Source organism: Paenarthrobacter sp. Z7-10 (assembly GCF_026932795.1).
Classification (GTDB): Bacteria; Actinomycetota; Actinomycetes; order Actinomycetales; family Micrococcaceae; genus Arthrobacter_M.
Window position 1 is genome coordinate 1 of sequence record NZ_JADPVH010000029.1, and the last position, 50,328, is coordinate 50,328.

The 50,328-nt window shown below is 61.2% G+C and carries 44 protein-coding genes and 1 pseudogene; 24 read left to right on the forward strand and 21 right to left on the reverse strand.

Features of this window, described 5'->3' with window-relative positions:
- Positions 1-210 precede the first annotated feature (210 nt).
- From IV498_RS10235 to IV498_RS10250, 4 genes are all read right to left on the reverse strand, one after another.
- On the reverse strand, positions 211-777 hold the full coding sequence (locus tag IV498_RS10235; RefSeq protein WP_269046459.1) for a recombinase family protein: 567 nt from the start codon (positions 775-777) through the stop codon (positions 211-213).
- A gap of 179 nt (positions 778-956) precedes the next feature.
- Positions 957-1,493: a hypothetical protein gene (locus tag IV498_RS10240; RefSeq protein WP_269046460.1), complete on the reverse strand. Its 537-nt coding sequence runs from the start codon at positions 1,491-1,493 to the stop codon at positions 957-959.
- Between the two features lie 44 nt (positions 1,494-1,537).
- Complete coding sequence (locus IV498_RS10245; RefSeq protein WP_269046461.1) at positions 1,538-2,158, reverse strand: DNA-binding protein; 621 nt, start codon at positions 2,156-2,158, stop codon at positions 1,538-1,540.
- Positions 2,159-2,339: 181 nt separating this feature from the next.
- The gene (locus IV498_RS10250; protein ID WP_269046462.1) at positions 2,340-2,570 is read right to left on the reverse strand and encodes a helix-turn-helix domain-containing protein; all 231 of its coding nucleotides are present in this window, start codon (positions 2,568-2,570) and stop codon (positions 2,340-2,342) included.
- Positions 2,571-3,277: 707 nt separating this feature from the next.
- Between IV498_RS10250 and IV498_RS10255 the strand changes: the two genes are divergently transcribed.
- The 5 genes from IV498_RS10255 (at position 3,278) to IV498_RS10275 (ending at position 12,496) form a co-directional block, all read left to right on the forward strand.
- The gene (locus IV498_RS10255; RefSeq protein WP_269046463.1) at positions 3,278-6,790 is read left to right on the forward strand and encodes an SIR2 family protein; all 3,513 of its coding nucleotides are present in this window, start codon (positions 3,278-3,280) and stop codon (positions 6,788-6,790) included.
- Between the two features lie 329 nt (positions 6,791-7,119).
- Positions 7,120-7,662 carry a TetR family transcriptional regulator C-terminal domain-containing protein gene (locus IV498_RS10260; RefSeq protein ID WP_269046464.1) on the forward strand — a complete coding sequence of 181 codons (543 nt, stop codon included), beginning with the start codon at positions 7,120-7,122 and terminating at the stop codon, positions 7,660-7,662.
- Positions 7,659-8,237 (forward strand): dihydrofolate reductase family protein, encoded by a 579-nt coding sequence (locus IV498_RS10265; RefSeq protein WP_196398741.1) that lies wholly within the window; start codon positions 7,659-7,661, stop codon positions 8,235-8,237. The genes IV498_RS10260 and IV498_RS10265 overlap by 4 nt, the downstream gene beginning before the upstream one ends.
- A 220-nt stretch (positions 8,238-8,457) precedes the next feature.
- The gene (locus IV498_RS10270) at positions 8,458-9,021 is read left to right on the forward strand and encodes a recombinase family protein (protein ID WP_269046465.1); all 564 of its coding nucleotides are present in this window, start codon (positions 8,458-8,460) and stop codon (positions 9,019-9,021) included.
- 112 nt (positions 9,022-9,133) lie between these two features.
- Complete coding sequence (locus IV498_RS10275) at positions 9,134-12,496, forward strand: type ISP restriction/modification enzyme (RefSeq protein ID WP_269046466.1); 3,363 nt, start codon at positions 9,134-9,136, stop codon at positions 12,494-12,496.
- Between the two features lie 121 nt (positions 12,497-12,617).
- On the opposite strand, the gene IV498_RS10280 is transcribed toward IV498_RS10275, so the two are convergent.
- Together IV498_RS10280 and IV498_RS10285 are read right to left on the reverse strand one after the other, a co-directional pair.
- Entirely contained in the window at positions 12,618-13,706 is a 1,089-nt protein-coding gene (locus IV498_RS10280; RefSeq protein WP_330059432.1) for a DUF3644 domain-containing protein, read from the reverse strand.
- Positions 13,707-13,709: 3 nt separating this feature from the next.
- On the reverse strand, positions 13,710-14,690 hold the full coding sequence (locus tag IV498_RS10285) for a DUF6414 family protein (RefSeq protein ID WP_269046468.1): 981 nt from the start codon (positions 14,688-14,690) through the stop codon (positions 13,710-13,712).
- Positions 14,691-14,722: 32 nt separating this feature from the next.
- Here IV498_RS10285 and IV498_RS10290 point away from each other — a divergent pair, with 32 nt between their 5' ends.
- The gene (locus tag IV498_RS10290) at positions 14,723-15,340 is read left to right on the forward strand and encodes a recombinase family protein (protein WP_269046469.1); all 618 of its coding nucleotides are present in this window, start codon (positions 14,723-14,725) and stop codon (positions 15,338-15,340) included.
- Between the two features lie 203 nt (positions 15,341-15,543).
- Here the strand turns inward: IV498_RS10290 and IV498_RS10295 are convergent, their stop codons facing one another.
- Both IV498_RS10295 and IV498_RS10300 read right to left on the reverse strand, forming a co-directional pair.
- Positions 15,544-15,873: a hypothetical protein gene (locus IV498_RS10295; protein ID WP_269046470.1), complete on the reverse strand. Its 330-nt coding sequence runs from the start codon at positions 15,871-15,873 to the stop codon at positions 15,544-15,546.
- The gene (locus IV498_RS10300; RefSeq protein ID WP_269046471.1) at positions 15,870-16,649 is read right to left on the reverse strand and encodes a ParA family protein; all 780 of its coding nucleotides are present in this window, start codon (positions 16,647-16,649) and stop codon (positions 15,870-15,872) included. The genes IV498_RS10295 and IV498_RS10300 overlap by 4 nt, the downstream gene beginning before the upstream one ends.
- 1,560 nt (positions 16,650-18,209) lie before the next feature.
- Between IV498_RS10300 and IV498_RS10305 the strand changes: the two genes are divergently transcribed.
- A complete protein-coding gene (locus tag IV498_RS10305; protein WP_269046472.1) occupies positions 18,210-19,682 on the forward strand; it encodes a HEPN domain-containing protein in 1,473 nt (490 codons plus the stop codon).
- 241 nt (positions 19,683-19,923) lie between these two features.
- Complete coding sequence (locus IV498_RS10310; RefSeq protein WP_196398105.1) at positions 19,924-20,409, forward strand: DUF2975 domain-containing protein; 486 nt, start codon at positions 19,924-19,926, stop codon at positions 20,407-20,409.
- A 166-nt stretch (positions 20,410-20,575) separates the two neighbouring features.
- Here the strand turns inward: IV498_RS10310 and IV498_RS10315 are convergent, their stop codons facing one another.
- Positions 20,576-20,866 carry an AAA family ATPase gene (locus IV498_RS10315; RefSeq protein ID WP_269046473.1) on the reverse strand — a complete coding sequence of 97 codons (291 nt, stop codon included), beginning with the start codon at positions 20,864-20,866 and terminating at the stop codon, positions 20,576-20,578.
- A gap of 110 nt (positions 20,867-20,976) precedes the next feature.
- On the opposite strand from IV498_RS10315, the gene IV498_RS10320 reads away from it, so the two are divergent.
- On the forward strand, positions 20,977-21,525 hold the full coding sequence (locus tag IV498_RS10320) for a DUF3800 domain-containing protein (RefSeq protein WP_269046474.1): 549 nt from the start codon (positions 20,977-20,979) through the stop codon (positions 21,523-21,525).
- A 525-nt stretch (positions 21,526-22,050) separates the two neighbouring features.
- Here the strand turns inward: IV498_RS10320 and IV498_RS10325 are convergent.
- Both IV498_RS10325 and IV498_RS10330 read right to left on the reverse strand, forming a co-directional pair.
- Positions 22,051-23,220 (reverse strand): hypothetical protein, encoded by a 1,170-nt coding sequence (locus tag IV498_RS10325; RefSeq protein ID WP_269046475.1) that lies wholly within the window; start codon positions 23,218-23,220, stop codon positions 22,051-22,053.
- A 289-nt stretch (positions 23,221-23,509) separates the two neighbouring features.
- Positions 23,510-23,668 (reverse strand): hypothetical protein, encoded by a 159-nt coding sequence (locus IV498_RS10330; RefSeq protein ID WP_269046476.1) that lies wholly within the window; start codon positions 23,666-23,668, stop codon positions 23,510-23,512.
- A gap of 307 nt (positions 23,669-23,975) precedes the next feature.
- Here IV498_RS10330 and IV498_RS10335 point away from each other — a divergent pair, with 307 nt between their 5' ends.
- Genes IV498_RS10335 through IV498_RS10345 form a run of 3 tightly spaced genes read left to right on the forward strand, consistent with a single transcriptional unit; the run spans position 23,976 to position 25,799 of the window.
- Entirely contained in the window at positions 23,976-24,422 is a 447-nt protein-coding gene (locus IV498_RS10335; protein WP_269046477.1) for a hypothetical protein, read from the forward strand.
- 60 nt (positions 24,423-24,482) lie between these two features.
- A complete protein-coding gene (locus IV498_RS10340) occupies positions 24,483-24,866 on the forward strand; it encodes a hypothetical protein (protein WP_269046478.1) in 384 nt (127 codons plus the stop codon).
- A 3-nt stretch (positions 24,867-24,869) separates the two neighbouring features.
- A complete protein-coding gene (locus tag IV498_RS10345) occupies positions 24,870-25,799 on the forward strand; it encodes a hypothetical protein (RefSeq protein WP_269046479.1) in 930 nt (309 codons plus the stop codon).
- Here IV498_RS10345 and IV498_RS10350 read toward each other — a convergent pair.
- The gene (locus IV498_RS10350; RefSeq protein WP_269046480.1) at positions 25,783-26,934 is read right to left on the reverse strand and encodes an alpha/beta hydrolase family protein; all 1,152 of its coding nucleotides are present in this window, start codon (positions 26,932-26,934) and stop codon (positions 25,783-25,785) included. The genes IV498_RS10345 and IV498_RS10350 overlap by 17 nt on opposite strands.
- A gap of 186 nt (positions 26,935-27,120) precedes the next feature.
- Here IV498_RS10350 and IV498_RS10355 point away from each other — a divergent pair, with 186 nt between their 5' ends.
- The 11 genes from IV498_RS10355 (at position 27,121) to IV498_RS10405 (ending at position 38,918) form a co-directional block, all read left to right on the forward strand.
- Positions 27,121-28,359 carry a MinD/ParA family ATP-binding protein gene (locus IV498_RS10355; protein WP_269046481.1) on the forward strand — a complete coding sequence of 413 codons (1,239 nt, stop codon included), beginning with the start codon at positions 27,121-27,123 and terminating at the stop codon, positions 28,357-28,359.
- The gene (locus IV498_RS10360; RefSeq protein ID WP_269046482.1) at positions 28,356-28,715 is read left to right on the forward strand and encodes a hypothetical protein; all 360 of its coding nucleotides are present in this window, start codon (positions 28,356-28,358) and stop codon (positions 28,713-28,715) included. The genes IV498_RS10355 and IV498_RS10360 overlap by 4 nt, the downstream gene beginning before the upstream one ends.
- A gap of 56 nt (positions 28,716-28,771) precedes the next feature.
- Positions 28,772-29,401, forward strand: a complete 630-nt coding sequence (locus IV498_RS10365) for a hypothetical protein (protein WP_269046483.1) — start codon at positions 28,772-28,774, stop codon at positions 29,399-29,401.
- 263 nt (positions 29,402-29,664) lie between these two features.
- The gene (locus IV498_RS10370; RefSeq protein WP_269046484.1) at positions 29,665-31,005 is read left to right on the forward strand and encodes a hypothetical protein; all 1,341 of its coding nucleotides are present in this window, start codon (positions 29,665-29,667) and stop codon (positions 31,003-31,005) included.
- 3 nt (positions 31,006-31,008) lie between these two features.
- Positions 31,009-32,631, forward strand: a complete 1,623-nt coding sequence (locus IV498_RS10375; RefSeq protein ID WP_269046485.1) for a hypothetical protein — start codon at positions 31,009-31,011, stop codon at positions 32,629-32,631.
- A complete protein-coding gene (locus IV498_RS10380) occupies positions 32,628-34,253 on the forward strand; it encodes an ATP/GTP-binding protein (protein ID WP_269046486.1) in 1,626 nt (541 codons plus the stop codon). The genes IV498_RS10375 and IV498_RS10380 overlap by 4 nt, the downstream gene beginning before the upstream one ends.
- On the forward strand, positions 34,253-36,088 hold the full coding sequence (locus tag IV498_RS10385) for a type IV secretory system conjugative DNA transfer family protein (RefSeq protein ID WP_269046487.1): 1,836 nt from the start codon (positions 34,253-34,255) through the stop codon (positions 36,086-36,088). Before IV498_RS10380 ends, IV498_RS10385 begins: the two co-directional genes overlap by 1 nt.
- The gene (locus IV498_RS10390; protein ID WP_269046488.1) at positions 36,085-36,771 is read left to right on the forward strand and encodes a hypothetical protein; all 687 of its coding nucleotides are present in this window, start codon (positions 36,085-36,087) and stop codon (positions 36,769-36,771) included. Before IV498_RS10385 ends, IV498_RS10390 begins: the two co-directional genes overlap by 4 nt.
- Positions 36,764-37,867: a CHAP domain-containing protein gene (locus IV498_RS10395; protein ID WP_269046489.1), complete on the forward strand. Its 1,104-nt coding sequence runs from the start codon at positions 36,764-36,766 to the stop codon at positions 37,865-37,867. The genes IV498_RS10390 and IV498_RS10395 overlap by 8 nt, the downstream gene beginning before the upstream one ends.
- A gap of 15 nt (positions 37,868-37,882) precedes the next feature.
- Positions 37,883-38,509, forward strand: a complete 627-nt coding sequence (locus tag IV498_RS10400) for a hypothetical protein (protein ID WP_269046490.1) — start codon at positions 37,883-37,885, stop codon at positions 38,507-38,509.
- A gap of 10 nt (positions 38,510-38,519) precedes the next feature.
- Complete coding sequence (locus IV498_RS10405) at positions 38,520-38,918, forward strand: hypothetical protein (protein ID WP_269046491.1); 399 nt, start codon at positions 38,520-38,522, stop codon at positions 38,916-38,918.
- A gap of 185 nt (positions 38,919-39,103) precedes the next feature.
- Here the strand turns inward: IV498_RS10405 and IV498_RS10410 are convergent, their stop codons facing one another.
- The 3 genes and pseudogenes from IV498_RS10410 to mobF all read right to left on the reverse strand — a co-directional run.
- The gene (locus tag IV498_RS10410) at positions 39,104-40,261 is read right to left on the reverse strand and encodes a hypothetical protein (protein WP_269046492.1); all 1,158 of its coding nucleotides are present in this window, start codon (positions 40,259-40,261) and stop codon (positions 39,104-39,106) included.
- A gap of 50 nt (positions 40,262-40,311) precedes the next feature.
- Entirely contained in the window at positions 40,312-43,509 is a 3,198-nt protein-coding gene (locus IV498_RS10415; RefSeq protein ID WP_269046500.1) for an ATP-dependent DNA helicase, read from the reverse strand.
- Between the two features lie 120 nt (positions 43,510-43,629).
- Positions 43,630-44,808 (reverse strand): annotated as a pseudogene (mobF, locus tag IV498_RS10420) (MobF family relaxase); the annotation flags it as partial.
- A 416-nt stretch (positions 44,809-45,224) separates the two neighbouring features.
- On the opposite strand from mobF, the gene IV498_RS10425 reads away from it, so the two are divergent.
- Complete coding sequence (locus IV498_RS10425) at positions 45,225-45,623, forward strand: hypothetical protein (RefSeq protein ID WP_269046493.1); 399 nt, start codon at positions 45,225-45,227, stop codon at positions 45,621-45,623.
- On the opposite strand, the gene IV498_RS10430 is transcribed toward IV498_RS10425, so the two are convergent.
- The 6 genes from IV498_RS10430 to IV498_RS10455 form a co-directional block, all read right to left on the reverse strand.
- On the reverse strand, positions 45,620-46,096 hold the full coding sequence (locus tag IV498_RS10430) for a hypothetical protein (RefSeq protein ID WP_269046494.1): 477 nt from the start codon (positions 46,094-46,096) through the stop codon (positions 45,620-45,622). The two genes, IV498_RS10425 and IV498_RS10430, sit on opposite strands and share 4 nt — an antisense overlap.
- 2 nt (positions 46,097-46,098) lie before the next feature.
- A complete protein-coding gene (locus IV498_RS10435; protein WP_269046495.1) occupies positions 46,099-46,386 on the reverse strand; it encodes a hypothetical protein in 288 nt (95 codons plus the stop codon).
- The gene (locus tag IV498_RS10440) at positions 46,383-46,619 is read right to left on the reverse strand and encodes a hypothetical protein (protein WP_269046496.1); all 237 of its coding nucleotides are present in this window, start codon (positions 46,617-46,619) and stop codon (positions 46,383-46,385) included. Before IV498_RS10440 ends, IV498_RS10435 begins: the two co-directional genes overlap by 4 nt.
- Before the next feature lie 107 nt (positions 46,620-46,726).
- Positions 46,727-46,885: a hypothetical protein gene (locus tag IV498_RS10445; RefSeq protein WP_269046497.1), complete on the reverse strand. Its 159-nt coding sequence runs from the start codon at positions 46,883-46,885 to the stop codon at positions 46,727-46,729.
- Positions 46,886-47,056: 171 nt separating this feature from the next.
- Positions 47,057-48,082 carry a DUF4192 family protein gene (locus IV498_RS10450; RefSeq protein ID WP_269046498.1) on the reverse strand — a complete coding sequence of 342 codons (1,026 nt, stop codon included), beginning with the start codon at positions 48,080-48,082 and terminating at the stop codon, positions 47,057-47,059.
- A 778-nt stretch (positions 48,083-48,860) separates the two neighbouring features.
- Positions 48,861-50,186: a ParB/RepB/Spo0J family partition protein gene (locus IV498_RS10455; RefSeq protein ID WP_269046499.1), complete on the reverse strand. Its 1,326-nt coding sequence runs from the start codon at positions 50,184-50,186 to the stop codon at positions 48,861-48,863.
- Positions 50,187-50,328 lie beyond the last annotated feature (142 nt).

A 50,328-nucleotide genomic window follows, 5' to 3' on the forward strand; every position in this document is an offset into this window, starting at 1 on the left:
CGGACACGTAAAATCCGAAGGACAGCAACCAAAAAACGCGCAGCGGTTTTCAAAAGCAGGGGTGGGCACGGCGGAGCTTGCGGAGCCGGGACCACCCCCAACAGTCGGACGCGCAGCGGCCGCCCATTAGCCTGGTGCGAGCTCGCGAGTACAAGGCCTCATGCGAAGGTTCGAATCCCGCCCGACTACTTCGAGAGGGGTGAGTGCCTGCTATGCGACCGGTTCGTCTAGGTCCAGTGCAGCCAGGGCTCGCCGGACACTGGACTCTCCGACTCCCAAGACTCTGGCGATTTGCCGAAAGGACAACTCCTCAACCTCGCGCATGCAAAGCGCTTGGGCAGTCCGTTCGTCGGTCATAACTGAGGGTCGGCCGCCTATCCTGCCCTGCGACCGGGCATATGCGAGGCCGGCCATAGTGTTCTCGCGGATGCTGTCTACGCGCAGCTGCGCGAGGACGGCCGCGAATCCAAAGAAGGCGCGTCCCATGGCGCTGGTGGTGTCGATTTGCGGTTCCATCAGGGAGCGTAGGTCCACTCCCAGTTCTTCGAGCTGGCCGGCTATGCCAAGCATCATTGTCCCGGTGCCGGCTAGGCGGTCGAGCTTGCGAACTACCAGTACGTCGCCCGAGCGGGCGTACTCGAGGAGGGCGAGCCATTCGGGCCGGTCCCGGATGCGGCTGGAGACTCCGTGGTCAATGAAGATCTTCTCGCATCCAGCGGCTTCCAACTCAGCGCGTTGTGGATCTGACCGGCTGGTCTTTCGTGGAGACGCGTCCATAGCCGATCATTGCCATTGTCTTCCCGTCCCTGGTGAGCCTGTTGTGGTGTCGAGGCTAGCCGAGGTACGCCGGAATCGGTGGGACCTGGTTACGGCTCATGGGAAGTTTCGGCGCATAGTTTCGGTGCACACTCCCCCGGCGTGTCGAGGGCGGGTACCTAGTGCGTGAGAAACGACCGTTAACGGTCATCACGGCGAAGATCCCGAATCATTGCCCCGTCACTGCCGGGAACCAACGGGAAAAATCCCACAAGGGCGGAGAATATAACAACACTGCCGACGGCCAGCAAGAGAATGTTTCCACCGGCCACAGTGCCAATTAGAAGCAGGACGACTCCGTAGACGATGTGCACCGCAGGGCCGGCAACCAAACACTTGATCATCGTTGACCTCAACGACGGAGCAGTGCCCACGGTCCAGTTCCGTGCCCCCAAGTGGATCTCCTCCACCCTTTGGCCGTAAAACCTGAATGCCAGAGCATGACCGAATTCATGAATGAGCTGGCCTACCCAGGCGAGAGATCCAAATAAGGCCGAATAAAAGAAAACTGCTGCGGGAGACCCGCCGCCGCCGTCGCCGCGAACTGAGGAAAAACCAAAATCCACAGCAGCCCACCCAAGCGCGGGAAAAAACCAAAAGATAATGGTCCCCGCCGCCAGCGTCACCACAGCATTACCGAGGCCAAACGTAATAATCGGCTTGTCCAACCACTCCACAGCGCTCCCTTCCGGATGCATTCCGTCAGTTCCCCCGATTTCGCTCAACCCTTTTGCTTGCGGTTCATGTCCCGTAGTTCGTCGCGTTCGGCTAGGAGGCGGTCACGCTCGCCCGCTACGGCCTCGGCGCGGGCCTCTGCCTTGTCGGCGCGGGAGCGCTGCTCGGAGACCGCCTCCCCACTTCTGGCCTCAGCGACGGCAGCCTGTTCCCGTGCGGCGGCGGTCTCCGCCCGCGCCTCGTCGCGCGCGGTCGTCAGGGCCTCATACGCGTTTGCATGCATAAGTCTTGCGTCCTCTAACCGCTCGGCCAAGGCATCACGTTCACCCTCCGCCCTCTCCACATCCTCAGTGGCGGCGTCGCGCTCGGCGTGGGCCTGCTCCATCTTGGTTTGCCAGCCTGTCCGGGCCTCCACAAACTCACCTCGAGCGACGGCTACGGCCTCGCGCCACAGCGCAACGAACCGCGCCTCAACGGCGGCCGGCGGCTCGGGCACGGCCTCTGCCTGGGTTTCGCGCTCATTCCAAGAGCGCGCGGCCTCGGCCGCCACAATCATCCGCACTCCGGACCGCTGCCGCACCGCGCGGGCTGTGACGGCCGCGCCCCCTGCGGACAGCGCCTCGGCGGCCTCAGCGGCCCGCTCTTCTGGTGTCTGCTGCTCAGTCATGCCCTTCACCTTCTGCTAGTGACAATGGTAACGATGTTTCCTGTTTCCCATGTTACCACTATGGGGATGTGTCCACCGAGTCCGGGGTTCAGCGCGGCGGATTCCCAGGCAGCCTGGCCGGCGAGTCAGCAGCGTGAACCGGCTCGCGCAGCGGGATCGAGCGCATCCCGATCACCCTCGTTCATGAGCTGACCTCGGCGTACTTTCCGCTGCCGTTCAGGGCTGCGTATAGCGTCTGCCGCGAGACGCCAAGATCCCGGACCACCTTGGCTTTGGGCACGTCCTGGGCAATCCGCTCCCGGGCCAGCTGGATCTGTTCCGGTGAAAGCTTCGGGACCCGGTCGTAGACACCGTTCCTCTTGGCAATGGCAATGCCCTCGGCCTGTCGCTCACGGATGGTCTTGCGCTCCAACTGCGCGATGGCAGCGAGGACCGTGGGAGCATGAACTCCCCTTGCGGCGTATAAGTGTTCAGGGCCGGGTTATCGATGAACTCCAAGGCAGGGACCTCGATCTGTTCGCCCGGGTACACCCTTGGTGGACACATGGCAACGGGGCCTTGGTGCAATGAGTTTTCACTCGTCGCATCAGGGCCGTCGTGGTTCAGCTACTGCTCACATCGCTTGGGCAGCTGGCGGTACCGTCCAAGCCTGACGTAGGGGATCAGCTTCGTTATGGGATGCTCCAATATTTCTCGCAACTAACGATGGATACACCGATTCAGCCTGAAAGTTTCGAGACATAGTTATAAGAATCGCCGGCCGCGGACGAACTAAAATGACTCCGCGAAAATTGGGGCAATACTGCCGCAAAGGTCGCTCGGTCGGTGAGACGTCTCGTATCCCTAGGGTTGCAAGACTCGACGAACCCCTGCCGCAGCCCCTCTCTAAGCACCTGCTTGAGGCATGCTCGCCCGATAGCTTCCTCTTTCAGGCCGCCCCGAGTCGCATCAGGAGTGCTGCCGACAACGCGCATTGCCGACGGTCCTGCTCTGCGCCGGCGGATGTTCGGGGGCGTTAGAGTCCGGTGGCTAGGATTGAGCTCCGCGTGCAGCAGCGTCCGATGTGATGGATGCTTCGCGGTGAGTGATGAGCCGGCGAGCAGAATTAGGAGGCTTTGAGTGTGGATCACCGGGGACGTTGAGATCCCGCAGCCGGTTGTTGACGCGCACGCCGACGGCGACTTAGTCTTCTTCGTCGGAGCCGGAGCGTCCATGGGGCCACCATCGCATCAGCCCTCGTTCGAGGGCCTCGCCAAGGCCATGGCTGAGCAAGCGGGGGAACCATTCTCGGACAAGGGCGGCCTCGACTTCTTCCTCGGTTCGCTTCCCGATGGCTTCGATACCCGACGGCACGTGCGCGACAAGATTCTAAGCGGCCCGCCGAAGTTCAGTCCGACCCACACTGCCATCGCCCAGCTTGCGGCAACGAGTAGGAAGTTCCAGGTCGTCACCACCAACTTCGACCTGCATCTAGAGAATGCCGCCACAGCCGCTGGCGTCAGCCCAGCCGACGTCTGGCACAGCCCTGCACTGCCTATCGGCTCGGACTATGCCGGGCTCGTGTATTTGCATGGGTCCGTCCAACGCCCGCCCGAGGAGCTGATTGTCACAGATCGTGACTTCGGACGCGCCTACATCACCGAGGCGTGGGCCACGCGGTTCCTGTTGCCGATGTTCGACAAACGCACGGTGGTTTTCGTTGGGTACAGCCACGAGGACACCATCATGCGGTATCTCGCGCTCGGGCTTCCCTCCAACACCCGCCGATATGCCTTCACCAATGACGGGAACGATCCGAAGTGGGGACACCTTGAGATCACTGCCATCCCGTACACGCTCCGCGGAGAACTCGACCACGGCAATCTCGAAGACGCTCTAACCACATGGGCCAAACGCGCCAAGATGGGAGCGCTCGAGCACGATGCTCGGGTTCAGGAGATTATCGACGGCGAGTCCACTACCCTCCCTCTACCCGAGCGGGACTACCTCATCTCGCAGATCAAGACCGAGGAAGGGGCACGTCGCTTTGCCGCGAGTGCAACCGAGCATCGCTGGCTGCGTTGGCTCGAAGGCACGGACGTCTTTACGGCTCTCTTCCACGGTGGGCCGGCCTCGGCCCCGGGCAGCGTCCTCGCACAGTGGTACGCAACATTCATCGAGAATCCCAAGACGAGCGATCTCGCCCTCCACACGGTGCAGCGCCTCGGACGACGATTCTCCGACAATCTCCTCTTCTCCGTCGCGCGCGCGACCGAAGCGCTTTTCCGCATCGATCCCGACCGCGGCTCACGATGGCGCGTGCTCTTGATGACCTCCATCGAAGGACGCACCGCCCCCGGAGATCCGGATTCCGCGCTTCGCTTCGGGCACGGGGGAATGTCGAACACTCGTGCTGTCGTCCGGTCCGTGCTGCGCCCCTACCTTGCGCTGGAGCGGGGCTGGCTCCCGGATGACGACAGGAACTATCCGCCGAGCGCCGACCTCGAATGGACCGTTAGCCCGCGGGATCTGCACAAGATCGTGACCGAGCACGCGAAATCTGCGGCCACTGACGACCCTCGAACCCTCAGCTTCTTTGAAGAGGCGCTCCACAGCGCCTACGACCTCATCGCCGCATACAACGGAGCGACAGAACACGCCAGCTTCCGCTTCAGCAGAAGCCGGATCGAGGAACAGCCACGGCATCGGATCAATCACATCGACTCCATGATTGACGGGCTCCGCATCGTCGGCGAGCGTCTGATCCATGACGTGCCCGATCTGCCAGATCGATGGTGGTCGTTCGGGCGCGTCCTGTTCCGCAGACTGGCGCTTCATCTCATCGCAGAGGACACCAGCCGCTCCGCAGACGACAAGATCGCCTGGCTGACGGACCGACAGGCCATCTTCCTGAGCGGCGCAAAGCACGAGGTCTTCCGCGCCCTCGCCGACACCGTCGCTGCGGCAAGCGCCGCGCAACGGGTGGCAGTTCTCGAGGAAGTGCGTCGCGGACCGCAGTTCCCTGCGGGCGTCGAGGACGTGGAACGGCACATCGCTTACAGCAAGTTCAACGTCCTGGTCTGGCTCACTCGTGCGGCACCGGAATGGGCTGAAGCTGAAACCGAGCTCGCCGCGATCCGTGCCGAGTACTCCAATTTCGCGGAGCGGGACGCGCCTGACCAGGATTTCACGGTCAGCACCGGAACGTGGGGTGGGGTGCTTCCCATGGAACCCGACGATTTCATCGCGACGGTCGCTGCAGACGGGGCAGAAGTCGCTCTGAGCTCAGTGATGGCTCGCGACTACTCCGAGCGCAACTACAACGAGCCCACCTGGGACGACGCTCTCGATCTGTTCGGGCGCGTGGCCCGCGAAGACCCAGCATCCGGGCTCCAGGTTCTGGAAGCGCTGCACGCACTCGACGATGAGAAGCAAGGACAAATTCGGAACGCGATTATCTCCGGCTGGGCCGAGGCAGTCATGGACGAGGCGATGAGGGTGAGCATTATCGATGCTCTATCCCAAGACGTGGTACTCGCTGGCTCTCCGCGGCCGGTGGCGCAGTTCCTGCTCGGTCAGGTCCGCCAAATTGTTGACTCCGGCGCATCGGCGTCTGCCGACCGCCTGCGGAACCTTGCACGTGATCTGCTCGCGAGGAACCGAGACGACGAGGACGCGTTCCCCACCGGGTACGACGGGCCGATGCTCGCTTTGAACTCCTGGCCGGGCGAGCTCACGGCGTACTGGCTGACCGAGATCGACCGGCACTGGCGCAGCGACCGCGACGGTTGGGGCGGCCTGAACGACGACGAAGGCACCGCGCTCCATACATTGCTCACGCTCCCGAACCTGGTGGCAGCGACCGCTCCTGCAATCGCCAACCAACTCTTCTTCCTTTTCGCCGCCGATGAAGCATTCACCACAGACAACGTCATCCCGCTCTTCACCGACTCGACCGCGATGGTGGGAGTCTGGAAGGCATATCTCTACGGTGCTCGCATCAACGACCGGATGCTGAAGAACGGCATGTTCGCCGCGCTCTTAAGTATGTGGGATCGGCTGTCCGACCTCGACGACGAAGCGCTGGGTCGGCAATTTCTCTCGCTGGCGGCGTCCATCGCCGCGTACGCAGGAATCTCCACGGCTGAGCGCAGCCAGCTGTGTTTCAGGAGCGTCACCGCGGAGGGCGGCGCTCACGCGCCCCGCTTCGCCGAGGAGATCGGCCAAGATCTGACCTCGGGTTCCGAAGACGGAGAGACCGCCTGGGACACCTGGTTGCGAGATCATCTGGAAGATCGCCTGAACGGTGTGCCCCGAGAACCCGAGGCTACGGAACTGGCTGCGTGGGCTGATGTTGTCCCCCTGCTCGGAGCGCGCGTTCCAGATGGGATTACTACGTTCCACGGTCGCGCACCAGGGATGGACGCGGACAGCCCAAGTATCGACATTCCCCGCGAGGCGCTCGACGCTCACCGATCGACGCTTGTTGCGTTCTTGGCGGAGCGGGTGACGAATAGTGAACCGAACAACATGATGCTCGCCCACCAGGTTCACGACCTAGTAGATCGTCTGGCCGAAACACTCACTCGAGATGAGCTCGCGCCGCTCGTGACGGCAGCCCGCGCGAAGGGCTACCTGCGTTCCGAAGACTGAAGCTTCCCGATGTCATGCAGCACAAGTGGGGCGGTCTTGAATCAAGGACGATGTCGCAAGGACGGAGCCGCATCCATCTGAGGCGCTTGGCAGGCTCCTCCAGAGGAGTCGTGGCAACCGGCGTATTCGCATCTATCGAGAACATGCCAGCTTCGCGCTGGCATAAGTACCCCTATCGGTGCCTTCCGATTGATGATGACTGTCTCATAACCTAAGTGCCTCGTAACCCATGGGAAGCAACACACCCGCGCTGGGATGCCCGAGAGGGTGCTTGGTTTTCGGGTATTCCGCAATCGTGATTTACTAATTACATGGCGCGGCCCCTTACCTTGACCGATGAGCAAATTCTTGCCCTCGTTGGCGACTCGCTGGATCAGACAGGATCCTCATGGACACTGGCTAGGGCAGCCGACGCAGCAGGCCTACATCCGTCCACTCTGATCAAACGATTCGGCTCACGACACGGTCTACTGGTCGCTCTGAGCCGTCGCTGGATCGAGAGCATTCCCATTGGGGCGACCACCCCTCACGCCCATAGCGAGCTGTTGAACTGGGCCGCATCGCAAACTATCGACCAGGTCGGGACCGCGTTGATAATGGCCCGACTCGACATGCTTATCGAGGATTTCCACGACGATGAGCTGCGCGATCTGCTTCACAAAGGGTGGACGAAACACAGCGCCTACCTCAGTGATCTGGTGCAGCGTTGCCAAGACAGCGGCGAGATCGCCTCTCACCTACAGGCCGAAGCAATTGCTCTTTTTCTACTCGACAGCGCTCACGGGGCTCTGCTCCGGGCAGCGGTGCATCCCGTTCCCTCGGAAGTCGACCCAGGCCGCGCCCTCACCGTCATATTGGAGTACCTGAAATGAGCACCTCCCGAGAATGGTCCAGTCACGTCTTTATCGCAACGAGCGTTGATGGCTACATCGCCTTGCCCGATGGAGACCTGGGGTGGCTGACCGACCCACCACTCGGAACCAGACACGCACCCGCCTTCCGCCCCGACAACGCGCCAGCGGATTATGACGAGTTCACCGCTGACGTCACCCACCTCGTGATGGGACGAGGAACCTACGAAAAGGTCATCACGTTCGACTCGTGGCCGTACAGCAACTTTCACACCATCGTGATCAGCACCACTCTGGACGCCGACGCAGACGATCGGATCCGAGTCGTCACCACCCTCGAGCAAGTCGTCGCCGTGCTCGACGAGGAGAAGGCTGGCAAGGTTTATCTCGACGGTGGAAAAGTGATCACCGCGTTCTTGGCGGCCTCTCTGATCGACGAACTCACCATCAGTCGCGCTCCGATCATTCTCGGCGCCGGCCTACACCTCTTCCACGCTCTGCCCCACCCCATACGCCTAGTGCATCTGGGCACCTCCACGACCGACACCGGTATGACCAACACGCGCTATGGAGTCACCTCCGACAGCGCCAGCTAGGACGGCCTGCACTAACGGTGTGTCGCATAACCTCAGTGCCTCTTAACCCATGCGATCCAAGACTGGCCGGACTGTGACCGAGACACCAAGCGATCACAGACCCACGCCATTTATCGATCAACTCCACACACCTGTCAGAATGAAGTCGTTTTCAGATTTATTGACACTTACAGCCGAGGGTCTTAGATTTCATCCTGACAGTTTCAATCGTGGAGGTACTGTGAGTGGTCAACGTCTGGGATACATCCGGGTCAGCAGCCTGGACCAGAACACCCAACGGCAACTGGAGAACATCCAGCTAGCCAGGGTATTCACTGACAAGGCATCAGGCAAGGACACAAACCGGCCCCAGCTGGACGCTTTGCTGAGGTTTGCCCGCGACGGTGACACCGTTCTCGTGCACAGCATGGACCGCCTGGCCCGCAACCTCGACGACTTGCGCTCCGTCGTCCGGAAACTCACCGGCCGGGGCATCCGCGTCGAGTTTGTAAAGGAAAACCTTGTCTTCACCGGGGAGGACTCGCCGCTGGCCAACCTCATGCTGTCCGTCATGGGAGCGTTCGCGGAGTTCGAACGTTCCTTGATCGGGGAACGCCAGCGCGAAGGGATCTCCCTGGCTAAAAAGCGCGGCGTCTATCGTGGCCGCAAAAAAGCCCTGTCCGCCCAACAGGCGGCAGAGTTAGTCCGACGTGCCGCTGAGGGAGAACCGAAATCAGCACTCGCACGCCAATATGGCATCAGCCGCGAAACCGTGTACCAATACCTCCGCAATCCTGCAGAATAGGACGGAAACTTGGCGGCTCACGACACGTTCAGGAGTACCGGGCCTTCATACTGTGCTCAGGCTGGATACCCTGAATGAGGACGAAACCACATTGACTTAGGAGCAGTAACCCATGGGGGCAGCGGCAAATAGTTCTGAATTTTCTGAGCTGATCGAGGAGTTTGGGGTTCAGTGTAAAGCGAAATTGGCTGGCCCTGGCGAACGTGAGGCCCTCATCTCAGGTCCCGTCAGCAACTTGATTACGTCGATTGGCTCCGCCGCCGGACTGCCAGTAGTGACGCACGATGAGGTGCGGGAAATGGACGGCGCCCTGAGGGCGGACTTCGCTATCTCCGTCAAAGGTGCGCTCTCTGGCCACATCGAACTCAAAGCGCCCGGGGTTTCTCTCGACCCGGAGACATATGGAAAGACTACGCACAACTACTTGCAGTGGCAGCGGCTAAAGGAACTTCCCAACTTGCTTCACACCAACGGGCTGCAATGGCGCCTATGGCGCCGGGGGGAGCTGAAGCGTGACGTCTATCTCGGCGGTGCGTCCATCGTTACCGCGGGAAAGGGGTTGACGGCCGGTTCTTCCTTCGATGCCATGAGTCGGGACTTCCTTTCTTGGGAGCCTTCGCCGATCACTAGCGTAAAGAAGCTGGTCGATCAGGTGGCCCCACTTGCACGCGTCCTTAGGGAAGAGGTGCTGGAAGCGCTCCGGGCAGAGCGACGCGCGATCAAGGGAGGCGCCGACAAGAACTTGCAGCCCTTCCTGGGTGCTGCCCAGTCATGGCGTCGGCTCCTGATGCCGGCGGCAAAGGACGAAGAGTTCGCTGATGGCTACGCCCAGACCGTGACGTTCGCGCTCCTTCTCGCGCGGGCTGAGGGCCTGGATCTAAAGAATGCAAAACTGCATGACGTGAGCGAGCTCCTCGACTCAACACACTCCCTGATGGGTAAAGCTCTCGACATGCTGACGAAGTACTCGAAAGGCCCAGTCCACACAGCCGTTGAACTTTTGACGCGAGTCATCTCCGTGGTGGAGTGGGAACAACTCTCCAACGGCAGCAAGGATGTCTACCTTCATCTATATGAAGACTTCCTGGAGAATTATGATCCTGAACTTCGGGAAAAGACGGGAAGTTATTACACACCCCCCGAGGTCGTTGAACAGATGGTTCGCATTACGGAAGAGGCCCTGAAAAGCTTCTTCGTCAAACCCCGGGCCTTCCGCGACCCTTCGGTCGCCGTCGTAGATGGTTCAATGGGAACGGGGACCTACCCCTTGGAAATTCTCAACCGGGCAGCAGATCAAGCGGAAGCGGAATATGGCAAAGGCGCGATCCCAGAAGCGCTCACCTCGCTGGCGCCGCGACTCTTCGGTCTTGAGCTCCAATCCGGACCCTTCTCGGTCGCGGAGCTACGCATCACCGGCAGGCTTAAGAAGGCGAAGGCAGACCTGCCGCCTCAGGGACTGAACCTCTTCGTGGCTGACACCCTTGAGTCCCCTTACTCAGCATCCAGCGATCAGCTGTCCTACACCGAGCAGCTCATAGCAGCTCAACGTCAGCGTGCGAACGCCATGAAGCGTGAACGCAATGTCCAGGTCGTCATAAGCAACCCTCCCTATGAGGAACGTGCGGCCGGAATGGGCGGTTGGATTGAGAGCGGCGAGAACACTGGCAAGAGCGGCGATTATGTCCCCCTCGATGACTTCAAGTACCCAGGAAATGGGAAGCATGAAGGCATGGCTCTAAAGAACCTCTACATCTACTTTTGGCGATGGGCAATGTGGAAAGTGTTTGAGTCCACGCCCACAACAGCTGAAACACCAGATGGTGCCGACGGAATCGTCTGCTACATCTCAGCTAATGGCTATTTGACCGGACGCGGCTTCAAGGGCATGCGAAAGTACCTTCGGGAGACCTGCTCCCACGGATGGATTATTGACCTCACACCGGAGGGCAAGCGCCCACCCAAAGCGAACGCCATCTTCAACATCGAAACGCCCGTTGCTATTGCCATGTTTATCCGGACTAACGGTACCGAGAAAACAACGCCGGCAGTCATCAAACACGTCACCTTGACAGGTGACTATGCAGCGAAAATGGCCGCGTTGTCGTCGCTCACCTTGAACGACGGGCGGTGGCAACCCGTTCGCGGCGGTTGGACAGCGCCGTTCACTCCCGTATCCTCGGGCGGCTGGGACAGTTATCCCTCGATGGAGGACATCATGCCGTGGGGAAGCACTGGAGTCACTTCTAACCGTGGCTGGGTTTACTCGCCCTGCCAGGACACACTCGAATCCAGATTTCGGACGCTGGTGATGGAGCCTGACCGGAAGGTAAAGGCAGAGCTCCTAAAAACGACAAGGGACTCCACAATCGACAAGAAGAAGAAACCGTTACCGGCTGTTGTCATGGGGGAGAAAGGCGAACTGAAGGATACCGAGCAGGATACGCATATCCCTCTGGGTGAAGTCCAATTCGTGGACGAGGTTAAGACGGTTCCTGTGATGTACAGGTCATTCGATCGGCAATATGTCATCGCCGATTACCGCGTCCTCGACATGCCTCGGCCGCCTCTGTGGGCAGCACGCAAGGTGCCGGACCAGATGTTTGTCGTTGAGCAGCACAGCATCCATCCGCGGAAGGGGCCAGGATTGGTCTTCAGTGTGGATATGCCCGACCAGAATGCCTTCAACAACCGGGGAGGCCGAACCTCCCCGTTGTACCATCCCGATGGAAGCCCGAATCTGGCTCCCGGTTTGCTGACCGCGCTTTCAAAATATCTTGACCGGGAGGTTAGCCACTCAGACCTCCTTGCCTACGTGGCAGGAGTTACGGGGCACCCTGAATATGTGGAGCATTTCGACGATAATCTCTCCACTCCGGGTATCCGGGTACCGTTTACGGCGGATCCAAGCCTTTGGGATGATGCTGTTCGCCTCGGTAAAGAGGTTTTGTGGCTCGAGTCTTACGGCCGCGCCTATGTTGACGAGGAAGAGGGCCGTGGGCGAAATGTGAGGGAGAAGTCCGGATTCCAGCATGCGAGCTACCTCGAACCGGTGAAGGGCATTCCGGACAGGCTGGAATATGAGGAATTCACGGGGACACTGAAGGTCGGGCAAGGCCGTTTCGGTCCCGTCGCTCGGGAGGTGGTGGACTACGAGGTTGGAGGCGTGAACGTCCTCAAGCAGTGGTTCGGCTACCGCAAACAGAATCCGAACGGCAGAGTATCTTCGGAGTTGGACCGTATCAATCCGACGAAGTGGGTCCCTGAGTGGAGTACTCAACTACTGGAAGTTCTGAGTGTCCTGACGCAGCTCACTGCACTTCACAAGACGCAGGCAAAGCTTCTTGATCAGGTAGTCGCTGCCCAGACGGTTGGTATGGAAGAGCTCGAGACCGCCGGTGTGAAATGGCCCTCCGACACCGTAGGTAGCAAGGACCGGGCGGTCAAGGAGAGCGCGGTCGGAACCCTCTTCGAATAGTCCGAAGTCTATTCCAACCCAGGTAATGATGAGGGCGGGCCTCTAGGGTCCCGCCCTCATCACGCACACGGTGAGTCTTACATCCCATGCGTTTCGAGGCATTTCGGTTACGAGACAGTGCTCACGCCGATTTGGGCTGCTTGTTGCGCTGGGAATACGCACGTCTCACGGTGCCGAGATCGAAATCGGGATTTGCAATTTCTTTTTTCGCCAGCTCAAGTGCCCGAGCGCTGAGGCCTTGAAATTTGACTGACCCCTTGGATGTCCGCCGAATGAAGTAAGCGCGGTCATCACTCTTTAGGTTCAAATGGTGAATCAGCGCAAGGCCCTCAAACTGCGACAGCCCCAACTTGCCCCCGAAAGAATTCAGTGCGAGACCAAAATCGTCGAACGGGTTCGAATCGCGGTAGACGAGAGCGGATTCGCCTGGTGCGGCCCTTCGCACCGGGACACCGTCGGCCTCACGCGTTATTCGAAGCGCAAGCTCTTGCACGTTGGCGCCCGGTGCCACGGGTGCAATCCGGAGAGCAGCAAGTCCTGGAAGAACGGCTTCCCAAGCAGTCCCGGCTTTTAGGGCCTTCTCCGCGCGATTGACTTCAGCCTCCGTTGGTTGATCGAGCCGCCCGGTCGACGCGCCATCGAGGCTTAGTAGCGGGCGGAGACGCGCTCTGGCTTCTGCGGTTTTGCGCGTCTTCGGCGCCAACAGCATTAGCACCGCCTTGAGCTCGGACTCAACGAGAGCTCCAAGATCATCTGGCGGACTCACGCTCACTGGGATAACGCGATTTGGAAGGAGCTCTTCGAGAGACTGGCCGAATGCTTGCTCGAGCACCCGATCAAAGATCGTGATCCCGCCTCTCATATGCAGCCAGAGCATTTCTTCGCTCATGCTGATTGTGTCGTGCGTAGCGCAGTCACGGTCCTGCTTAATGGCTGCGAGGAGGGTTCGATCGTCTTCCGTGACGATTTTTAGATCATTCACGGCAATAGTCACACATCTCTTGAGGCTGTGCGAAAGTTCCTCCCCCGAGTCCCTTACCGTACCGCGCTGTTCGAATATCGCTGCCTTCAGGAGCATCTCAAACGAGTGTGCAAGCATCATGATCACGGCATGCTCTCGGGCGACGTTAGACGGCCGATTAAATAGCTCGATGGAGAGAGTCAGAGACTCAATAGCCGTATCTCTGAACATGCCCGACTGTCGCCGCATCGCTTACCTGTACACGGCAAGCACGTCCAGCATGACCGCAGGCCCCGTCAGCCAGTTGAGTTCATCGCCAGGTTTTGGGCCAGATTTTGCTTGGGCTCGTCGTTGCTCGCGAGTCATCAAGTTCATGCCTGGGAGGGCGAGTAGGGATTTGTGTTCTCTTGGTCGGAGAACGGCAGACACCTTGCCTACTACTCTTGCTGCACCGTCGAGTTCGTTGTCTCGAATGCTGGATGCAATAAGCCGGCCCGCTATACGCCAATCGGTATCGTCCCTCTCCCCAATTACGGCCAGGTCGTCCCCCATTAGCGAGGACATGGCGCTAACGGCCTGAATCTGTTCGTCGGGGGGCAGCTTGGTCGTTCCAGGCTGCAAGGTGTTCATGAATGGCTCCATCGACTTGAGCATGTCCATGGCTTGTCCGATTCCCCCGGAGGACGTCAGGGCTCGAATCATGGGCGGGACAACGATTTCACAATCAAACTCAAGAATCGTGCCGGGCGAAGCGGCAGGGAAATCATCGTCGCTGTTGACTATATCGATCCACCCAGATCGTTCTGGGTTGGCGGCCGATAGGGACATAAAACGCTCGAAACGCGCCTCGCTCGTATCTGAATACGAATGCGAGAACTCCGTGTCTGATTCCGTGTCACCCTGAGCGCCAAAGCCAGCTACCCCAGCCTTACCCGAGAGTGACTTGGTCTGCGTTACTCGGTGCTCTGCAGCGCTACGGAGACCATCCTCCAAGGCGCTCAAGTACCCGTTCAGAGTTGTCTCATTGAGATAAAGAAAATTCTGCAACATAACAGAAGAATAGCGCGAGCCGCCGACATGCCGTCTTGCAACCCTAGGGTTTCGAGGCGTCTCGTCGAGCTCATGAACGAGGCAAAGCTGACGTGCCAGTTTTCCTGGATTCGCGCGGGTTAGTTCAGCTGCGGCGATTCTCGTAACTATGTGTCGAAACCTTCTGGTTGAATCGGTGTACACACCATTGCTTATGAGACACCCGGGAGGGGATCTTGACGAAGCTGATCGGCTACGCGCGGGTTTCGACGAAACAGCAGTCCACTGACCGACAGCAGATAGACCTCTTGGCTGCCGGCGTTAGGCGCGATGACCTCTACGTGGATAACGGGGTCTCCGGGGCGCAAGCGTCACGACCCCAGTTCAATCGAGCACTCGATGCGCTGATCGGCGGCGATACCCTCGTGATCACGACGCTCGATCGGCTCGGTCGCTCTACTCAGAACATGCTCGCGTTCGCTGACGAGCTGCGAGATCGCGGTGCGGGGCTACGCGTGCTGAACCTGGGCGGCGGTGACGTGGACACGTCAACACCGATGGGGTCGATGCTATTCACGATCATGGCTGCGCTGGCGCAGATGGAGCATGAGATTAAAAGCGAACGAATCACCGACTCGATCAGTAAACGCAAAGCAGCCGGCCAAAACCTGGGGGGTCGGCCGAGGCGCATCACTGACAGTCAGATCCGCAGTGCCCTCAGCCTTATCCAAGCTGGTACACCCGCCGCCCAGGTGGCGCGGGACCTTGGGATGTCCCGCGCGACGTTCTACCGAAGGTCACGAGCGCTCATCGACGAACCAATGGCCTCGACCATAAGCGACACGGAGCGGTGACAGAACGCCGACACATACCGGCAAAGTTCACAGACAGGTGAGTAGGCACCGCGCCTGACGTCAGCTTGGGGTGTACCCCAACTTGGCGGTTTAAGCCACGTTCGGGGTGTTGGGCCGTTAGCGCCGGATTCTGTTCCATTGTTCGTTACGAGCCCAAATGAGGGACCAATTCACTTGAAAGCCTTGTATCCTTCCAAGATTGCCTAGTTCTTGCCCCAACGGGACAAGATGGCTTGTTCCACGGCCGCACGAATACTAATACCATTCTCGACAACCGCATCGTCCAGAACTTCCATGACCTCGATGGAAAGTCGCGTCCCAAGAGGGACAGTGATTTCGCGCTTGCCTGCCGGGCGGCCGATCTTCTTAGAACTCTGGGTCCTTACACCCAATACTGGTTCCGCAGGACTGGATGCCGTGGGCATTTCACGCGGCGCTGGCGCAATTTCTACGGGGTCGATCTTCTCGTCCGGTGCCGGCTTAGGTCCGCGACGGACCAATAGCTCCGGTCGGTCCTTCATTGCATCTGTCATCGGATGATCTTTCTGGCTAGTTCCTTGTAAGCGTCGACTACGGGCGTTCCCTTGCGGTATGCGCCGTACCACTCCTGGGTCAGGCGCATTTCTTGGACGATCGTGCGATGAGGAACCAAGGGTGTCAGGAGAAGGCCAGTGTCCCTCAGCTGATCAATGCTTGCACCCGCGATTCGACTCATGATTGTTTCTTGAACAGCCCCGACAATAATGCCGGCCTCCACCAGGTTGACCGGGGCACCAATTAGCTCCCTTGACCGCTTGAAGTGTTGAACGGAGCGCCGAGCACCAGCAACTCCGTCTACTCCATCGGTGGTTGCTGTCGCGGCGTAGACCACGGTGTCTGCCGCATTGAGCGCTGCCAGGGTGAGCGGTCCGCCCTGCCTGTTGGGGCAGTCCAGGACAACGAGATCCGCTTCAACACCGATCAAGGATGTGCGTAGTCGCAGCTCTGCATGATCAGCCCGATCCGCTTCCCTATTGGAGACACTGCGCGCCGAAGGGATGACCCGCAGGGTGGGCATCCAATCGCTTTGAAGGGAAAGGTCATTGGCCCAGCCTTCGGGGTTCTCGTCCCCCAGGATGGCCCCAACGTGCTGCCAGTCCTCTTGGGGTGTGACGCCGAGCCATTTTGTTGCTGCTGCCCTCGGGTCCAGATCAATCAATAAGACCCGCTTTCCCTCGGCGGCAGCTGTTGCGGCTAGAGACACCGCTGAGGTGGTTTTGCTGGCACCGCCTGACTCGCTGTAGACCATTAGAGTCTGAATTTTTTCCATATTGAAAATGTACTAGCTTTCTCGAAAGATAGCAAGCTTTCTTTCTTGCAAGAAAGAAAGCTTGCTATCTTTCGAGAAAGCTAACATTCGAGCCTATTGTTGCTGAACTCGATGGCCCAGAGATGCTCGGTCCACGATTTCAGCCTTAGGTAAAGTCCATGTCATGTCATTTAAGGGACACTCGGGCGCAAGTCTTGGCAGCAGGACCATCCACACTCGTAAACGTAAACCTAAGCAGCTCAACAGTTCCCCTTGCCCTCAGTGCGGGGCGTGGAATGGGCAACCTTGCCAAGACAATCGACCTGGTAAGGATCTGCGGCCGCTGACAAGGACCCACTCCGCCTAAGCAAGAGGCATAGCGGCCAGCGATTGGGTGTCAGTCGGGGCCGATACGCTGGCCTGGTGAATGTGAATGAACTTACCGCCCAGATCCGTGCAAACACCGTAGGTTCTTCGCGTCGTTCCTTGAGGAAATCCATGGCCCTGGTGGCCGTACGGATGCACACAATGTTGATGATCCTTCGCGGCGCAATATTCCACGCATTCCTCACGTCCGGTCCATGGACGATCCGCCGATAGATATATCCCTGGTGGGGGAAATTGCGGCCTTGGACTGGTTCACCTCGACGCCCGGGCTTGAGGGATCTGTCTTGACGATCTCCATTGCCGACCACCACCGCCTGATGAAAACCCGCACGTCTCTGGCAACGGGGGAGTGCGATGCGTGGGCCGGGGCAGTGCTAGGCGAGGACCTGATCAAGCACGCTTACCGTGCCGGCACGCTCAGCGGCTCCACGCCCTCGGGGGAGTGCAGCGCCGGCCGGCGGCCGCCTCACGACCGTTTACTATCGGCTTTTCCTCGATGACACCGGCCAGCCCATGGAACGGCCCGAAGCAATGAGTGATCGTGAGCTGCGCCGGATGGACGAGCCGTAGCCGGCGATGGACGGCGTAGAGGTCAGTGCGACGCCGGCCGGGGTTCCTGTGTCTTTCGTTCGTGCTGCCCGGACGTGGAACGTGGCGGCCGAGCCGGTTAGATGGTTTGAGCGGGTGGAATGGTGGCGGATGGCGCCACATATGCCTCGAGGGCGGTCGCCTCAGGAAACGGAAAATATCGTACGTTAGGGCGTTCGGAACGGCGTGCCGCATATGCTCGACGCCTGACGACTACATCTAAACCAGCCGAAATCGGCCTCAAATAGCGCCCCGTATAGGGACCCTTCACCGGACATATCACCGGACACCCTATACGGACACTTCATGAGCCACCATTTACAAAACAGCAGGTCGGCTGATGATGCGTTCGGTGGGGGACCGGCTTGCGGGACAACCTCAAATAGCTACACGAGACACGCTTCAAAGATGCTAAATCTGCAGATCGTGCTAGAAACTAGGACTGGATGTTCCGGGGGAACCCTATTCGGTCATCCCAATTGCAACTAGACACTTGCCCGGACGGACTCTTCCTCCCGTCATGTAACCGGTTGAAGCCGCTATGCTCAAGCGTGACAAGAGCCCCCTCTGCCGGGACTTATTGATCAGCTAAGGGGGAGAGCTCTGATGAGTAAAGACGCGCGCCTTGACCTGCCTGCGGAATGGACAGGAAATTGGTGGCTTCCAGAGAACCCCGAACACCCCGTCCCAGGCGTATTGCGATACGAGCCCGAAGAAGGTCTCAGACTCTTGCTTATCGGTGGTTTCGAGGACCGAACTTTTCATCCCATTGATGGTGGTATGGACGAAGCGGATGAAACGTTTACCTGGCCGCTCCTCTTGGGCAGTGCTGATAATAAAGAAATCACGCTCCTCGACTGCCTCTCGGTGAGCAGCGAGTCCTACGGGCTGGGGGTCGGCGGCCTTCATAAGCAGACAGTCTCCGCACTGACCGCCCTTGTCGGAGTGCACTTGAAGAACGTCGACCAGGAGGTTTTCACTAAGTGTGAGGTATCGGTGGAGAACCTCAACCTATGGTCCGACTCATCGGTATTCACCAAGACGCTTGGAATAAAGGACGAAAAGCTCAACGGTGAAGGTTCGATCCACGTTAAACCCACAAATGAACCCTCGGTGGCAGTGAGCGGAACGATGATCAGCCTCGCACACGTCCATACACTGCCCCACTTCGACCACATGCGCGGCCAAACGCGCGGGCGGATGCGAGACACGGTCCACGTGAGGTTCGAGCCCACGAAGGCCTGCTCGCTGGCGGGCGCCCGCGAATATGCTCGCGCTATCCAAGACCTAGTGTCCTTAGCGACCCATACAGCCTGCGCAATTCTGTGGATTCAGCTGCGTATGCCTCCGAAAGACCGGGACTACTACCCGGAGGGATATCCGATTCGTGACCGCGAAGTCAAGGTGTACTTCCAGGGCACCGTTCGCGGGGACGCCGAAGCGAAAGCCCTGACTAGAAATGACGTTCTCTTCACGTGCCACGACCTCCCGTTCGAGGAGATCATGCCCAGATGGTGGGATATTCGCCAGAGATTCCAGCCGGCGTCGAATATGATCCTCGGCCTGCGCTACGCGCCGGCGCGATACGTGGAAGGGAACCTGTTGACCGCCACAGGTGCCGCGGAAGTATTACACCGTGCGCTAAGAATCGACGAGTCCCCAATCCCTAAGGAGGACTTTGGTCCTCTACGTGAAGTCCTCCTGGATCAGACTCCGGACAAGTACCGCTCTTGGGTCAAGGGAAAACTACGCAACGAACCTACACTGCGAGAGCGCCTGATTGCTCTCGCAGCTCTGCCGGACGAGGAAACGATGTCAACATTAGTCCCCGACATCGACCAGTGGGCCAAAGTGACAACACAGGCTCGTAACGACCTGGCCCACAATGGCCAGACACCCAAACAATCCATAGATCAGTTGCTAGCGAGCGTGAAAGTGACGAGCGCGGTCGTTATTTTTAACCTTCTCCAGGTACTAGGAGTCCCCGGAGAACGGCAACGCGAAGTCATCCATCGCAACAGCGAACTTCACCAGACAGCGATGCAAGCCCGAGTCCACCTGACCGTCTCCGAAAAATAGACACCGAACCCACTATCTAGCGAGCGGGAATGGTCATCGGCGAAGCTCAAGGACGTCAGGCACTCAAGAGCCTTGGCTGACAGTAGATACCTCGCGTCATTGGGATTACCCAACCCGGACTGCATAGGAGTGAGCTAAAACTTCTTTGCTCTATGACCAGACGATTAGCTCATCACCGTCCCGCAGGAGGTTCCACCTGCGGGTGGATGAAGAGAAAGACTCAGTCGTGTTTGGATGAAGCATGAATATCCAACAGATCCGACTCCTGCGTATCGCCGTCGTCATGCTTGCGCTTGGGTCGATCCTGGCCCAAGTTTTCATCACGCCGCACGTCGCGAGGTCCTTCGCGGAAGCATATCCTGAGGTCGCCTACCTGGAGCGCCCGTACACTATCGCCGTCATCGTTGCGATCGCCGGCTTTGAGCTGGCACTGCTGGCGGTCTGGCAAATTCTCTCGATTGTGAAGCGGGGAGCAGCGTTCACCGGGTCACCAATGCGTTGGGTCAATTTCATGACAACCTGCTTCCTCTTCACCGCAGCGACATTGATCGGGATCATCATGCACGCCACTTTCATTGCAAACATTGGTACCCCCGCTATGCTCTTCGGGCTTCTCGCCTCTATCGCTTTCGGAGCAAGCGCGCTTGTCTTGAGGACGGCAGTGAAGCGCGGACTCCTAACCCGGATATTCCAAGATGACCCTGAGCAAGGCATCCCTGGCCCGTAGACCGACGTGCTTCACACTTTGCGTACGTGTTAATTACGCTGGTGCCGTCAGAAAGGTTTCGCCTGTCCCGGTCAAGGTTCCCCAAACGGACACGGAATCACTGTGCAGCCACGAAAATGATGACAGACAGATTGTCAACGGCACCCTGTTGCAGGCCGCCGACCCCTTAGCGTGAATTTCCGTACCGTTCCTCCTCGGACCCCAGATCACGAGGCCGGTACCACCAAGATTCGGCGATCACCGTCCCCGGAACCGCAGATATCGCCTGCCACATAGTTTCCGAAGCAATCTGGCCAAGCCTGCCGCTACCCACCTTGCCCAGACAGATATCTGCCAGGGCCTCCTTGATCCTGTCTTTCGACACAACTGGCACGCCCAACTCTTCGCCCAGCAGATTACTCAAGGTGCTTTTGCCAGCCCCAGGAAGACCGTTTACCAAGATCAAAGATTCAGCCATGATCTATTGTTACCCTTCACGGAATGCCGTTCGTTCAGGGTTCCCCAGCGGACAAGCCGATATATCTCGCCGCCACGGTTACCGCGGGCTAGCCGATTACAGTTAAGTGGGTGAACCCACTGATCCCCTCCGGCGCCCAAGTCTTCGTTGATGAGTCGAAGTCGAAGGCTTACTACGTTGCCGCGTCAGTCATCGCACCGGCCGATGTCACGGCCGCCCGAAAAGCGATTGCGGCCTTGTGCAGGTCGGGGCAACGCCGGGTACATTTCAAAAGCGAGAGTGACAGTTCACGCAATGCCTTCCTGGCCGGAGCTATCGCGGCAGGGTTGCAGACCAGGCTCTATGTGGCGCGCAACATGGCCGATAAGCCCGCCCGGACGTTGTGTTTGGAACGCCTGCTCGACGACCTGGTCATAGCAGGAGCAAGGAAGCTGGTGCTGGAAAGTGATGAGTCCTTGGAGCAGTCTGACCGTCGAACGATTGCCCAGTATTTGCGGCTCTTCGATGAAGGTGGGGAACTTCGCTACATGCATTGCAAGTCGCATGAGGAGCCGCTGCTTTGGGTCAGTGATGCTGTCGCGTGGTGCCACCAACGTGGAGGCGACTGGATCCGGAAGGCTGCCCCACTGGTCCAGGAAATAGTCGATTGCAGCCGTTAAACAACGCGAGCCTGGCTCGTCATACCATCCGGAAGACTGCCAAGCTCACTTCGCAGGGCTACTGCCCCTTGCATAGCAAACTCTACCCGGTCTTATATTGATGTAACAACTCTTCCCTGACGTCCTCCGAAGGATTTTCGGGGAAGGACGTCAAAGCTAAGCCAAGGCGACGACCAGTAACTTTGTCTACCTGCGAGTTGACCGGGAAGTGTCGTTCCGCCTCGGTTTATTAGAAACAAGTGCGCCGTTGAGGGTTCCCCCTACGGACGGGCTTTGACTAGATTCCATCGACAAGCAGTCCAGTGGCTACCTGGCTCCACGCGCCCTTAGCGTACGATTTCTTCCGTTTTCTGCGGTGGCCCCGAGGGCAGGGGACCCGGATCGATATTGAGGTCTGGCGGGTACAGGCCCGGATTGGCCACACCCCCAGGACACCGTTGGTGACGTTTGAGTTGGTCCGTGGCCAGGACCGTGAAATATGGTCCATTCGGTCCATGGAGACCATCGCCGCCTGACGGGGGCGTTTCATCTTTGTCCCCTTGCCTGGCTCATTTCTAGTCCCGCTGCGAAGGCTGCGGCGTAAGTCTCGCGCCATCCGGTGCCGGCCTGTGCTGTCCTGGTGCCGCGTTCGGCCTGAACCTCGGCAAGGGCCTGTGCCCGGCGGGCGTTGAACGCGGCGCGCTCGGCGTCGTGTTGGATGCGCGCTGACTCTGATTTCTGGCTGGGGGAGCGGTAGAAAGTCCCGTCCGGGCGTATCCAGGGGCGCAAGCGGTGCTTGATCCAGGCACCGAGATTCCCCACCCCTGTTGCTCCGTCGTGGTGGTACCGGGCGTTGGTGGTGGGCCTGTTGTCCAGGGCGTGCAAAACGTCGTTGACCGTCCAGCCAGCCCGCAGGAACGGCCGAATCAAGGCTGCAACGTGGGCGGTGGAAATATCCCGCAGCGGGAAGAACCTGAATTGGCACTCAGCTGCGGCTTGACGCTCAGCGGCCCGCCGCCCATCCTTGTTCATGGCGGTTTGCGGTGTGGTTGGGGACCAGAACGGTTCTTTCCGAGAACGCATCAGGTCGTTCACCGCGAGACGCGCAGCGGCTCGCCTTGAAGAAGCTAGCGGCGAAGACGCTTCAATTTGAAGCTTTGAATCTTCCTCGCGCAGCGTGTGCGGGGGGTTGTTAACAGCCCTAATGGGCACCGGGGACCACGTTTTTTCCACAGGGTCGATAGCCACGCGTTCCAGCAGAACATAGATGGCCGCTTCATTCTCATTGCGGCCGCTGGATTTCGGGGTGAATTGGGCTGTGCGGCCCTTAGCCACGGTGCCCAATACACCCCACTCGTGGAGTCGTTTCATATAGCTGATCAGAGTGCTTTTGGGGTATCCGTAGCGCTCTTGGAGCCGTTCCCACAGGGGCATAATGGTCATGCTGCGGGGGTCGAAGCCAGGGCATTGCGCCAAGACCTGGGCGAACTGCCGGATGTTCTTTTTCAGATCTTTTCGGGCTAGCTGGTACTCGGGCAGTGCTTCGATGCCACGGAGCCAGCGAATGACGTGGCGTGCAGGGCGTGAGCCTGGGCAGACAGCAGCCCATACGGCCTCCTTGCCCCGTTCGCGTTCCTTACGCGCACGGCGCGGCCGACGCTGGCCCTTGTCACCCTTACGTCGTGGGCGGCTATCCTCGGCCGCCGCGTCTGCCATGGCCTGCGCCCTGGCATGGGTGTCCAGGTCGGCGCCAAGAGTGGCGACGTTCTCAACAGTCAGGTGCAGCCTTGTAGGGCCCTCAGTACTGACACGCCGATCATCGTTCGGTTGGGTTTCTGGCGCGCAAGGGTGGGTTGAGTGTAGACTCATGGACATAACAGAAGGACCCTCCTAGAGGGTGTGGAAGTCTGAGCCCTTCACCGAGTCGCCTGGTAGCTTATGCGGTGTAGAGCGTATATAACTTGATATGAACGAACCGAAGCCCCGCTTAGCGGGGCTTCTTCGTTTAACTGGCCTCTGCGATAGGCAAGGCCTCCTGGTGCATACCGTCAAGTTTGTTGGGGAGCCCGGCCGCGCGGTCGATCAGCGCGCCGACATACTCGCCGAAGGACATGTTGTACTGCTGCGTCGCCACCCAGGCTCGGTGATGTTGCTCTGGGAGCACGAGGCAGTTCAGTGGTGCCTTCCGCCCAATCGGCTTGGGTGCGCGGTATTCCTCCATGTAGACCACCCTAACCCCGGTTTGAGAGAACCTGTAGATATACAGAACGTGTCGCGGTGGCAGCGATCGCTCCGCCAGAGACCAAGTAAGCGACAGCCTACATACATGCTCCGCACATGCACAACTCAATGGTTGCGCACTGCCTGTACCCGCTAAGCGGCATCGGGTAGCATTTAGTGTCAGCTGTCCACCTGCTTTGTGTGGCGGTCCACACCACAAGCGGCCGACCTTGGCTGAAGGAGCTATATCGATGGCAAGCGGGGGCCGCAGCGTGTTCCTTACGCAACAACAGAAGAAAGAGCGACTAGCGGATCGCATGGGTATCTTGGTGGATATCTGGGAGTCCGACAACAACACTGCGCTCACTTACCCTCACGTCGAGGAAGCACTTTCCGCCCACGGGATCACCCTGTCGCGAACACGGTGGTCATACTTGATCAATGGCACGGGCAGCCTAGTGGTAGATCAAGAACTCCTAAGCGGCATCGCAGAGTTCGTTTTTGAAGTGCCGGCTACTTATCTGTGCGATCTCTACAGTGAGACGCCTCCCGAGGTAGAAGCCCGGATGGATTTCCTGGACCAGATGCGAAAGCTCAAAGTGAAGAACTTCGCCGCGAGAAACCTAGGAGCGACTTCGCCGGAAATTCTGAAGATGATCGCCAAGATTATTGATGAGTCGATGGGCAGTGACGGCTAGATGGTTCTCCCTCCGGTTGAGGAAAAGGTACGCGAGCTATGCGGAGATGGCACGACATCGATGACGGAAGTTGTCGAACGCCTGGTAATGATTTGTGAGAAGCCGATCAATCTGGTTGAGCATGAGGGGTCTTGGGGATCACTGACCGCGTTGAAGGTCGAGTTTGAGGACCGTATCAACGTCCTTTTCCCCCCGCAGAACTCATTGCAGTACAAGCTTCACTGTATATATCACGAGCTGGGGCACATCTATTTGGAAAGCTTAGATCTGGCCTTGCCCGAAATCTCTCAAGCGATCCTGAGAGAGACCGCAGATGCAATCAACGTTAGCTGCCGGCACATTGCCGATGATCCTGTGGAGCGTTGGGTGGAGGCTTTCGCATTCGGCATGTCTAAAAGGACCCGTCAGCGCAGCCCTTCCGACCCTGATCCTTTTCTCTGCTGAGCCATGAAGCAGATACTCTTCGCGCTACTGAGCGTCCTATGCATACTTCGCATCCCCGCCGTAGTGAAGGTGAATGAGGCGCGGGCGTCGTGGTTGGCGTCGGTGTTCGGTCTCGTTGCCCTCTACGTTCTGGGAACTGTCACGCCGCTGAAAGTCATTGACAGCTACCTCGGGAGCATCAACGTCACCAATCTGCTCCAAGCCATCTTCGCCCTGCTGGCGATCTTCTTCTTCAACGACAGCGTGCGGCAATCAGCTAACGTACCCAAGGTCCGTTGGACCTACTACACCCCATTGCTGAGCATTCCCGTCATGATTCTTAGCTTCGCCTTGATTCAGGACAAAGGTCCAACGGCCGCGGATTTCATCGTTACTCATATGGGACAGCTAGCGACGGCCACGTACAGCGGCGTGTACATGCTCGCGTTGTTGTTTACCGTGCTCCGGATTATCTACGTGCTTCGGCACAAGAAAAGAAGTCAGTACCTAACCTTCTCAGTGGGTCTGCTCGTGGTTGCAGTAGCGTGTGCTTGCCACATTGCGTTCGTGGTCCTGTTCCATTTCTCGTCCTGGCATGGGTTCGCCCAGGCCATCGGTTCGTGGTTTGACCGCTTGTTCTATGTAGGCCTCTCTGTGACGGCGGCGGGTTGGCTGATGCTTCTCCTGTCGAAGCAGCTCCCAAGGTTGCGCCTTTGGATGGCCGACACTCTCTGGCTTACTGCGATGAGGATGCGAGTTAATGCGGATCGCTCGCGATTCAACCCCGCATGGGATCTTTTCAATAAAACGCTCGAAGATGGCATTTACAAAAGCCTTATTGTTCTGCACAACTACGAGCGAGGGAACGCGATGACGTTTCCGGAACCTATTCAACTCAGGATCAGTGACATCGAATCAAAGCTAGATGCGCGCGTATCTAGCTTTGATCGGTAACCATCATCTTGCTGACCCAGCTCGTGAGTTCATCGGTGAAAGCACGAGGCGCAGCGTTCCACTCCTGGGAGTGGTTTGCCTCTGGTAACCGGATCAGCGTGACCGTGCGAGGATTTGCGCGTTGAAACGCCTCCGAGATCTCCCATGGAACTTCTTGGTCCGCGTTTGAGTGTAAGACCAGTGTCGGGACAGTTACCCGACGCGGTACGTCAACCCACTCAAGGGCATCGAAATTGATAGGCTCCTCCAGCCCGAGCATCTTTGCAAACAGGGGAGACTGCAACAGTCCCATGACAAGGCCGGCCCCGATCGCAGGCACCCCAGCTCGCGCCGCACCTGCTGTGATGGTTTTACGCCAGCTCGTGACGGGCCCCACCAAAACAATCCCTGCGATCTGGCCCCGGAATGCGCTGCGCTCCGCCGTCAGCAGGGCCATGGTGCCGCCCATCGACCAGCCGGAGAGGATGACTCGCCGGGCTCCATGAGCTACGGCGTAGGCTACGGCACTTTCCACGTCACGCCATTCAGTTTGCCCAAGGTGGCTCGACTCGGCCTGTGGAGGACTGACCTCGGGGTCGCTGCGAAATGAGGGCACCAAGGAAGTGAATCCCAAGGGTCTGAAAGCGTGGACATCTCGAAACATGATCGCGCGATCGGTCCAGCTGCCATGGATATGGATCACCCATACATCCGGAGTCTCCCCTTCGAATAGCCACGCCGGCGCCGTCCCGTACGAAGTGGGGACGTTCACTTCTTCGTATCGACGACTCACCGCAGAGGGTACGAAGAACACATCGGGGGTCCAATCGACCAGGGGCCCGAGACGTTTCGGTCCGGATTCAGATGGCTCGATCCGCCGCTCCACGCACTTTTGATCCTCATCAATCAGCGTGACCTCGCCGACTCTTGTGTAGCTCCCGGACGCAGGGTCGAAGACACCAAAGTCGCCCGGGGCTTTGGTGTAGTCGTCCAGATCGATGCGGATTCGTCGTCCGTCATCTGTCAGCTCGCCTCGGCGGTAGTCCTTTGGGCCCCGCTTAACGATCTTGCGGGCCATGACAACTGCGAACCCAGATAGTGCGGCGGCCGGCACGAGTAGTGCGAGAAAGGCCAGTCCGCGCTGTGTTGTCGACATTCAGTCTCACCTTCCGGTGGTGATCGGGGACGTGCGGGGGACCCCCATCATCGTAACGGCGATTCAGTTCCTGTTATACGAACAAGACGTGCCCACTACAAGCGTTGCACATGTTCACTACAGGCGTGTATCGTTCTGAATGAACCAGCCAACGTTCAATGAGTAAAACGAAGGTGAGTACGTTCAATGAGTGAGAATGTGAATTTCCCGGGCGCCCGGCGTGCGGGCGCGTATGTGGAGACGGAGGACGTCCCCGATGTGGTGCCGGCAGCCCCGGTCCAGGCAAGGGACGCTGCCGCTGTCGAGGACGAGGCGATTGTTGAGCCGAGCTGGGAACCGAGTGCGGAGGTTTCTGCAGCTGCTCCGACCGTGACCACGCATGAGAGCGAGGGCGCGGCTGTTCCCGCTTCACCGCGGGGAGGTGGTGCTATGTCCGTTCCGGCACCGGCGGAGGTTGAGGAGGATCATGAGCCGGTGGAGCCGGCTGTTGAGGGGCTGCGTGGTTTCCTGAATCGTGTGACGGCTGGTGTGTTCAAGCTTGGCCCGTCTGTGCGGGAGGGTGACACGCGGGCGTTGGTGGCGGCTCAGGAGGGTTTTGAGGCGTTGATCCGGCAGTCCGCGTGGACGCGCGGTGTCGGGGTCTTGGTCGCAAACAAGAAGGGCACGGCAGGGAAGACGCCGACTGCTATTTCTCTCGGTGGCGTGATTGCTGCCATTCGTGGAGGCTCGGTGGCCATTGGTGAGGCCGCGGATGATCGAGGGCAGCTGGCGTACCGGGCTGAGGGCGAGCCGCAGCTGGGGATGGGCGAGCTCGTGGCCAACATCGGCGCTGTGCGGACACAGGCGCAGTTGCGCGGGTACACGGTTACTCAGACGTCGTTCGCGTCCGTGATCGGGTCCACACCAAAGTGGCGGGCCCCACTGACCCGACAGAACGTGCTCGATGTCGCGGCGATCGTGGATGAGCATTTCACGGTCCGCGTGTGGGATACCGGCAACCAGTACAGTTCCGGGCCGTTCTCGGCCGCGGTCGATACGTCAGACGTGTTGGTGATCCCGACCATGAATTCGATGGATTCGGTGTTCGATGCTTTGGAGCTGTTGGAGTTCCTCAAGGCTCAGGGCGGGGACGCGGCCAGGTTGGCGGAGACGGCCATTGTCGTGCGGTTGTCTGACGGGCGGCCGGAGTTCAAGGCGGCCCGGGTGAAGAAGTACTTCATGGACCAGGGCATCACGGAGGACCGGATTTATTCGTTGCCGTTCGATGCCCATATTGCCGAGCGTGGGGCATTGACCTTGGACAAGCTCGCCCCGGCAACACGTCAGGCATTGACTGCGGTCGCGGCCGGTGTTGTGGCACAGCTGAACGTGAACGTGTTTGAGAAGGATCAGCAGCAGCAAATTGATGAAGGGGAGAAGCGATGAATGTGGTTCTTTTGACAGCGGTGAAGGCCTCGGTTGCGATGCAGGCGGGGGTTGAAGCGATGGGCGGGCCGCGGCCTATGATTGATAACCCGTTTCCAGGGGTCCCGAACTTCACGGTGTTCGGTGCGAGCTTCACTCAGTGGTGGCAGAAACTGTTCGCTGCGGCGTGGGCGCTCGGGATTGTGGTTGCAGGGTTCTACCTGATCGTTGGCCTGGTGGCGATGGCGAAGGCTGACGCGAACAATCCGCACGCCCACGCTGAGGGTAAGAAGAAGGCGGCGGGGGCAGGTGTCGGGTTGATCTCCCTGGCAGGGCTGGGTGTGATTCTGGGCGCGATCCTGTTCCTGGCCACGTGATGGTTTCCCGGAACGCGGAAGGCACAGCCCGGCGCGGTTTCCCGCGCTGGGCCTTCGTGGCGGTCATTGTCGTCCTGGTTTTGGCTGTCGTGGCCGGGGTGAGCATCTGGTACCAGACGCACCCACCAAAGACGGCTGCCGCCCCCTCACCGAGCACCTCGGCGGCCCCGGTGACCGCGGGTGCCGGTGATATTCCGAACGGGTGCCTGGCCGGCAGGGACACGTCCGCGGCGGCGCTGATTGCGGCACAGAAGAAAGCACCGCACACGGAAGCCGGCGCCGTCGGCCTCGCCGCTGCCTTCAGCCGCTGGTTTTTGCAATACCCCCGTCCGGTTGCTGCCGACGCTGAGAAGGCTGTTGAGCAGCTAAAGAGTCAGGGTGCAGACAAAAGCATCACCGACAAGCCGAATGAATTGGCCTCGTCTAAGCCCCTAGGTGGGTGGATTTCTGGTGGCCTGTCGTTCGCTGAGGGCCGCTACATCGTAGAGGACAGCTCTGCCGATCGTGTGAAAGTTACAGTCGGCGGCGCAGAGATAAAGAACGGGCTTCCAGTTCCAGATTCGAAGATATTGAGCACGTTCACTCTGGTCTGGGAGAGCGGCAATTGGCGGATCGCGTCTATCAGCGCTTCCCGGACTGTTGAGGATTTGTTTACTAATGGCGCGGCGTTAGCTGGGGGATGTTGAACATGTTTCATACATTGTTGGGGTTTGCGCCGGTTCCCGGCCCGAATCCTGAGCCTCCATCGGGAGGCGGTTCAGGATCAGGCTTAGTCGATGGGTTCGTTGGTTTCGTTAAGGGTGTCGTGAAGCCTGTGACGGACACTGTTGGTTCTGTTGTGGGGTTTGCTTCTGATCCTTTGGCGGCGATTTTTCAGGCGACGCGTGATGGTGCGCAGGGGTTGGCGAAGGATTTGTTGCCGGCGTTGTCGCATGCGACGGAACCGGATTTGAGTGCTGACTGGTTCATTAAGGCGTATGCGATCAGTTTTGCTTTGGCGATCGTGGTGTGGGGTTTTTTGTTGTTGTTCCAGTTCGTTTCGGTGGCGCGTGGATCGATGGCGGGGGAGCAGTTCCTTGATGTGGTGTTGGCTCGCTCGGCGGTCTTCTTCGGGGGTGTCTTGTTTGGGCCCTTGCTGGGGGTGATGCTGGTCAAGACGTTGGGTGCCTTGACGGATTCGTTGATCATCTGGGGTGTTGGTTCTTCCTCGGACCGGATGCTGACTTCGATGAATTCGATGCTCGCGGTGGATAAGGCCGCGATCCCTGGCGGGGTGATCGTGGGCATTTTGTTGATGGTTTGCATGATCCTGGGCCTGATCCTGGTGATGGTCATGCTCGTGGTCATGTTGGTGACTTTGTATTTTTCCGGCGTGATTTTTCCGCTGGGCATTGTCTGGTTCGCCTCGGCGAAGCATGGGTCCACGGCCCGGAAGATTCCGTTGTTGTGGTTCGGGATCCTGGCGTGTCATCCGTTGTTGTTCTTCCTTTTGGGCGTCTCGTACAACATGATTGCGTCCTCGAGTAATTGGATGCAGTGGTCCGATGGGTTGCGGACGTTGATGAACATCCTGACCTCGTTCATTGCCCTGGTGATTGCTGGTCTGGCTCCGTTGGTGTTGATGAAGTTCGCGCCGGTGATTCCGTCTGGTTCGGGTTTGCAGGCGGGCCCGTCGATGAGCGCCCCGCAGTCCAAGGAGTATGGGGCGAAGGATCTTTCTTCGGTGCGGAAGCAGAACCGGTCATCCGCCTCCGAGGATGGCGGTACTGGGTCCGGGGATGCCGGACAGGACGGGTCGGCGGAGCAGCCCTCCGCCGATCCGGAGAACGGTTCGTTGATGAAGAGGTTGCGGGACTTGAAGGGCCAGTCCGGGTCGGCTGACGCGGGTGCTGATGCGGCCGGGGTGGGAGCACCCGGCGGTGGTTCCGTGAAGTCTGGTGAGGTGGAGCCCGGTGCGGGTGCGAAGCCTGGTTTTGGTGCCGGGGCAGGCTCTGGTGCCGGTGCGGGTGCGAAGCCTGGTCTTGGTGCCGGGGCAGGTGCCGGTGCCGGTGCCGGTGCCGGTGCCGGTGCTGCCGGTGCTGCCGGTGCTGCAGAGGGTATGGCTGCCACTGGTGCGGCGGAGTCCTCGACCGGGGTGGGGGCTGTAATTGGCATTCCGACTATTTTGGCTGCTGGTGCCGTAGCGGTCGGGCAGAAGGCTGTTGAGGGTGGCAAGGCTGCGGCCCGGGCCGCTGAGGCCGGCGGGCAGTACGCCTCTGATGGCATGAGTGACGAGACAGGGCAGGGCTGATCCATGGGTAATCGGTTTATTGGTGGGGAATCGGCGCACCGGAGTTTCTTTGGTGGTATCCGGTCTAAGCCACAGATCATTGGTCTGATGGGCTGCGCCCTGCTGGGCTGGGTCGGGGTGATGTGGGTCGGCTGGCCGGGCCTGGTCCTGGCGCTTGTACTGGCATTGGTCGTGTTCGCGGTGACGGTGAATACGCATAACGGGTCCTGGCTGGAGCGCCGCGAACGGCGCCTGCGGTGGAAGGTACGGAGGGCCACGGGAACGGATCGTTTTTTGCCGTACTCGGCGCTGGCGTGGGAGGAAGCCCATGCGGAGGCGTCCACCGGTCCCCGTTCGCGCAAGGAGCGGGCGAGGGCGTTGGCTGCGGTGCGGTCGCGCCCGGATGGTGCTGATGGGATGGGCTGGTTGCAGGCCGCGGCGAACATGCCGGGTATTGCCTGGCATACTCCGGCGGGGGAGGAGGCGTATTTGTCGGTCGCTTTTGAGGTTTCCGGGCAGTTGCGGGGGGCGGAGTCCGGGAGCCGGCAGGAGCAGGCGCAGGCCGGGTTTGGGACATTGCTGGCCAATCATGCCTCCCCGTCCTCATTGGTGCGTGGTGTCCAGTCGATCACGCGGGTGTTGCCACCGGATTTGGCGTTGAACGAGGCGTGGGTGCAGGAGAACCTTTCCCCCGACGCCCTGGAGGACGCTGTTGCCTCTTATCAGGAGGTGTTGACCCGGACAGGGAAGAACACGTTTGTCCAACGCCATATTCAAGTGTTGCGGTGGCCGTTGAGCGGAGATTTTTTGGCGGCTGCGGAGCAGCACGGGCCGGGCCGGGATGGTTGGCGGGCCTTGATGGGCCAAGAGATTGATTCGATGGTGCGGGCCTTGCGGACCGCGCAGCTGGGTGTGGTTAAGCCGATGAGTGCCCGGGGCGTGGTGGCGATGATGCTGCACCAGCAGAACCCGTCCCGCCCGCCGCTGATGGTCGCCGGGGTGTCCCCGCGCCGGATGGGGTTGGCCTCCCATGATGACTGGAATGCGCACTGGGTGCAGGGCACGGATCCTTTCAGCGGTGAGGAGGTGCTGTGGGGGCACCGGACGGCGATGGTCACCGCCGCCCAGATGGAGACGGGGGAGCGGAGCCCTTACTGGTTGCTGGCGTTACTTCATAACGCCGGCTCCGGGGCGCGGACCCTGTCTTTCCAGCTTGAGCTGGTCCCGGCCGAGCACGCGAGGTTGCTGGCGTCCAGGGATGTGGTGCGGGACATGGCCGCGGTGATCGCGAAGCAGGGCAAGGGCCAGCTGGTTGATCCGGGCACGGATGTGAATCTGCGTTCGGCCCGGGCCCGGGGTACTGACCTGATGCCTGGCAGTGGCCAGCACGGGGTGAATTGGGTTGGTTTCATCACGATTTCGGCCAAGACTCACAAGGATCTGACGAAGGCGTCCCGCCGTCTGGCGGAGACGGCCGCGAACGCGGCCGGCATCCAGAAATTGCTGTGGCTGGACACGTACCAGTCGGCGGCGTCGGGAACGACGTGGCCGATTTTCCGCGGCCTGAAACCATCGAAACCAACGACCGGTGCCAAGCTGATGAACCGCCTTGCCGGCAGGGCTGAGAAGGAAGAGAAGGTGGCGTGATGGGTGTGGTGGAGAAGATCGCGCAAAAGGGCGTCGACGGGCAGGACCAGCCGGTGATTCCGTTGATGGAAGAGATCCAGGGGGTTGTCACGGTTGATGGCCCCGGGGCGAAGGGTTCCTGGATCATGCGGCTGCCGTTGTTGCGGATTTTCGCTGCCCCGGCCGTCGAAGAAGTGGAGGCCGCCAAAGACGCTGGCGCGGGTCTGGGGGAGTGGACCCCGTTCGAGGAACAGGGCTCGGTGCTGCGGGTCAAGAAACGTAAAGCCGCCGCCGGGTTTTATGCCCCGGCCGTGCCCGGCGCCCCCTCGACGACCAGGCAGGCAGAGATTTTGAATACGGCGTTGATTGCCGCGCCGACGGGTGTGGCCGGTGTCGCGGCGGGCCGTGATGTGCTCTCGCAGACGGCGATCAGCAAGGACCCGGTCACGGACTACAACGCCACCCCGCGCCTGGTGACCTCCACGAACGTGTTGGTCATCGGTGATGTCGGGTCCGGGAAGTCCTCTTATACGAAGACGGTGTATGTGTTGCGGCCGTTGATCCTGCGCAACCGCCGGGCAGTGGTCATTGATAAGAAGAACGAGGGCGGCGAGGGGGAGTACGGCGAGACAGTCCGCTTCCATACGGAACCGGCGGACCGGCGGGCGGGCCGGATCAACACCCCCGTCCGGTTTGCCCTGGACGGGTCCGGGGTGAAGTTCAACATCTTGGACCGGGCGATTTCCGGGGTAAACGATGACGGGATGAACAACCAGCTCGTGTACCTGAACACGGTCCCGGCGCTGATGCGCGAGGGCAAGGGCCCGGACGAGTGGGAGCGGAAGGCGCTGCGCCTGGCCTACCGGGCCATGCTGAAAAAGTTCGAGGGCGGGCGCACGCCTACGACTGCGGATCTGCATGACCTGCTGGGCATCATCGATCCCAAGGAACCCAGCCTGTCCGGCATGAGCCCGGATACGCTGGAACTGCTGCACAAGAGCGGCATCTCCATGAGGTTCTGCTTCAATGAGCTGCTGGAAACCTACGGGGCAATCTTCGACGGAGAAACGTCCAAGAGCGTTCAGCTGAACAAACTGCTGACATCGTTCGATATTTCCCAGCTCCCGGACACCGGCCCCTCGATCCCGATGGTGATGGGGTTGGCGAACCTGTGGCTTTTAGGCACGGTCCGCCGGGACCGGGGTATCCGCACGAACGTCATCGTGGAGGAAGCCGGCCACATCCTGGGCGGTCCGATGGCCGTGCAGCAGCGCTCAAACATCAAACTTTCCCGCGGTCTGGGGATTTCGAACATCTACAACATCCACAAGGGAGCGACCGATGTCGAGCCCGGTTCTCCCGGGATGGCGGTCATCGAAGAAGCGCAGACGGTGCACATCTTCCGCCAGACCCGGCCCGAGGCCGCGACCTGGTGTGTGCGCACGTTCGGCCTCAATCCGGACACGGCGGCCGACATCATGACCCTGAAGAACGGCCACCATTTCCTCAAAACCGGGGCCGAGACCTCCGAGATCGAGATCGAACATGTCCGTTCCTCCTGGGAAGTGGACATGACCAACACTGATGGGGCACTGACCGAGCGCCCCGACGCCGGCTTCGCTGAGCCGGATAGGAGCATCTGATGAGTGAGAACGCCTCGGTATCCAATCATGTCCCGGCCGGGTCGGCGGTAACGAAGGCAAAGTGGCAGATCGGCCTCACCGCCGGGATCGCGGCCGTGCTGTGGCACCTGGCCCTGGTCATCACCACGGGCATCGGGCTGGCCGATATAGCCGCGACGTGGAAGGGCCTCCTGGCCGGGGTCAAGAGCGCCCTGACCGGCGCCCACAGCGGTTCCCCGGTCGGTGTGGGGTCCAACCCGGCGGATGCGTGGGGGTGGCCGGTGGTGGTGTGGGTGGTGCTGATCGTGGCGGTGCTCGCGGCTTGGATTGGTGCGTTGTTCGCGTTGAAGACCCGGCGTGCCAAGCGTGCCCGGGCCAAGACCGGGGAGAAGGGTCTGAGCACGGCCAGGGCGCTACAGATGCGGATCTCTGGCCCGGAGAAGTCTTCCCTGGCCCCGGCCGTCTACCGGCTGGCGGGCAAGCACATTGGGATCCGCACCGAAGACACGGCGTGCACGGTGGCCCCGCCGAAGTGGGGCAAAACAACGTTCATGGTGGCCGGGCAGGTCGTGGACGCACCGGGTTCGGTGATCACAACCAGCACCCGCCCGGACGTGCTCCGCCTGACCGTGGGAGTGCGCAAGGATCTGGGACGGGTGTATGTCGCGGATTTCGACGGGTTAAGCCAGTATCCGGATAAGGTCCGGTGGGACATGGTGGCCGGCTGCGCAGATCCGCAAATCGCCTCCGAGCGTGCCGCGGCCATGGTCAACGCCATGCCGCGCACCGGCGCCCCGTCCTCTGCCGACCGGTATTTCGATGCCGGCTGCGTAATGATCATGGAAGCGCTGCTGCACGCCGCGGCCCTGAAACCGGCCGGCACGATGCGTGATGTGCTGCGCTGGTCCCAACACTTTGAAGAGCACGAGCCGGCGAACATCCTGCGCTCCGATTCCCCGACAGTGAAAACCTGGGCGGGGAACCTGGATGAGTGGTGCCGGACCAACAACCCGGACACTATCGGTAACACCAAAACCACGCTGGGCAAGATCACCGGTCCGATGAAGAACGAAACCGTGCTCTCCATGTTGTGCCCGGTCGAGGGGGATGCGGGGATTGACATCAATTCCTTCACCGATGCGCCGAACACCCTGTATTGCCTGACCCGGGTATCGATGAACGCCTCCACCGCTCCCATCGTCACCGCCCTGGTCGAGTCCTTGGTGCAGGCCGCGATCCGCAAGTCCGGCAGCACCGTCTCCGGGAAGCTGGAAACCCATATGTCGCCAATCCTGGATGAGGCGGCCAACACCTGCGCGCTGCCCTCCCTGCCCTCGCTCATGTCCGAGGGCGGGGGCAACGGGATCCACACCTCCGTGTTTGTCCAAACCTATTCCCAGCTGGTGAACCGGTGGGGTGAGGAAGGGGCAGAAACGATTTTTGATTCCGCCGCGGCGAAGACCGTGTTCGGCGGAATTTCCGATGTGAAGTTTTTGACGAAGATCTCCGAGCTGATCGGCAAGCACTGGGTCGAACACACCTCCTCCTCGTCCTCATCAGGCCAGGACGGTGTCCCGACGGTGAACGTCTCCAAGTCCATGCAGCTCGACGCGAAGATGCGGGTCGATGAACTCCGCAAACTTCCACAGGGCAGGGTGCTGTTGATGTATCGGGAGCTTGAAGCCGTGGTCGAGGTCGTCCCCTGGTGGGAGCGGGTAGATAGTGAGAAATTCAAGAACTCCCGCACCTGGTGCCTGGGTCAGGAAGGCATCAGCACCACAGAGGCCTCCGACGCGACCGCTGCGGAAACCACCGCCGAGCGCACCGTGGAAGCAGCCGGGACGGTGAGCGCATGAGACAGGGACCACCACCGGAAGACGAACCACTGCCCGAGGAGTCGCTGCCGCCGGAAGATGAAGACTTTATGCCCGAGGACGCGTGGCAGCCGCCCGACGCGGGCGCACCGGTCACTGGCAGGGAAGCCATGGAGGCGGCCCCTGGCGTTGAGGCGATCCCGGAGATCCTGGACCGGCTGGGGAACGTGGAGGAAGTCGCCGAGTACGTGTATGCGGAACTTACGAACTACCCGGCCGGCGGGCCGTGGTACTGGAAGGAACTCAACCCGGCCCAACGCCACGAGCTGTGGGTGGAACTCGAGGGGTTCGTGACCTGGCTGCAAAACCGGATCCTGTGCCACTGGTCCAACTCTGAGGGGTGGATTGCCCCGTGCTGGTACCAGCACCCGGACGCCGTGGAACTGCTGACAGCGCTCATGGTCGCCCATAAGGGCGCCTACCTGGCAAAGTCAAAGAAACCCGGTTTCGAACTGAGCGAATGGTTCACCCGCGCCCTGTGGCCCACCCTGGAAGCGTTCACCCGCCGGGCGACGTTCAAGGCATGTGTGGGCGAAAGTGAACACCGTCCCTCTTCCGGCGGGCGCGTGTTGGTAGGTTCCAGTGCGGCATTCCTGGCCTTCGTCGCTGATGAGACCGCGGCCCCGGCACCCGCCACCGACGATGAAGGGAGATCGGGTGCGTAAGGGATTCCTGGTTCTCACGGCCGTGTCACTGCCGGTGATCTTCTTGGCGGCCCTGTTGGGGATGTCGTTGTTGGGGGCCGGCGGTTCCTCGGCGGCCGCCTGCCCGGCCGCGGCGTCCAGCACGGAGCCGGTGAAGGCCGGCACCATCCCGAACGGGTGGGCGCCCCTGGTACAGAAAGCGGCCACCGATTCCGGTGTGCCGTCCTCGGTACTGGCCGCGCAGCTGGAGGCCGAATCCGGGTGGAATCCCAAAGCGGTCTCCCCGGCCGGCGCGCAAGGCCTGTCCCAGTTCATCCCGGGCACCTGGGCCAGCTACGGCGGAGGGAAAGACCCCTTCGACCCGGAGGCCGCAATCGCCGCGCAGGGTGCCTACATGAAAGCGTTGGTCGGCCAGGTCGGGCCACTGGCGTCCAGTTCGGGCCAGCCCGCCGTATCCCTGGCCCTGGCCGGGTACAACGCCGGGGTCGGCCGGGTCTTCCAGTACGGCGGCATCCCACCGTACGCGGAGACGCAAAACTACGTGGCCAAAATCCTGGCCTCGGCACAAAAGTACGCCCAGAACGGTGACACCCCGGCCACGTCCGTGGCGCCACCGGCCAGCTGCACCGGCCTGTCGGTGTCCAACGCCGCGGTGTCCACCGCCGGCGATGACTACCCGTGGAAGACCACCGAACACAACGCCAATAACCCGGTGACCGGGTTCGCCTACCGCAACTGCACCGACTTCGCCTGGTGGAGGACGATGGGGCAGTTGGGTATCACCGATCAATCGAAAATGAACGCGACCCGGCTGGGTCCAGGCGATGGCGGCGACTGGGGCCTGAAATGGCAGCAGGTAGGGTGGACCGTCTCCAAGACACCGAAAGTCGGGGCCGTGATCTGGTACGCCCGCAACGCCAACGGGGTCGGTTCCTACGGGCACGTCGCCATAGTGAAAGAAATCACCGCGGACGGGAAAGTGGTCGAGGAAGGCTATAACTTCGGTCTGCCACCCACGGGCCAGTACTACACCCGCACCATCGATCCCGGCTACCCGTCCGGATACCTGTACATTCCCACGAAAGAGCAGGCAGCGGCCTTCGGCCTGGCTGCGTGAGCGAAGAGGACAGCCATGATGAGAAGAGCAGTGACAGTGTTGGCGGTTGGGGCGGCCCTGGTGTTGACCGGGTGTTCGACCCAGCCAACGGCGACTCCTTTGCCCGCCGGGGCGGCAAGCTCAACCACGACACCGGCGGCATCAGCGGCCGCCACGGCACCGGCGGCATCAGCGGCCGCCACGGCGCCGGCCGGGACGTCCGGCCAGAAGCCGGCCCCGGCCACCTCGGGCATCCAAACGTGCCAGGTCTCTTGCGGGGACAATCCGCAGTACAACGGGCCGGCAAATCTGCCGGCCCCTTCGTGGGCGGCGGGAGACAAGGACGCCGCACTGGAAGCGGCCGTGGCCGCCATGGGCGCCTACATCAAACCGGGCACCGATCACGGAACCTGGTTTGAGGGCATTCATCCCCGGATCACGGACCAGTTCGCGATCGAGTTGGGGAAGTTCGACCCGGCCTATTTGACGGTCTCGAAAATGACCGGCACGGCCACGGCAACGACTGATCCGAACAATCCGTTTCAGGTCGTTGTCGGTGTCCCCACCGACGATGGGGTGTACCAGGTGACGATGCTGCGCAGCACACAGACCGCATTCTGGCTGGCCAACTCCATCGTCCCCCCACTTCCCGGCAACAAATAAGGACGCCACCATGTTCGATCTTCTTCCCGGAGTTCTCGGCACTCCCACGCTCGAGCACGCACCCGATTGGAACACCACCGCCTGGATCATCTGGTGGTCCCTGACCGGCCTCGCCGTCGCCCTGTACCTGGTCGGCGTCAACTCCATTTCCGCCTACTCCAGCCGGATCCCCGCCGGGGTCGGGGTGGTCATGGCCGTGGCCTGCTACGTGTTCCTGTTCGTCGCGGTCGCTCAAATGTTCACGCACAGCCCCGATGGAAAACTGATCGGGATCATCTTGCTGGTCTTTCTCGTCATTGCCGGAGTAACCGGGATAGCGGCGGCCATGGCACTGAGCGGGCGCGCCCGTCTGGGGTGGATCGCCGTTGGGGCTTCTTGGTGTTTGGACGGTGGTCGGCGCCGTGGGTGAATCCGTCACAAGGATTGGCCTGGCCACCGGCATTGCCCCGTTCGGGGTGGTCGCCCTCATCGTTGCCGGGTGCTTCATCTTCTTCTCCTCCGCCCAACGGCGGTAACAGCTCCGGGACGGGCACGGTCCACCCACCTTCCCGTGTCCGTCCCGGTCCCCGCACAGGGGCGAGACCACCGTCAGGGCTACCTTTGGTAGCCCTGACGGCGGTCTTTCGTTTTCTCCGGGGCCTCGGGGCCCGGGCCGGTATCGGCGGCCCGACGTTGGCGCAGGGCTTCCAAGGCCGCCTTGACCCGGTCCGCTCCAGTCTCGGGGAGGATCGTTTCGGCACTCCGGGTCAGGGATTCCTCGATCTTGGGTCGTACCCGGGCAGGATCGTTGGCAACCTGGCGGAGATAGACGTTCGCGGCGGCGATAAGGCGTTTCGGATCGTCCGTTCCGACGGCGTGGACTATTTCCTGCTCGACCGTGCGGCCCGCTCTGGCGGCAATGGCCCGGATGCGGGCCAGCTGCTCGCTTTCCGCCCCGGCAAATACTAGACTGGGACGTGAAGCAACAACCGGTTCCCCGCCCCGATTACGATCGGATACGTGGCCGATGACCGGTTGGACCCCCGGACTTGGCTGCGGCAGATGGGGGTTGCTCCTTTTAACGGACACATCGGGGCCGTCGACGTGCAGGACCGTGGAAATATCTTCCAACGGCGCGAACCAGTCGTTGTCCCCGACCGCCACTTGGCGTCGAAAGGCCCACACCGACAGGTCGGCAGCCCACAGCAGGGGTTCCTTTCCTGGCGAGGTGTGATGAAATCGTGTTGATGGGTCGATGGCGTTGCTCTCGCTAAGCCGAGTCAGAACACGGTTGTCGTCCCTGTCCCCATGGGGATAGTAGTTGATGTTCCTCGATTCAAGCACCATCAACCGCACGGCATTGCTGCCGGATCCGCGGGTGACTTCCTTAGCCAACGCCCCCAAGCACTCATCACGGGCTTGGTGCATGCCGGGGTCTTCCCGACGGACCTCCGATTGGACCGTGATGATGTTGTAGTCAACGGCCTCTGCCAGGTAGTCGATCATCTCGGCGATGACCCTTTTCCCCGGTTCCGTCCGATAGGCCTCGGTGGTGTGCCAGTACCGGCTCCCCGGGATGTCCATCAACACATCCCGGATAAGCGAGCCTTGGTTACGGCCGACAATGACCGCCGACATCATGTAAAAGGGGCGCTCGTTATTGCGCAGTGGCTCCCTGTAAGACTCATCGATGAACGCGACGGGCCCCTTCGTGCGCGTATAGAGAGTGCTCAGAACTGGATCGGTCAGACCGAAACCGTGCATCCCGCTCATGGAAGTGCCCGCTCAGTCCGACACCGGAAGGAGATCGACATGAGCCGAGCCTATCGGCTGTGGCCGGGCCCACGGTCCTGCCGGGGTGCCGGGTCCTCGTCGTGGCGGGTTTGTTGGCGCCGGGCGTCTTCTTCGGCCCGGCGGGCACGGATGTTCTCCATGGCTTCCTTCACGGCTTCGGAACCTTCCCGCGGGCCCGGGCCGCCCGGGCCGGCGGGGCGCTGGTTCGCCCGAACCTTCCGGGCCAGGGCAGCGGCCCTCTCTGCCCGTTCCTGGGCCGGGCTCAGCTCGGCTTCCGTACCCCGGGTCTGGCGCAGCTCGTCCACGACGTGTTCGGCCGGTGTGGGGGTTTCCTTCACCAGCGCTTCGACCTGAGCGGCGTCGGCCATGAGGGCGGCGTCGGCTGCCGTGAGGGGTTCCTTGCGGGTTTGGGCACCGTACTTGTGCAGGGCCGTGATCCGGGCTGCCAGCTCCGCCCCTGTCCCCTTGCCCTGGTGGGTTGCGGGAATTGGGGTGGCCTCGCTGGCCGGGATCCGGTAACTGTCCCGGTAGGTGGAGATCTCCACGGCAAGCCGGCGCCACTGTTCCTGATGTTCCGTATCGGAGGGCACCGGCCCCAAGGGTGCCGCCCACACCGGAGATTCTGCGGCGAGCTGGGCGCCGAGCCGGGTGACCTCGGTGGCCATCAGCTCACGGCGGGCCTGGAGTTCTTTGCGCCAGAGGGCCGGCGTGTCCGGGTGGGTCAGGACATCGTTCGGGGCCAGCCAGGCCGGCAGCCCGTCCGTGGCCGGGGCCGGGGCCACGGGTTCCGGCAGGTGCCGGCGGACCTCGATTTCGGCACTGATCCGTTGGTGGATCTGCGCAGCTGCCTGGGCCCTGGGAGTGTTGGCTTCCCGCCGGTGGTTGGACACGGCGCCGCGCTGGTAGGCCTCATCCGCGCGGGCCTCCGGGTGCATCAGCCCACGAAGCGTCTTTTCCTTCTGCAAAGATGACAGCAGCCAGTGGGCTTTGAACGCGGCGGCGGGGTCGTTGATGATCGTATCGGTGCGGGTCTTGCGGTCGGCGGCCGTGGCCCTGGTCTCCAGCTCGTCGTCACTGAGCTGCCCATGCAGGCGTCGTTGCCAGGGTGTTTCCTTCTGCTCGGCCCGCCAGCCGCGCATCAGGTCCTTTTGCCCTGGTGTCTGGATGCCCGGGGCCTGGCCGGCGTCGGCCTTCGCGCGCATCATCTCCCCGGCTGCCCGGCGTTCCAACCGGGCAAGGGCCTCGTCACTGACCGCCTCCAGGGGCCGTGGGTCTTGTTGTGCGGCCCGGGCCCGCCAGTTCTCCAGCCGGCTCTCCACCCGCCACGCCATGACAGCGGTTTCATCATCGGCTGTTCCGAAATCGCGATCGGCGAAGGATTCGGTAATCAGATTCGCCAGGTTGAAACCTTCGGTTTCCGCTGCCCGCAGGTGGGCGGCGATCGCTCCCCACGCATCGGAGGCGGTGAAGGGTGCGGCGGTGCCTTCACCGAGCACGCGGCGCACTATGTTGGCCATCCGCAGCTCGTTCGCCTGACCGTCGATGTCCCGGTACACCTCGGACATTTCCGGCAGCGCACGTGCCTGGGCGCGGGCGGCATCCATTTGTTCATGCGCGGTGAGGTTCCCATCATGGTTAGCCGCCACGGACACCAGCACGTCCTCCAATGTTTCCCCCTCACCGAGCACCCCATAGAGCCGGTTCGACTCTCTCCCGCGGGAGGCCGCGACGTAGGCCAGCGCACGCGAGAGGGTGGAACTGATCATCGCGTGCGTGGTGTCGCACGTGATGCCCTGGGTGCGGTGGATGGTCGCGGCGTAGCCCAGCATGGTCTTCTGGCGCACGTACTCCGCGGGGAGAGTGATCATCCCGGCGTGGCTCTCGTGCCGCACACTCAAGGAGCCGTCCTCGTGGACCTCGCGCACGTGCCAGACATCGTTGTTCTTCACGAAGTCTTTCCCGCGGTTCACGCTCAGCCTGCGGTTGTTCTCCCGGGTCACAATGACATCCCCGACCCGGGCGGTCAGCCCGTCGCGCAGCGTCGCGGCCGGCCCGTCAGCCTCCAGCGCCCCCGTGCCGAGCCGGTAGGCCTGGGCGCGGGCGTTCAGCTCCGTGACGGTGACATTATCAAAAGCCATCATGACCGAGTGCTTACCCGCCAGGGTGTCCTTCTGCCAGGCAGTAAAGACCTGGGAGGTCATCGTCTCCGCGTCCCCACCAACAACCCGCCGGTTGTCCCGGTAAAAGCCCCAGGGATCATCCGCACCCACGGCGGGCGGTTCCCGCAGGGCCAGGGTCGCGGCCGCCTCAGCGTCGTTCGCGGTGCCGTCGGCGTTGCGGAAGCGGTGCAGATCCTCCAGGTACACGGCCCCTACCGTGTTCTTCAACAGCCGCAGCGCACCTCCCGAACCGACGGCGGAAAGCTGCTGGTCATCACCCAGGGCACGGACAACAGCACCATATTGATCCGCGATCGTAACGGCTGCGGCAAAGAGTTGGGTTCCCACCATGCCGGCCTCATCGATGATGATCACATCCCCGGGTCGGGGGATGATCCTGTGTGGGTCCTCCCGCTGGTGACCGAGAATGAAGGAGTCGATCGTGGTGGCTTTGGCCCCCAGTTCGGTACCCATGACCGCGGCGGCAACAGCCGTCGGGGCCAGACCAATCACCCGGCCGCCCGCTTCCCTGACCGTATCAGCGGCGAGCTTTAGCGCGGTCGTTTTACCGGCCCCGGCAGGACCAACACCGACCAGCAGCAGCCGGTCGCTACATGCAAAGTCGCGGGCCATGCGCAGCTGCCCGGCATCGAAAGTCTTGACCTGGGTCGCCAGTGCTGCCTCAAAGGATTCGTTGGTGGCCGCCGGGATCACGACGCGACCGGCGGCAGTGAGGAGCCTGTCTTCGCTGTGCAGGATCCCGGAGGAGGTGTAGAGGGTCCGGTGGGCTTTGCCGTACTTGCTCTGCCCGTTCTTCAACCGCAGCGCTGCCGGTTCCGGCACGGGTGCCTCGGGGGTGATGCGCAAGGAAAACTGGTCAATGGCACGGGCCTTGACCTGTTCAATCAGTGCCGGCGGGATCGGCAGTTCACCGAACCGTGAGCCGAGCCGGCGCCTGGTTTCAGCGTCTCTATGGTGCTCCCCCCAGACGCCGCGCCCGCGCTCCAGGGTGGTGATGACCTCTGCTGCTTCCTGTGCAGGGTCGATCTCATCGGCATGAACGACCATCCACGGAAGGGAGTCCGTGCCGTCCTGGTCGCGGGCGTCATGTCGGTGCAACCGCGCCTTCTCCACGGCAGCCGGACCGACCTCAACACCTTCCAAGCCGCCAAGTCCCTGCGTCCACTCATCAACTAACACCGAGAGTTGGCGGGCCTCCTTTTTCGCCGGTCTGGTCTCCAGGGTCGCCCGTTGGGCAAGGTCAATCATCTGTTTCGTGGTGGGGGTGTAACCGTGCTTTTCGGTGAACTCAACCACCAACTCATCCAAGGCCACCTTGATGCCCGCACGGCGGGAAGATGCGGCCTCAATCGCGGCAACATCCACCCCGGCGATCTCCATCACGGGCCGGTTTCCGCCGACCTTGCGCTCGATCAAACCCACCCCCAGGCGGGTGCAGATCTTCTCCATCACGGCCCTGTTCTAGAACTCGGACGCGGCCACGTTGAACTGATACAACAGCCCGCCGTCAAGGCTTGACCACTGCCCATCCACACCACGGACCTTGTTCGAGACCACCACATGATCGTGCAGTTGAGGATCCCCGTTGCGGGAGTCGTAGTGCCGGAACTTGGTGTACACCAGGCCCCCGTCAACGTCTTCCTGACGGACCCCGTTGCGGCCGCGCCGGGTGTAGGTCGCTTCCGTTTCCAGGAACGCCATGGCCTCGCTGATGGCCTCCTGGTGGGCGGCTTCAATCTCCTGGCGGGCCTCTTGGCCGCCAATGGCCCACAACACCGAGGCCGACTTGGCCGGGGCGAACACCAGGTCATATCCGGCCACCGCCTGGGAGCCCGGTTTCGTCTCAGCGGTGACGAAGCGTCCCAGTTCCTCCTTGTCGGAGGCGTTGCGGCCGTTCACTTCCCGGAAGTACTGGGCGCCTTCCTTCATACGGATAAGACGCCGGGTGTCGGCGTCCGGCTCCTTATGGTTCATGCGTTCGTAGTCGCCCAGGGCGGTGTTGATCCGCCCGGCCAGCTCATCGTTTTTTTGTGCGTAGCGGCGGTATCGCTGGCCCAGCCGAACATCCTTGATGTCCCGCCCTGCGGCCAGCATCGTCTCCGCCTCCGGGTGCAGGCCCTGCCCGTACAGGGCGGCCATCTGTGCCTCGGTGACCTCACCGGAAACACCCAGATGCGTGATGCCGCCGCCCCCCCACTGGCCCGGAGGGCTGCCGTCCACGGTGTAGTAATCACCGAGTTCACGCCCCGCCGCCCGCAGCTCATCGGCACTGGCGACTTCACGGGTGTAGTACGTGTATCCGTCGCCGGCACTGAGCTTGTGCACGGTCATCATGACACCCAGCATAGCGCCAAACCGCCCACACTTATCGATGATGCATGAGGTGTGACAAATCTTAGTGTTTGTGACTTGTGGAATCGGTGGGAAGTGACGGAGGAGCAAACTCGGTGAAACTGGACAGAAAACACTAAGATGGGGCCATCAAGTCGTTGATGCGGTTCTGCACATGAGAATGGGCGGTGGGTAACACGTTTTTCGTTATCCACCGTGCATTCGATTGTGTAGAACCGTCAGCCCGGGTTATCCGTGGGTGGGCAGCGGAGAGACGCCCATTATCTCGGAGCTATCCACGTGTGGGTAACCCGGGCCAGGCCAGCTCGAGCGTCAGCGAGGACCGGTTCAGCGGCAAAGCCGCCCCTCTTGTAAACCGGCACAGCGCTAGCCGTTAGGTTCTACGGGGGCACGAGATAGAGGAGTCACTGATGGCAGCACCACGGAAATCGTCGGTACAGCTGGCGGCACGGGAGAAGGCGCTGCTCAAGGCCCAAGCTCTGACGGCCCGACACGAAAAGCTGATTGAGCAGGCGGCAGAATTCTTCGTTCACCAGGACCGCGCCGAACAGGTCCGCCGGGATGCCCAGGTCAAGGCTGATGCGATCCTTGCCCAGGCGGAACGCGACGCCGGAGGGGCCCGGGCCGACGCGGCGGGGAAGGTTCAGGAAATGCTCGCTACCGGTGAGAGCAGGGCTGCCGTCGCTGCCCGGCTCGGAGTAACCGGCGCGGAACTTAAACGGCTCACCGGCACAGTGCCGGCACCCATAGCCACCGTGGACGCGAAGGACCCAGCCGTCCAGGATCAGGAGCAGACACCGGCCGCTTAGAACAGGGTTGGCGCGTCCGGGTCGGTGCCGGCAATGAGTGCGGCGATACGTTCCGGACGGGTCCACCCGTAGGCGCGTACTTCATCACGCAGCGCATGGGAACGTGCGGCGAAGTGTTCCCTGGCCAGCCCGCGCCAATGAAAACTCGTGCCGTTCGCATCACGTCCCTTACGGGCCCGGTCCAGCATGTTCGCCCTCGTGCTTCCCTCGACCACATGCGTGTCTTGGCCGGTCGTAGCACGGACGCAAAGCGGCACGTCACACTCGTGCATGAGGGTCCCAAAACCGTCCAACGGCCGGCCGCTGGCCAGATGGAAGGCGTAGCGGTGTGGGCGCACCGCCACGGTCCGCCCACCGGCGTTGAGCGTGTATCTGCCGTAGCCGTCATCGGCGACTGCCGCCCTCCACAACCAGTGGTCTTCCGGGTCCGGGCCCTTGGCCACCTTGGCCCAAAAGCGCTCCGCCGGGGTCATGGTTAGTCGAGCTTCTTTTGGAATGTGACCATCAAAATGGCGGAGGCAACATAGTGGGTGACCGGCACGTCCTCACGCGAGAGGCGGCCCGCGGGTCGTCGCTCACTAACGGTCACTGCGGTGACGGTGTGGGAGGCCGACTCGGCGTTCCACAACTGGTCCCCGTTGCTCTCAAACACCGACTGGATTCCGTTCACGTTCTCATCGATCCGGTTCGCCAGCTGCCGCACGGCGGCCTCGACGGTCGGCTTCGGATCACTGACCGCGTAGACGGTTTCCATGGTGCTCATCGTTGCTTCCTTTTCCTCACAAGTCGTGGGCGGGGGATTCCATACAGGCTGGCCATGAAGACCAAAATCCACCAGGTAACGAAGCCGACCAGCAAAGTGCCGGCACCATCGAAGAACAGCTTCGTATCCATGCGGAGGATCCCGCCTCCCATTGCGGCCAAGGAGATCGCAGCGAAGAACAACCCCATGACCCAGCCGCATAGGGCAATGACCAAACCGATGAGTGTTCTCATGGTTTCAGCGTATCTGTGGGGACAGACACTGAAGGGCCGGCACGGGTGCCGGCCCTTCAGTGTTTTTCCTCTGCATTGGAAAATCTTTGATGTTTCTGGTGTCCAGTTTAGTCCGGGACTTCGTCCATCGCCACGTCGTGGGTGATGTCCATTGGGCCCAGGTTGTGACGAGCCTGGGCAAGTTGTCCGGCTGCCTGGCGTTCGGCACCCGAGGGCTGTTCGTAACTGATGGTGTGGGGGCTGCCCTGGTAATCGGTTGCGGTCATGGTTTCCTCCCGAGTGCCGTGTTCTTTGTTTCACTGTACCGTCCCCGGCGGCTGGTTGCTTGGATGGCTTGAGTGCGCGCAGCGTTGCCGGCGGACGGAGGAGCGAAGCGGGGGAGGCCGCCGGCACGAAAGGCTGGCGGGGCACTTTGTGGGTGCCCCGCCAGTTGGTGGCTATTCCGGCTTGTAACCGGTGGCTTGGTTCTTGGCTACCGGGGCGACGTGTCCGGCGTCGGTGAGCCGGTCGAAGAGTTGGGCCAGCTGATAGCTTCCGTCTGTTTCCAGGGCGGCGAGGAAGTACTGACTGGCATGCGTTCCCTTGCCCTTGAGCCACTGAATCCATCCGGTGACGGTCAGCAGCGGCGCGCGGTACTTGCCGGGCGTTTCGGTAAGCAGCTGCAACAGCGTGGCCTCGGCGTCGTCAACACGGCGCCAGTTCGGGGCATCGGTCAGGTTGCCCATCATGGCGTTGTTGAAGTCCTCGACACTGGTGGACGTGGCGACGATGTCGGCCATGAGCCGGTCACGAATCATGGCGTCTTGGAGGAACGCGATCAACGCCGTGTTGTCCTCGGCCGTGGCGCGGCTGTCGATGGTGTTTTGCCAGGTTGCCCGGGCGGTGACCATCGGCTCGGCCGCGGTGTCGAACGTGTCGGTTTCAGTCGAGGTGACCTGCGCGGCGATACGTGTGGCCGTGGCTATGGCGTCTCCGGCGAAGTCGGGGATGGTGGCCTCGTTCGTTGCCGCGTAGCTGGAGCCGCGGAATGTCAGCTCGGCGTTGGTGATGCCGTCGGTGACTTCGCTCATCGGGTGCATCTGTGCGTCAAGGTCGAGGTAGCTCATCCAGCCCTCGGGACCAACGAGCCACCCGTTACGGGCGGGAATGCCGCCCTTAACGAGCTCGCGCATGAGAGCTTCCACCAGTGCTTCGCGCGGCTGGCCGTCCGTGCCGGTGTCTCCGGTGAAGACGATAAACAGTGAAGCGGTGGCTTCAACGTCGCTGAGTATCGCGGAGGTGGCCACCGTCGAGATGGTCTCATTTGCCGCCTCGCTGCGGGGCAGGTCCATGCGGAGCGTGGCCCGCATGCGATTACCTGCCACGCCCATGATCACCAGCGACTCGGTGGGCACGAATCCCAGCGTGTGCAGGGCGAAAGCAATGATGCCTGCCCCGGTTGAAACTTTCATTTTCTCGTTCATGGTTTTGGTGTCCTTTGCAGAGGATGGGGTGAGGGGGCGGCGTAACCTTGCCAGCTGCTCTCTCTTTTCCCCGTTGTTTTTTGGTTGCTGGCGAAGCTTGCGTAGCTGTGTCCGACGGAGGCCTGTCTACCCGCAAGGGCAAGCCCGGGAAAATGTGTGGAGGAAATAAGCGACGTAGGAGCGCCGGAACATGCTTTTGCCGGGCGCAGGCCCCGACGAAGGAGGGGCTAGACGGGGTGGAGCGGACACGTAAAATCCGAAGGACAGCAACCAAAAAACGCGAAGCGTAGAAATAGGGGTGGGCTCGGCGGAGCTTGCGGAGCCGGGACCACCCCCAACAGCCGGACGCGCAGCGGACGCCCGCTAACCTGGTGCGAGCTCGCGAGCACCAGGCCCCCGGGACACGGACGCGCAGCGGCCGCGACCCAGCATCACCAAAGCCGGCGTACGCTCCCCTGGTCGGGACCAGAGAAATTGCTCACAACATACTGAGGGGCCGGCTATTGGCCGCCCCACAGTATGTTTCTTCTCTGCAAAGAAGTTTTGGTGTGCTGCCTTGGCAGTATTGGCCAGGCGCTCAACAGGTCCAGCAACGGCCAAGTGCCGTGGCACTGGTTCCGGTTCGCCTGGTCTGCGTGGGCGATGTCCCGCCGATGGCGTTTCGCTGCTGTCTCCCCGCGCCCAGGGTGGCCCGGGGCGGGGAAACGCCCGCACCCTGTTGGGGTGGGATGGACAGCAGTGGTGGCCACCGGATTACGGTGGCCACCGTTCCCTCGGTCTAGTCTTCGGCGTCGGTGATGATCTTCTCAACGTCGCTAGGGATGTATCCCCATTGGATCAGCTTGGCGAGGTAGAACTTGGTTTCCGCGCCCGGGTTCCGCCATGCGTCCTTGGGAATCTGCTTTTCGAAGCTGGCGCAGATCATGGCCAGCAGGGCGAATTCTGGTCGCGTGGCGTTGGTGGCCACGTGGTCCTTGAATGGGTTATAACCCCATCCGATGTTCTCCGTTTCGGCCTTGACGCCGATCATCTCGGCCGCCACGGTCCCTTCGTAGCTTCGGCCAATGTCGTAGAAGCTCGTCAGGGAAAGGGCCGTGAAGTACTGCCACCCTTTCGGGGCCGTCTTGCGGGAGAGTAGGGTCTTGACCCATTCCAGCCTGACCACGCTGGCCGACTCCATGGCCTTGTTATTGGCTATGAGGGTCCGACGCTCAGCCTTTTCCTCGTCGCTCATGGGGCCCTTGGTGGTTGTCCGTGAGCTGCCCGCGTACTTGTCATCGAAGCCGAGGGCTTTCCAGCCGGTGACCATCAGTTCGATGCTTGCGCCGTTGTAGGTGCGTCGGACGGTGAAGGCGTTGGCGTCCTCGTCGTTGGCGTCCTCGCCATCCGTCCTGCGCAAGAAACCTACCCGCAGGGCTTCCGCGTCGTCAACGTCGTTCATCTCGCCTAGGAAGGTAAGGCCCCGGCCTTCGTGGGCGGTGATTTCGGCGGCTAGTTCTTGCTCGGCTTCGCGCTTGTCGCGCAACTGTTGGGCGACGTGGTGGAGCTGAGCCGGTTCGTCGGCCAGCACGGACTCGATTTCTTCCGTGGCGTCCGCGTCGTCTGCGAACTCTGCGAAGATCAGGGCCGCCTCGAAGTCGTGTCCGTCTTCCAGTGCTTTGGCCCCGGCGTCGGTGGACTTGGCCGCGATGCCGTGTTCAACGTCGGTCTTGGTGCGGCCCATTTTCTTGGCGATTTTAGCCGCTGGCATTCCCAGCAGGGAAAGCTGCTGGAAGGCCATGGCCTGGTCTGCGTGGCCCAGCTCGGCGCGCTGGATGTTCTCCACCACTTGGGTGATGATGCGGTCGGCCTCGTCGGGGCTGTCGATGACCACCACGGGGATGGCGTCCAACTTCGCCTCGACGGCGGCAAGGGTGCGGCGCTGGCCCATTAGCACGTGCACGGTGCCATCGGCCTTCCGGTGGGCAATGACGGGTTCGAGCACGCCGAGTTCGCGGATGCTGGACACGAAGGCCGGAGTCAGTCCCGCGTCCTTGCGAACGTTGGTGTCCACTGTCAGGGTGGCTGGGTCTAGCTGAACCAGTTCCTGTGTTTTCTCGCTCATGGTTTCTTGTTCCTTTGCAGAGGATGGGGTGAGAGGGCGGTGTGACCCGGCCAGCTACTCTCTTCATTTCCCCGTTGTTTTTTGGTTGCTGGCGAAGCTTGCGTAGCTGTGGCCGACGGAGGCCTGTCTACTCGCAGGGCAA

Excerpts from the sequence above, each read along its gene's own strand:
- IV498_RS10280 (WP_330059432.1), bottom strand. The coding sequence starts at position 13,706 with ATGCGGCGACAGTCGGGCATGTTCAGAGATACGGCTATTGAGTCTCTG.
- IV498_RS10360 (WP_269046482.1), top strand. The coding sequence starts at position 28,356 with ATGAATGTGGTTCTTTTGACAGCGGTGAAGGCCTCGGTTGCGATGCAG.
- IV498_RS10440 (WP_269046496.1), bottom strand. The coding sequence starts at position 46,619 with ATGAGAACACTCATCGGTTTGGTCATTGCCCTATGCGGCTGGGTCATG.
- IV498_RS10340 (WP_269046478.1), top strand. The coding sequence starts at position 24,483 with ATGACGGAAGTTGTCGAACGCCTGGTAATGATTTGTGAGAAGCCGATC.
- IV498_RS10275 (WP_269046466.1), top strand. The coding sequence starts at position 9,134 with ATGGGGGCAGCGGCAAATAGTTCTGAATTTTCTGAGCTGATCGAGGAG.
- IV498_RS10300 (WP_269046471.1), bottom strand. The coding sequence starts at position 16,649 with ATGGAAAAAATTCAGACTCTAATGGTCTACAGCGAGTCAGGCGGTGCC.
- IV498_RS10305 (WP_269046472.1), top strand. The coding sequence starts at position 18,210 with ATGAGTAAAGACGCGCGCCTTGACCTGCCTGCGGAATGGACAGGAAAT.
- IV498_RS10335 (WP_269046477.1), top strand. The coding sequence starts at position 23,976 with ATGGCAAGCGGGGGCCGCAGCGTGTTCCTTACGCAACAACAGAAGAAA.
- IV498_RS10325 (WP_269046475.1), bottom strand. The coding sequence starts at position 23,220 with ATGGCAGACGCGGCGGCCGAGGATAGCCGCCCACGACGTAAGGGTGAC.
- IV498_RS10445 (WP_269046497.1), bottom strand. The coding sequence starts at position 46,885 with ATGACCGCAACCGATTACCAGGGCAGCCCCCACACCATCAGTTACGAA.
- IV498_RS10390 (WP_269046488.1), top strand. The coding sequence starts at position 36,085 with ATGAGACAGGGACCACCACCGGAAGACGAACCACTGCCCGAGGAGTCG.
- IV498_RS10375 (WP_269046485.1), top strand. The coding sequence starts at position 31,009 with ATGGGTAATCGGTTTATTGGTGGGGAATCGGCGCACCGGAGTTTCTTT.
- IV498_RS10295 (WP_269046470.1), bottom strand. The coding sequence starts at position 15,873 with ATGACAGATGCAATGAAGGACCGACCGGAGCTATTGGTCCGTCGCGGA.
- IV498_RS10235 (WP_269046459.1), bottom strand. The coding sequence starts at position 777 with ATGGACGCGTCTCCACGAAAGACCAGCCGGTCAGATCCACAACGCGCT.
- IV498_RS10435 (WP_269046495.1), bottom strand. The coding sequence starts at position 46,386 with ATGAGCACCATGGAAACCGTCTACGCGGTCAGTGATCCGAAGCCGACC.
- IV498_RS10405 (WP_269046491.1), top strand. The coding sequence starts at position 38,520 with ATGTTCGATCTTCTTCCCGGAGTTCTCGGCACTCCCACGCTCGAGCAC.
- IV498_RS10315 (WP_269046473.1), bottom strand. The coding sequence starts at position 20,866 with ATGGCTGAATCTTTGATCTTGGTAAACGGTCTTCCTGGGGCTGGCAAA.
- IV498_RS10385 (WP_269046487.1), top strand. The coding sequence starts at position 34,253 with ATGAGTGAGAACGCCTCGGTATCCAATCATGTCCCGGCCGGGTCGGCG.
- IV498_RS10425 (WP_269046493.1), top strand. The coding sequence starts at position 45,225 with ATGGCAGCACCACGGAAATCGTCGGTACAGCTGGCGGCACGGGAGAAG.
- IV498_RS10455 (WP_269046499.1), bottom strand. The coding sequence starts at position 50,186 with ATGAGCGAGAAAACACAGGAACTGGTTCAGCTAGACCCAGCCACCCTG.
- IV498_RS10355 (WP_269046481.1), top strand. The coding sequence starts at position 27,121 with ATGAGTGAGAATGTGAATTTCCCGGGCGCCCGGCGTGCGGGCGCGTAT.
- IV498_RS10400 (WP_269046490.1), top strand. The coding sequence starts at position 37,883 with ATGATGAGAAGAGCAGTGACAGTGTTGGCGGTTGGGGCGGCCCTGGTG.
- IV498_RS10345 (WP_269046479.1), top strand. The coding sequence starts at position 24,870 with ATGAAGCAGATACTCTTCGCGCTACTGAGCGTCCTATGCATACTTCGC.
- IV498_RS10245 (WP_269046461.1), bottom strand. The coding sequence starts at position 2,158 with ATGACTGAGCAGCAGACACCAGAAGAGCGGGCCGCTGAGGCCGCCGAG.
- IV498_RS10450 (WP_269046498.1), bottom strand. The coding sequence starts at position 48,082 with ATGAACGAGAAAATGAAAGTTTCAACCGGGGCAGGCATCATTGCTTTC.
- IV498_RS10310 (WP_196398105.1), top strand. The coding sequence starts at position 19,924 with ATGAATATCCAACAGATCCGACTCCTGCGTATCGCCGTCGTCATGCTT.
- IV498_RS10265 (WP_196398741.1), top strand. The coding sequence starts at position 7,659 with ATGAGCACCTCCCGAGAATGGTCCAGTCACGTCTTTATCGCAACGAGC.
- IV498_RS10410 (WP_269046492.1), bottom strand. The coding sequence starts at position 40,261 with ATGAGCGGGATGCACGGTTTCGGTCTGACCGATCCAGTTCTGAGCACT.
- IV498_RS10415 (WP_269046500.1), bottom strand. The coding sequence starts at position 43,509 with ATGGTCGTTCATGCCGATGAGATCGACCCTGCACAGGAAGCAGCAGAG.
- IV498_RS10350 (WP_269046480.1), bottom strand. The coding sequence starts at position 26,934 with ATGTCGACAACACAGCGCGGACTGGCCTTTCTCGCACTACTCGTGCCG.
- IV498_RS10430 (WP_269046494.1), bottom strand. The coding sequence starts at position 46,096 with ATGACCCCGGCGGAGCGCTTTTGGGCCAAGGTGGCCAAGGGCCCGGAC.